The sequence below is a fragment of the Pseudoalteromonas sp. BDTF-M6 genome (assembly GCF_018334135.1).
In the GTDB taxonomy this organism is placed as follows: Bacteria; Pseudomonadota; Gammaproteobacteria; order Enterobacterales; family Alteromonadaceae; genus Pseudoalteromonas.
The window spans coordinates 115,344-171,920 of sequence record NZ_JAGXTQ010000003.1 but is presented as its reverse complement, the minus strand read 5'-3'; the positions used below and the strand labels follow the sequence as shown (position 1 = coordinate 171,920).

Sequence of the window (56,577 nt, the reverse complement as noted above, 5' to 3'; positions counted from 1 at the left end):
TGATTTCACGCATGCGTTGCTTTTGCTCTTCATTAAGCTTGGCACCGGCACGTACGAACTGCTTGTAGTAGTAATCAACCAGACGCTGATCTTCTTTTGACAGTGCGTCCTTAGCATCGTATACGGCGGCAACGCGATCAAACAGGGCTTTGTTTAGGAAGATATTGTCACGGTGCTCGGCGAAAATAGGCGCCATCTTGGTGTTGATGCGCTGATATTCGTCGTCGGAGATAAGGCCAGACAGGTTAGAAAACGCAGCACGGGTGCGCTTTAAAATAGTACCCGATTGCTCCATCGCCACCAGGGTATTTTCAAATGTAGGCGCATCTGGGTTGTTAGCAATGGCATCGATTTCAATGCGTTGCTCTTTAATACCGGCATCGAAAGCCGGCTCATATAACTCGGTGCCGATTTTATCGAATTCTGGCGCCATATAAGGCAGAGGGCTTTTGCTTAGAAATAGGTTTTCTTGGGCTACTTGTTGTGTTGCCGGTGCTTTTGCAGAGGCTTGAGTTTGGTTGTTGCTTGGTTGCTCGCTACAGGCGGCCAATAAAGTGGTGGCGCTAAGGGCGGCAGCAATAACGGATAAACGCATCGTTTACTCCAAATGTTGTTAATGTTGTGTTGTTATGGTTCGCTGGTAGAGCTGTGCATGTCGGGGAGGGCGATTAATCGTTTTAGAGACCCGGCCATGCCCGTGTCAGCAACCTTGGGGAACCTACGAGGGGAACACAGTTCAATGGCGCTGACATCCTTATACCAAAACAACCACATTACTGTGGATAAGGCCGAACGACAAGTAACTTGACCTTATTTACGGGCATTTTGTCGAAAATAAGCCGTTTGAACATCACTTATTTGCCCCTTGCACCCTGGCTTTGCGGCTAGGCTAGGCAGAAGGTGAGGCTAAATTGGTGCTTTTATGCACTGCGAGACGACGCTTAATATTTAACTACGGAATAGACATAAGCCTATGTTAGCCTTAGTTTAATTCTTATATATTAGGGTCTGTTTATCTTTGCGGTTTACTTTATGTTCAATCTAAACGCATTCTGATGAATATAATCACTGATTTATGTGGTTAAATTCATCCATGAAGCTTGGTTACATCGCGCATCCATGCGCTCACCTCGCTAAGCTGCGAAGCATTGCTTCGGTCTTGCTCGCCTATGTACATAGCGAGTAACACAGAGCAGGATGCGTTTAGATGAACCCGCAGGGCAGCGCTTGTAGCGCATTTCTACTGTGTTGTTACATGTTCATGTAGAATAACTACACCACACATGTGCCGCCTTGTATAAATACACTACAAACTGCTGCAGAAAAAAACAACAAAGGTCAACAGACCCTAGATAATGGCGTTGGAGTTTCGCGTGTTTGCATCGAGTTTATTTCAATCTTCCGGGCCCTATCAGGCTCTGGTCGGTGAGCAGCGCCGCCCGGATCTTGATATTCTCAGGGGCATTGCCATCTTGGGGATCTTCTTCCTTAATGCCCCGTATTTTATCGATTTTGCCAATGGGTATGTGCCGCCCATTCCACTGTCCAGCGCCGATGCGATACTGACACGACTGTCCGATCTTGCCCTGGAAGGGCGCTTTCGCGGTCTGTTTTTGGTGCTGTTTGCATTGGGGTTAGTGATCCAATGGCAGCGTTGTTATGAGCATGAAGCCCCTATCCCTAAATTACAACGCCGTTTAATGGTGTTGTTGGCCATAGGTCTTGTGCACAGCCTCATTATTTGGGCGGGCGATATTCTTGTCGGTTATGCGCTGGCCGGTTTACTGGCCTTACCCATGCTGGCGAACCCTGGGCGCAAATTGACTATGCAGGGGGTGGCATTTCTAGCCTTTGGCAGTGCCATGTTATTGCTTCTGGCTGCACTGGCCAATGAGCCGCAAACCCAGTTTAGCGACCCTAACTATCAGGCCTATTTAGCGCAGTTTGACGGGAACTTTTGGCACACTCGCGGGGCCAATGCCAGCAATGGGGCGCTGATGTTGTTAGCCTTGATACTGGCAATACTCTGGCAGCAACTGGGCATGGTGTTGTTAGCCGTCGCCGCCTGGCGCAGTGGCTGGCTGGTAAGGCCCTGGCCATTGGCCCAATCACTAGCGCTGCTCGGCGTCGTGCTGGCTTGTGCTTATTTAAGCACCTGGCAATGGCAAGATAGCGGCGGCTTTAACGAAGTCCTGGCCATGGTTGTCAATTCTTTCAGCGGTTTTTGTACGGCGCTGATTGCAGTGCATCTCTTGTATCGCTGGTCGTTTGCCGACAACATACTGACCCGTGCCTTGGCCAGCGTCGGTAAGCTGTCTTTGAGCTGTTATCTGAGTCAGTCACTCTTTATGGTGACGCTTATCCATTTTATGGGCGCCGAGATGGCCACCGAGTTTCGATTGCTGGATTATATGCAGTTATCCATCCTGGTTAGCCTGGTGTTTCTGGTGGTTTGCCCCTTCTATCTGCGTGTTTTTAAACAAGGGCCTGCAGAGTGGTTATGGCGGCGCTGGTATAAGGCCAAATAACGAACGCCCACTTAGGAGCTGGCCCAGGCTTTGAAACCGTCCAAGCCAGGTGCTCAGAGTGATAGAACAACTGCGGCCCCACAAACCCAGCATTGCGAGACTTTTAAACGGATTTTTCCCGCCGAGTCGATTACAATAGGGCCAACACCAGCTAGATTGAAGTAAATATGAGCCAAGCTACCCGCCTGAATAAATACATTAGTGAAACCGGTTTTTGCTCGCGCCGTGAGGCCGATGCGCTGATCGCCGCAGCTCGCGTGACCGTCAATGGCCGGTTACCGCAAATGGGCGATAAGGTCAGCGACGCCGATGACATCTTAGTGGACGGTAAGGCACTGAAAGCTAAACCTAAGCGGGTTTATATTGCCTATCATAAGCCGGTAGGGGTGACCTGCACGACGGAACGCAAGATAAAAAGCAATATCGTCAGTGCCATTAATTACCCCGAGCGCATTTTTCCTATCGGCCGCTTAGACAGACCGTCAGAAGGGCTGATTTTTTTGACCAACGAGGGCGATATCGTCAACAAGATTTTGCGCTCGGGCAATAATCATGAAAAAGAATACGAGGTGGTGGTCGACAAACCGCTGAATAAACGCTTTGTCGAGCGGATGGCTCAGGGGATCCCTATCCTTGGCACGGTGACCAAGAAGTGTAAGGTAGAGCAAACCGGTACTCAGAGTTTTCGTATTATTTTGACCCAAGGCCTCAACCGCCAAATTCGCCGCATGTGTGAGTACCTAGGTTATGAGGTCACCAAGCTTAAGCGCACCCGTATTATGAATGTGACCCTCAGCGGTCTTAAGCCCGGTCAGTGGCGTCACTTAAGCGAAACTGAAATGGCCACCATCAATGCCTTGATTGCCAATTCGGGTAAAACCGAAGAGCATTCTCAGGATGCCCCCAGCACCCGACAACAGCCAAAACAGGATGTAAGCCAGCAGAGCGCACGAACGCCAGCACAAGAGCCGCGTGCTAAAAATCCGGGACGCAAGCAAGAAGATAATCAGGGTTCGCGTACCAATCCCGCTCATAATACCAAGCCCGGCGCTAAGCAAAGGTCTCAGGGCAAGCCGTATGCTAAGCCTGCTACTAAGTCAGATGGTAAACCGTTTGGCAGGCCTTCTGGCAAGCCAAGCGATAAGCCCAAAGCTAAGCAAACGAATGGCACCAAACCCAATAAAACTGGAGCGGGCTCTGCACCGACAAAAAGCCGTGTGAGCGGCACGCTCAGTTTAAAAAAATAAGGAAGTAGGCATGAAACTTTGGCTTGTGCCCATACTGGTATTTATTCTCAGCGCCTGCTCCGAGCCGGCGCACATCGAGCTGAACAGGGATGCCAAGGTGTTGGCCTTTGGCGACAGCCTCACCGTGTCTGTGGGAGCCAAGCACAGCAGCTACCCGAAAGAGTTGGCACAGCTAACCGGTCTGGAAGTGATTGCCAGCGGTGTTTCCGGTGAGCAGACCCATCAGGGCCTGGCCCGCCTGAGAGAAACCCTGACGGAACATCAGCCCGGTGTTCTGGTCTTGCTTGAAGGTGGTAATGATTTTTTGCGTAATAAACAGTCACATTCTGTGAAGAGTAACCTGGCGGCCATGATTGAATTGGCACATGGGCAGGGCGTTGAAGTGATCTTGGTGGCGGTGCCGCAAAAGTCACTCTTTCTGAGTGATGCCCCCTTGTATCAGGAATTGGCCGAGCAGTACCAGGTAGCCCTGGTTGCCGATACCCTCAGTGACTTACTCGGTGACAGCCAGTATAAGTCGGACCAAATTCACCTTAATGATAAAGGGTATCGACTGTTGGCCGAGGCCGTTGCCGAGCAAATCAAAGTCGTTAATTAGGCTGTCGCCCACCTAATTTGTCAGTAGGCTTTGATAAATCTCTAGCGTCTTATCGACACCTTGCTGCACATTAAATTTTTCAATGACGCGCTTTTTCGCTGCTACACCAAATTTGTTACACAGATTGCGATCTTGATAGAGGGTCATAATCGCATCGGCCAGGGCTTGGGGCTCTGACGGCGGTACGACGATGCCGGTAACGCCGTCTGCAACGAGTTCGGCATTGCCGCCGGTGTCTGAAACTATCGCTGGCACGCCATAGGAATTGGCTTCTAATACGGCGCGACACAAACCTTCTCGCTTCGTGGTTGGCAACACCACCGCGTCACAGGCCGCTGCGACCTCTGGTGCGTCTTCGCGATACCCTAAGGCGTGCACTCTCTGAGGCTTACCACTTCTTTTGATCATCTCTTGAATCGCTTCCGATTCAGGGTCGGCGCCCACCAGCAAGACATCGATATTACAGTCCTCAGGGAGTAACTGCACCGCATCCATTAAAATATGCAATCCTTTTCTTGGCCTTAAATTGGCGACCAGCGATATCTTAAAACTGTCGGCATGCATGGGCACATCACTGAGATCTGCCGGCGCGTTTTGATACCAGGATTGATCATGTCCCTTGTAAACGGTAACGGCCTTATTTTTATCTCCCCAGACATGTAGCTGTAAATCTTCGGTCACCGCATTGGCGACACAGATAATTTTATTCAGCCTGGGGTGCAGCATGGTGAGATAGATTGACGGGTCCCAGCGGGACACATTGCCCGTTTGGCCTCGGTAGGCAATCACCTTGGCCTTAGTGCCAATTGCCGCCGTTGCCCCATTGCTACAGGCGATGTTATTGAACAAGTGCAAAATGTCTATGTCATTAGCCTTAATGTACTTCCTGATCACACCCATAGTTTCTAAGGAGAGTTTCTTATTTAACGGGTTGGTTATGACCTTTATGCCTTGCTTTTCTAAGAAGGGGATCAAGGTCGACCCTGGATTGCACATAACGGTCACGTCAACAGCACCACTGTGATGAAGACCGATTATTTGTGAGGCCTCGGGGCGAATCGGGTTTATATTGTTCCGATTATGATTTGTAACTGCTAACAACTTAATTTTTTTCATATAAATAAAATAAATTCATTTAATTGTGCTTAAAGTTTTTAACTTCAATTAAACAAATCATCCTTGGTGAATTAATTGGTTTTATCTTTGGATTATATAACTCTTGTTCAATAAGAGCACCTATTTCATTAAAGCGTCTTTTGGGTCTTTGCACAGTGGACAGGTGGGTTGAAAAGTCTAGTTGTTTAAGGGCGAGCATCTACCCAGCCTTGGCTTATGGCAAGTCAAAATTTTGCTTTTAACTTAGGCGCATACAAAAAGTAGTTGGTAAATGTGAAAAGGCAAATTGTACCTAACAACTACTTCTTCCTGGTCATATGACTACTCCCTCGGTGATGCCTTTGAGTTAACCTGGCTTGCCACACTGGGAAAAAGCGTGAGCCTAAGAGCAACTATTCCCTTGCATGGAGTGAATAGGGCAGCAGCAGGGTAACATTCAATACTGGTAAAAGTTTGAACTATTTGTTATCAATAGATGAATAAATAAGTAGGGAAATGTATTAAAACGGATTGACGTGCCGCCGTATTTGTATAAGGCATAAAACAACCGTATTCACCGGTGGGCTAGGCCGGTGTTAGCTGATATAGAAAGGAGTCTCGATTGGAAAAGTTATTAATAATTTTTATTCTGGTTTTCTCGGTCTCAGTGCAGGCAAAAGACGGCAATGATTTGTTAGCCGATTGCCAAGCAGTTACAGACGCTAAAAATGGCATGACACTAGATCAGGCCGGGATGATACGCTCAGCAAGTTGTATATCCTATTTGTCCGGCTTTGGCGGTGCTCATGCGCTATCGCCGTTACAGCACAAAGGAAAGAGAATGTTTTGCATCCCCGAGGGTTTGTCTCTGAGCGATACTGCAGATCGAACCGTAAAGTGGTTACAACACAATAAGGACAAACTCCACTACCCTAAACACCAAGTTCTCGCCATGGCGAGCATAGTGAATTTCCCGTGCCGCACCCAGTAAACCTGAGTTGCTCAGTCACATTGACTGGTTGGTATCAACTGAGGCAAGTAATAGCGGTAGTCCGTAAATTAATGTACCTTATACAGGGTTGAAGTACTTAAGATGATAATAAAGACAAGGAGAGCATAATGAGATTGTTACTACCCTCTATACTAATTGCCGTATTACTCGGTGGTTGCATGGCGACACAAGAACAGCATCTAAGTGCAGAGCCGTTGGAGATCAGCTCCGAGCAATTACATAAATACTGGCGTCAGGAGCGCTCGGAATTTACCTTTAGCACCCGAACTTTTAAAAAGCCGCCAACGGAAAATGGCTATATAAAGATGCGTTATCTAATCGACTCTAACGGGGAGATTTTTGATGTCGCCATCATCGAGTCTCAGCCAGAAGGGCTTTGGGATACCCATGCATTGCGCTCGCTCAAACATCTGAAGTATGTGCCAAGTAGTGATAACACCGAACTGACGCCGGTTTATGTAACCACGGACTATCACTTTAATGTTAACTAATGCGATATTGGTGAGATGAAAAAGCCAGCTTAATTGCTGGCTTTTTTGTGCTTAGCGGCGGTGGCTATGAATGCCAAAGAATTTGCAATACAACACGGGGATCACGATCAGCGTGAGTATAGTAGCAAAACCAAGGCCGAACATGATGGTGACCGCCATGGATTTGAAGAACACATCAAAGAGCAAGGGGATCATGCCCAATATGGTGGTGATCGCCGCCATGGCCACCGGACGTACCCTGGAGACGCCCGAGTCAAAGACCGCCTGGTAAGGGTCTTTGCCCGACGCCAGCTCTATATTTATCTGATCGAGCAGTACGATACCGTTTTTAATTAGCATACCGGATAGGCTCAATAACCCGAGCAGCGACATAAAGCCGAAAGAAGCATTCATGCTCAGCAATCCAGCACTGACCCCGACTATGGCAAGTGGCACGGTGGCCCAAATCACCAGGGGCTTGCGCACCGAATTAAATAATAAAACGGTGATCACAAACATCGCCAGATAACCCAGGGGCAGGGAGCCAAATATGGCGCTGCGGGCCTTGCTGGCAGACTCAAACTCACCGCCCCATTGCAGTTCATAGCCTCGAGGTAGGGGGATGCCTTCGATGTCGGCGCGAATACGGGCAAACAGTTTGGCCGGGGTTTCATCGCCGAGGAGGTCATGGTCGGCCATCACCGTCAGGGTGCGTTTGCGGTCGCGGCGCATGATTAATGGATCTTCCCAATGCACCACAAAGTCGTCCACCACCTGAGTCACGGGTACAAACACCCTTAGTACCGGGCTGTATATTTGCAAATCGCGCAGGCTTTCTACATTGAGGCGCTCTTCCGCCGGACTGCGGGCAATAATGGGCAACAACTGGGTGCCATCGCGATACAGGCCCACGGTTTTACCACTGACACTGGTCAGCAGTAATTGGTCGAGATCGCTTTTGCTAATGCCCAGGCGACGCGCCTTTTGTTCGTTCAGAATAGGGCGGATCAGCTTGGAGCGCTGACGCCAGTCATCACGAATATGGAAGGCGCCGCCGTCCGCCGCCAGGATACTCTTGGCCTGCTCGCCAAGTTGACGCAGCACCACGGGATCGGGCCCGGAAAAGCGCGCTTCGATTTTGGCATCGGTCGAGGGGCCGATTTCCATGCGCTTAAGTTTAAGCTTGGCATCGGTAATATGGTCCTGCTCGTAGGCACGTACCCTGTCTATCATGGTCAGCACAGCGTCGCGGTCACGTACGCGAACGATCAACTGGGCAAATGCAGGGTATTGTTTTTCCGGCGCATAGGTGAGCATAAAGCGCGGCGCGCCCTGACCTATGGTGCTGGTGACCTCGCTGACCAGCTCATCGCTGCGCAGGAAGTGTTCAAGCTTGGCCACCCCTTCTCTGGTGGTGCGAATATCGGCGCCCTGGTAGTGCCAATAGTCGATATAGAACATGGGCGTATTCGAGGCCGGGAAGAAGGATTGTTTAACGGACTTAAAACCCACCAGCGCCGCTATGAGCAGCAGTAACATCAGCACTAGGGTGGTTTTTCCGTAGTGCATGGCACGGCTCAGAACAAACTTATAGGCATTAAAAAGTACGCCCTGATAAGGGTCATCGGCACTGGTATCGTCGTCTTGTTTTTGCTTAAACATCATATCGGCAAAAAAGGGCGTCAGCGTGATGGCCGTCACCCAGCTAAGCAACAAAGAGATAAACAAGACCCAAAACAAACTGCCGGCAAATTCGCCACTGGCGTCCGAGCTCAGGCCGATGGGCGCAAAAGCCGTGATGGCGATAATGGTGGCGCCGAGCAGGGGCCATTTGGTTTGGCCGACTATGTTAACCGCCGCCTGCAACTTGGTTTGCCCGCGCTTCAGGTTGATAAGAATGCCTTCGGTGATCACTATGGCGTTGTCTACCAGCATCCCCAGGGCAATGATCAAGGCGCCGAGGGAAATACGTTGTAAGTTAATGTCGAACAGAGCCATAAAAATAAAGGTGCCGAGCACGGTCAGTAGCAAGATGCCACCGATCAACAGGCCACTTTTTACACCCATAAACACCAGCAGCACCACGATAACGATGGCCACCGCTTCAAACAGGCTGAGGATAAAGCTCGACACCGAGCTTTCAACTTCCGACGGTTGATTGTAGATGGCATCGATTTCCATGCCATGGGGGCGCTGATATTCCAGGGTCTGAAGATGACGGTCGATACGCGCTCCGACGTCCACCACGTTAACGCCACTGGCAAAGGATAAACCCAGTAACAAGGCCTGTTTCTCGTTGTAACGCACTATGTGGCTAGGCACTTCGGCATATTCACGATACACTCGGGCGACATCGCCAAGATAAATCAGCTCGCTGGCGCCTGGGCTGGAGATCAGCAAATGCTCAAGCTCGGCGACATCGTCGAATTCACCGGTGGGGTGCAGACGAATAGACTCGCCATCGACCATAACCCGTCCAGCATTCGACACGGTATTTTGCGCCTGCAGCAAAGAGAAAATATGGTTGGGGCTGAGCCCGAGCTGAGCCAGCTTGTGAGTGGAGATCTCAACAATAACCTGGCTTTGCTGCTCGCCGGCAACCGTTACCTTGCCCACGCCTTCCACCAACACCAGTTCACGTTTTAAAAAGTCGACATAGTCTTTTAGCTCGTCGTAAGAGTAGCCATCGCCGGTTAAGGCCAGGGTTACGCCGTAGACATCGCCAAAATCATCGATCACCTTGCTGGGATAGACTCCTGGTGGCATGGATGAGGATAAGTCGTTGATTTTGCGTCGCAGTTCATCCCAAATTTGCTTGAGATCTTCCTTGCGATAGGTGCTTTTCATCTCCACGGTGATCTGGCTTTTGCCATTGGAAGAGATGGAGGTCACGTAATCCACATAGGGCAGCTCTTGAATCGCATTTTCTATGGGGTAGGTCACCTCTTCTTCCACCTGGCGGGGCGAAGCGCCGGGATAGGCGGTGATCACCATGGCTTTTTTCAGGGTAAATTCCGGGTCTTCCAACTGCCCCAGAGACAAATAGGAAAAGACACCGCCGAGCAACAGAAACAGCGCAAACATCCAGCTGATGACCTTGCGATCGATGGCCAGTGCAACCAAGTTCATTTACAGTCCTCGCTCTTTGTGCCAAGGACGGACCTGCATGCCTTCTTGCAGATAATGCACACCGGCGGCAACCACTTGCTCACCAGACTCAATGCCGGAACGAATTTCAATGCCGTCGCGGTGTAATTGGCCGACCACCACGGCGCGTTTATGCACCTGTTTGGTGTCCTTATTGTATACCCAGACATAGCTATTGCCTTCGGTGTCTTGTTTTGGATCTGAGAACACCGCCTCGGCGGGCAGTTTATGCCAGGCTTTCACATCCTTGGTGATTTTGCTGACATCAATATACACATGCCCGGTCATACCCGCGAGCAGGTTAAAGTCTTTGGGCACCGGTAGCGAAAAGACCACCTTGTAGGTCAGGGTAGCGGGATCGGCCTGGGTGTCGTATTCCTTGATGGTGAGCTTGTAGGACTTATCGGGAAAACCGTCGAAGATCACCGTGGGTTGATACAGGGTGTCTTTATTGACTCGGGCGACCAGTTTCTCCGGCACCTGAATTTCCACATCCATTAAATCACGGGTTTCCAGACGTAAAATATTTTGCTTGGCCTGAATGTTTTCAAAGTTCTTTACGAACACCTTGGCGACGGTGCCGGCAAAGGGCGCCCGCAATTCGGAATTCTCAAGATTGGTTTTGGCGATATTAAAGGCCGACTCGGCTACCCGAGCGTTAGCCACGGCCTGATCGAGCTCGGCGCGGCTGGCAATGTTTTTGTCGAATAAGGCCTGCACGCGCTGCAATTGTGAGGTTGCCAAGTCGTAGCGAGCCTTGCGTTCGTCATATTGCAGTTGGAAGTCTTCGGGATCGAGTTTCGCCAGTAACTCACCTTTTTCTACTTGCTGGCCAGCCAACACGGGAAACTCAAGGAGTTCGCCGTTAACGCGAAATGCAAGATAAGAGCCTTGGTGGGCCACCACTTCCGCGGGAAAACTGCGCATCATGCTTTCATCGCTTTTACCTACGGTGAGCAGTTTAACCGGGCGGATAGGCGCGCTCTGCTCAGTTTGCTCGGCTGGTTCGCTGCAGCCGAAGAGGGCTGTGCAAAGGGCCAGCGTGGTGATAGAAAGAATACGCCGCATAAATTCTAGACTCCCTGTTAGTGGTTGAGATTGTGGCCATTATTGCTACACAGATTACTGTAGGATAAGATAAAATTAAAATTATAAATATCTTTAAACAAGATTAGTTTTACTTATGAAGTTGGCGTGGCTCCAGGTTTTAGACGTGCTTTCACGCAGTCGCTCATTAAGCGAAGCGGCTGAGCGTTTGCACAAGACCCAACCGGCATTGACCATGACGGTAAAGAAAATTGAAGAAGCGGTAGGCTTTGCGGTGGTCGACCGCGGCGGGTACCGTTTTTCTCTGACCGAGCAGGGGCAGGCCTATTGTCGCCGTGCCCAGTACCTGCTGCGCGATTTACAGGAACTCAGCGAATTTAGCAGCGAACTAGCCAATGGCAACGAGCCCTTGTTTCGTTTGAGTTACGAGCAGGTGTGTGTCGGCGAAGAGCTCAGTGCCATACTCAAATCTTGTTATCACGAATTCCCTCATACCGACTTTGCCATCGACAGCGGTAAGCGCTTCAGCGCCTTGGAGCAGGTGAACAGTGGCAAGTCGGATTTAGGCATAGGCCCTTGGTTTGATATTTTCCATGCCACCGGCGATTTAGAAAGTATTCCGGTGGGAGAGATCCAAGTGGGGCTGGTGGCCTCGCCTCGGCTTATTAGTGAACCAAGGCTGAGCTACAAGCGTTTGCAGCAATATCCCTGTGTGGCCATGTATGAAAGCGATATGCCTTTTGAACACGGGCGCATGCCGTTTTTAAATCAGGTGGCCAAGCTGAAAATAGATGACACCTTTGCGCTGCGCTCACTCTTGCTCAATGGCGCCGGCTGGGCCTTAATGTGCTTGGATTTGTGCCAGCAGGAAATCGACTCCGGACAATTACAGGTGTTGGAACTGACCGACAGAGAGCACTCCTTTAGGGCGCAAATTCGCGCCTTTCGCCGCCACTCGGCACACCATGGTCCGGTAGCACGCAGTCTCTGGCAACGTTTGGAGGTGCTTGCCAATGGATAAAAAAACGATGATTTATCAGGTGGTGGCCGCCATTCCAAAGGGCAGAGTATGCAGTTATGGCGAAGTGGCAAAAAGAGCCGGTTTACCCGGATACGCTCGTTTTGTTGGCCATACGCTGAAGACGTTGCCATCCGATTCGCGGATACCTTGGTATCGGGTCCTCAATAGCCAGGGCAAGATCTCTTTCCCCTCGGGCAGCGATGGCTTTATACGCCAACAGCAAGCACTGCTGGCCGAAGGCGTGCTGGTCACCGATGGTAAGGTTAGTATGGCTAAGTTTGCCTGGAAGCTATAACTGAGTCTGTTTACAGACCTTAAATCACATACAAGTAGATAGCGAGAAAGTGGCAGAGGCAGGCGGCCAGTACAAACAGATGCCAAACGGCATGACTGTATTGGCGGTGTTTGGCACTGTAAAACACGGTACCCACGCTAAAGATGACGCCACCGAGTACCAAAAGCCAGAGCGCCGGCCCCGGCAGGGCCAAATACAAGGGGTAGACAAAGGCCAGTGCTATCCAGCCCATGATCAAATAGGTGGCCAGTGACACCCGAGGGCGAGGAACCTTGGCACAGAGTTTAAATATCACCCCAAATAGGGCCAAGCCCCAAATGCAGAACATTCCCACCCAGGCCCAATAGCCGCCTAATGCCACCAGTAAAAAAGGCGTGTAGGTACCGGCAATCAGAAGATAAATGGCGCTGTGATCGAGCTTCTTCAGAATCGCTTTAAGGTTATTGTGGCTAATGGCGTGATAGCAGGTGGAGCTGACAAACATTAACAATAAACTGGCACCGTAAATGGTCGAGGATATGACCGCCGTCGTGTTTTTACTGATCACCAGCATGGCCACTAAAGCGGCCAGCGCCAAAAGGGCGCCAAGTCCATGACTAAGCCAGTTAATTTTTTCTTCTGCGGCTGAGTAGGTGCTTATTTGCATAGGGCTCACTTTGCTTTGACTCAATAGGTACAAGCCTGACTATAACGATTGGGCGTACACTTGTACACCGAAATTTCATCATAATACACCAGTGGTCAAAAATACAAAATAGCCTGTTAAAACCACTATTTTTTGGTCAAAAATTTTTGTTTAATTTCTAATCGCAACTAAGGTTAAAAAATTAAATCTTTTTAAAACAACAAGATAAAAAATATTTTTATCATGGCACAACCTTTGAAATAGATATTGCGACTAACTTAATGACACGTTAACAGGAACACCACAGGACAACCATTATGAATACTTTTACTAAAGCTGCAATTGTAGCAGCAAGCTTAACCCTTAGTATGGGCGCACATGCCAACAGCCTAACCGATGATATTGAACGTGCGGTTAAAGACGCGGCAAACGAGGCATTTGCAACATTAATCAGCACGCAAAAAGCGTCGTTACGCGAAGCAACTCAAGCCTTGTTCGAGAGCAATGTGCAAGAGCAGCAAAGCCAGGGCGAAGATAAATCGCAAGCGCAACCTAAGGCGCAAAAACAAGGTGATAACCATGACGCTTAATTTGGCACTGCTAGGCTTGATGTTATTGCCCGTCGCCAGCTTATTTGGCACCTACCTGGGCTTAAGCTTCTGTCGTCAACTCGGTTGGTGGGCTAAGTAGTACCTACCACCGAGTCTTTTTATAGACATTTGTTCCCGTATCCATGCGCTAACCCGCCACCATGCCGATCTCGGCGCACACCTTAATACAGGGCAGGCATCCAGCCTAATTATCTTCCTTTTTTTAAAATCCCTACTTATTGATTATTAACAATAAAGCTCAGGTATTTCGTCTATATTTTTTGCTCAATATCCGCTTCTCCCCCATACTGATAAGTATCTAAAAAATAAGTGATCCATTGCTCGTCAGCAGACGTATTGGTCGCTATCAATTGTTTTTATTGAGATAGCAGATGACCTTGCAATTAGCGTCCAATGCCCCTAACAGACGGCAATACTCACTGCTTTCCTCTAAGCTGGAGGAAGGCCAAGGTGAAGGACAAAAAATGATGTCGTCAACCGAGCATCTGAGTGATGCCTTGGTCAAGGTAGCCAATGAGCGCGACAAAACTGCGTTCGCCAGTTTGTTTCGGTATTTCGCGCCGAAAATTAAGCGCTTTGGCTTAAAACAGTTTAACAACGAGGCGGCGGCCTTGGAGTTGGTGCAAGACACCATGACGTCTGTGTGGCGTAAGGCGCACTTGTATCATCCTGGCAAGGGAGCCGCAACGACCTGGGTTTATACGGTCATGCGTAACGCTTCGTTCGATGCCTTGCGCAAAATCCGCAGTAATAAGGAAGACTGTCTGAGTGAAGATATCTGGCCGACCTTGCCGAGCCCGGAGCCAGATCAGTTTGATGACCATCTCGAAACCCAGCTGTTATTAAAACATTTAGACAAGCTGCCTCTGGCACAGCGCGAAGTGGTTAAGGGCGTTTATTTTCAAGAGCTCTCTCAAGAGCAGTTGGCGCAACAATTGGGCGTCCCGGTGGGCACCGTGAAATCACGGTTACGATTGGCTTTAGCTAAGCTTAGAAATTATCTCGGAGCAGAGTATGATTAAGTTTCATCCCAACTCAGATTTACTCCTGCAATATGTGCAAGGGGCATTACCAGCCTCCATCAGCGTTGCCATTGCGGCACATCTGGAATTATGTGCTCACTGCGCCACTCACATAGAAACGCTTGAGCGTCAATGTGCCCAAAGTGCCTTTGCCGACGAGGAAGGTGATGAGCAGACGTTGCAGCAAGAGGCTATGCTAAATGAAGAGTTAAGCGAGGAGTACGCAAATATGCTGGCGGATATCACCGCTGACAGCCTGCGCGACGATTTCAGCATTGCCAGCTCGAAGGAGCTACGCTTTGGTGATAACACCATCACCTTGCCGCGTGCCCTGAGTCACATAGGTATGGGTCGTTTTATGCAGGCGGGTAAACTGGCTCGTTCTCGCTTAGAGCTGGACGAGGGCAGCATGCGCACCAGTTTATTGTACATCGCCCCCGGCGGTACTATCCCAGAGCATACGCACACGGGTTTTGAGTTAACCCTCTTGCTAGATGGCAGCTTCAGTGACGAAGAAGGGACCTATGAGGCCGGCGATTTTATCTGGCTCGATCACCGTCATCAGCATACCCCCTACACCGAGCATGGTTGCTTGTGTCTAGCGGTGGTAAATAGTGCGCTGCACTTCAATAAGGGCCTAAGTAAGTTATTGAATCCTATTGGTGAGCTGATCTACTAATGAACCAAGATATTAAAATTGGCATCAGTGCCTGTTTAAGCGGCGAAAAGGTACGCTTCGATAGCGGCCATAAACGGTCTAACTTTTGTATGGATGAGCTGGCCAGGCATGTTCAATACGTGCCTTTTTGTCCCGAGGTTGCCATTGGTCTGCCCATACCCAGACCCACGATCAGGCAGGTGCGTAAAGGAGACGTCATCACAGTGTGTCGTCCCGATGGTACGGGTGATGTGGGCGATAAACTGACCGAGTACGGTCAGCGTATCGGCGCCAAATATGGCTCTGAGCTCGACGGTTTTATCTTTTGTGCCAAAAGTCCGAGCTGCGGCATGGAGCGTATTAAGGTGTTTAACGAAGAGGGAACCGGCAACACCGCCGAGGGCGTGGGCTTTTTTGCTGCCCAAATAATGGCAGCAAACCCCTTACTGCCCTGTGAGGAAAATGGCCGCCTCAATGATATGCACCTGCGTGAAAATTTCGTTATGCGCGTTTATGTGTATCACAGCTGGCGTCAATTGTGCCGCGAGCCCTTGAGCGTGCACCGGCTGACGCGCTTTCACGGCATGCACAAGTATTTGTTGATGAGTCACAATTACCAGGCCTATCGGGATTTGGGTCGACTGCTTGGGCATCATCAAGGTGAAGGGCTGGAGTCCATCGCCGATCAATACATCAGTGGTCTGATGGCGGCGTTGAAAAAGCCGGCCAGTCGCAAGGCGCACACCAACACCCTGATGCATTTGCAGGGTTACTTTAAGCGTCACCTCAGTAAGGGCGAAAAAGAAGAGTTGCGTGCTGCCATCGAGGATTATCGCCAAGGCTTGGTTCCCTTGTATGTGCCACTGACGTTATTGAAACACCAGCTTAACGTGCATCCCAACCCCTATTTGGCACAGCAGGTGTACTTCAATCCTCACCCCAATGATTTAAAACTAAGATACGGGATCTAATGACACCTCTTTTTTGGTTTCGGCGCGATCTGCGCCTATTTAGTAATGAAGCACTGATAGCCGCTCTCGAACAAGGTGCCGAGCATGCGGTTTTTTTTGTCACCGAACAGCAATGGCAAGCACATGATATGGCACCCATACAGCGTGACTTATTGTTGCGTCGGGTTGATTACCTGGGTCAGCAACTGAGTGACTATGGCGTGCAACTGCATGTATTGGCCGTCCCCGCGTTTGCCGAGGTGCCATCGGCGTTAATGGACCTATGCCAAACCTTGTCTTGTAGCAGTGTATATGCCAATCGCGAGTATGAAGTGAATGAGCGCGCAAGAGATCAGGCTTGCGTTGAAGTCGCGGCGCAGATGGATGTGGCATTTCACTTGTTTGATGGTGATGTGATTGCCCCGCCGGGCACGGTCACGACGCAAAATAATGAGATGTTTAAGGTGTTCACGCCCTTTAAACGCCAGTGGTTACGGCAGTACGAATGCACTCAGTTTAGCTTACCCGCTTGGCCTCGCACTAAGACTCAAGGCCAATGGCAGCGACCCGAGTGCTTAACCGGGGATGGCAGCTCGCACAAGTGGCCGGTGGACGATGAGGCGCTTGCCGGAGTCGTCGAACGTTTTATCGCTGAGAAGTTACCGCACTATAGCGAGGACAGGGATTTCCCCGCCATCAAAGGCACCTCCGGACTTAGCCCCTATTTAGCCCTGGGCATAGTGGGAATGAAGCAATTGTTGGTGCAATTGCAATCACGACATCCGGATATTCTGCAAAGCGCTAAAAGTAATTTGTTTAGCTGGGTGAACGAGCTGATTTGGCGTGAGTTTTACCGCCATTTACTGGTCGCCTTCCCACAGCTCTGTAAACATAACAATTTCAATACCAAGTATGACGCACTGCAGTGGCAGGATGATGACGCCGGATTTAAGGCCTGGTGTGAGGGCCGAACAGGTTATCCCCTGGTCGATGCGGCGATGCGCCAGTTACTGCGTACCGGCTGGATGCACAATCGCTTGCGCATGGTGGTGGCAAGCTTTTTAACCAAGCATTTGTTAGTCGACTGGCGTCGTGGTGAGGCATTTTTTATGCGACATCTGATCGATGGCGATCTGGCGTCCAACAACGGCGGCTGGCAATGGGCGGCAAGCACAGGATGCGATGCGCAGCCTTACTTTCGTATTTTTAACCCCATAACCCAGAGCAAACGTTTTGATCCGGACGGCGAGTTTATTCGTAACTATCTACCAGAGCTAGAAAAGGTGCCGACTAAAGAGATCCATTTCCCGCACCAGTATATGGCAAAAGTGGGAGGGATTGATTACTGGCCGGCAATCGTCGATCACCAAAGTGCACGTGCGCGTGCGCTAGCAAGGTTTAAGGTTGAGCATGAGTAAGCGCATTGCCGATTTTATCGCCATGTACCAGCGTCTAGATAAAGATAACCTGGCGTTACTCGATACGATTTATCACCAGGATATTCATTTTATCGACCCGCTCCATGAGCTGCATGGCCGCAACCAATTACATCAATACTTCGCCAATCTGTACGCCAATATCAAGGACTGTAGCTTTACCATCAGCGACAGTTTTGAATGCGAAGAGCAGGCTTTTTTGTATTGGACCATGGCCTTTAGCCATCCCCGTATCAACGGTGGGCGCGAGGTGTTGGTAAATGGTCATAGCCTGCTGCGTTTTGAAGGTGAGCAAGTGATTATGCATCGCGACTACTTTGATGTCGGCCAGTTGCTTTATCGCAACCTGCCGGTGATAGGCGGTTTGATTAAGTTTATTGAAAAGCGAGCGAGCGGCGTATGAAGATATTGATCACCGGCGCTACCTCGGGAATTGGCGAAAGCCTGGCGCTGTTATATGCCAAGGAGCATCAGGTTTATGCCTGTGGTCGCAACGCAGAGGCACTGCAACGTTTGGGCGAGCATGAATCGATTACGCCGCTGTGCTTCGACGTTACGGACTTGGCACAAATCACCGAGGCCACGGCTGAGATAGATGACCTGGATATAGTGGTGCTCAATGCCGGGGTATGCGAATACATAGACGATGCCCGACATTTTGACAGCGCCCTATTTGAGCGGGTGATCCGCGGCAACTTGCTGAGCCTGGGTTATTGTTTGGAGGCGCTGCTGAGCAAGATTAAGTCCGGTGGTCAGCTGGCCATCGTCTCTTCAAGTGTGACCTACTTACCCATTACTCGCTCCGAGGCCTATGGCGCCGCCAAGGCCGGGGCCACTTATCTGGCTCGCACTTTGGCCGTTGATTTACCAGATATTGATGTAAGTGTGGTCCACCCTGGGTTTGTGCATACGCCCTTGACGGCTAAAAACGACTTCGCCATGCCCATGGCCATCAGCTCCGAGGATGCGGCTAAGCGCATTGTTCGCGGCCTGCACAAGCGCCAGGCGGAAATTCATTTTCCCAAACGTTTTACCCTTATTTTGAAAGCGCTGCGGGCCTTGCCCACATCGCTGTGGTTACGAATAGCAAAAGGAATGGTACGGTGAAAAATATCGCCATCATCGGCAGTGGTATTGCCGGATTAACCAGTGCCCACTTGTTGGCAAAAAAACACCAGGTAAAGGTGTTCGAAAAAAATAACTATATAGGCGGACATACGGCTACGGTGGATATCACCTTAGATGGTCAAACGCTGGCCGTGGATACCGGGTTTATTGTCTTTAACGACCGCACCTACCCAAAATTTGAAAAGCTGCTGGAAGAGATAGGCATTGGCCGGCAGCCGACGCAAATGAGCTTTAGCGTGCATCATTGCGACACGGGATTTGAATACAATGGTCACACCCTGAGTACCTTGTTTGCACAGCGACGCAATCTGTTGCGCCCCAAGTTCTGGCATTTGTTATGGCAGATTGTGCGTTTTAATCGTATTTGTAAGGACATGTATAAGTCGGGTGACTTTCAACAGGGAGTTACTCTAGGGCAGTTTTTGGATCGCCACGGTTTCAATGACTTCTTCCGCCAGCACTATATTTTGCCCATGGGGGCGGCAATTTGGTCCACTTCACTGAAGCAGATGAATGATTTTGCCATCGACTTCTTCGTGCGCTTTTTCTACCACCATGGCTTGTTGGATATCACCAACCGACCCCAGTGGTACGTGATCCCAGGGGGTTCCCGCGAGTATATAGCGCCTTTAACCGAGTCTTTTAAAGAGCGGATAGAATTGGGTGCCCATATAGACAGGGTAGAGCGCAAAGAGCAGGGAGTAGTCATTCACCTTAATGATGGCCGCACCGAGCACTTTGATGCAGTGGTCTTTGCCTGCCATTCGGATCAGGCACTCGCCCTGCTTGATGATGCCAGCGAGGCCGAGCAGCAGGTGCTCGGCGCCATACCCTATACCGCTAACTCCGTGGTCCTGCACACCGACAGCTCCTTATTGCCCAAACGCCCTGCGGCCTGGGCCAGTTGGAATTACCGCCTAGACAATAATGTCGATAGAGCTGCGGTGGTAACCTATAATATGAATATTCTTCAAGGGCTTAGTTCTGAGCAACCCCTGTGTGTCACCCTCAATGGTGATGAGGTTATCGCCGAGGAATATATACTCCGACACTTTACCTATCATCATCCGGTGTTTAATCAACAGAGCTTGCGTGCTCAGCAACGTCGCGACGAGATCAATGGTAAACAGCACAGTTATTTTTGCGGTGCCTATTGGTATAACGGCTTTCATGAAGATGGCGTGCGCAGCGCCGTGGATGTGGCCAAAGCACTAGGAGTCGATTTTGACTAGCGCGCTGGCGTTTGATACGACCGAAATAACGCAGCAGGCTTTGTGGCAAAGCGCCATTATGCTGGGCGATATACGCCATCGGCGCTTTGAGCCCAAGTCTCATCACTTTCATTATCCGCTTTATATGATGTGGGTCGACCTCGCTCACCCTGAGCAACTGGACGGCGTTCATCCTCTACTGGGCTCGGGCAGAGCCAAGTTACTGCGCTTTAAGCAAAGTGACTATGTGCCATTGCAAGAAGGGGACATAGCCACTCGGGCAATCAAACAACTGCATACGCTAGATAGCAGTATCGAGGTTGAAACCGTGTTTTTGCTTGGACAGTTGCGTTGTTTTGGGGTGTATTTTTCGCCCGCCAATTTCTATTTTTTTCAACGGCGTGGCGCCAGTGGATTGACCCATATGATGGCAGAGGTCAGCAATACGCCCTGGAACGAGCGCCATTATTATTTAGTCGATCTACGGACTAAAGTGAACTTTAAGAAACGCTTTCACGTATCTCCTTTTATGAATCTGGATATGCATTATCACTGGGTGGTTAAAGTGCTTCCCAAGTCCTTGCTTATCCATATTGAGAACAAGCGCCAGGAAACCCTGTTGTTCGATGCCACCATGCGCCTGCAACGCCGAACGTTGGAAAAACAGGCGGTGAGTGATCTGCTCAAGCGCTTTCCCGCGATGAGCCTGAGCATAGTCAAAGGGATTTACTGGCAAGCAGTTAAACTATTTTTGAAACGAGTGCCTTTTTACGCTCACCCTGGGAAAGAATGATGGATAGAGTTACCGAGGTAAAAATAAATTCAAACGTAAGCTGGAAAACCAAGTTGGCCAAGCGTTTGGTGTTTGCCGCGTTCAATACGCTGGAACACGGCTGTGTTGAGATTCATGAGCGTGGCGAGCCGGTGCATGCTTTTGGTGATAAGTCAGCGAAGCCTAAGGCTGTGGTTAAGGTTGTTGACGCCAAGATGTATCAGGCGTTCGCATTTTCCGGCAGCATAGGCGCCGCAGAGTCTTATATTGACGGTCACTGGGAATGTGACAATCTCACCAAGCTCATTGAAATATTTGTGTTAAACCAGGCACAGCTGGATGCCTTTGAGCGTCGCTTTGCGCTGCTGAGCGGACTTGCGTACCGCCTTAAGCATCTGCGCAACCGTAACTCCAGCACCGGTTCGAAACGTAACATTGTCGCCCATTACGATTTAGGCAACGAGTTGTACGAGTCCTTTTTAAGTAATGAAATGCTGTACTCCTGTGCGGTTTATCCGCACAAGGAAGCCAGTCTCGAGCAGGCGCAGCAACATAAACTCAAGCTCATTTGCGAGCGTGCGCAGCTTAAAGATGGCGACACAGTCATAGAGATTGGTACCGGGTGGGGCGCCTTTGCCATTTATGCCGCGAGTCATTATGACGTGCATGTTACCACCACTACCATCTCCGAAGAGCAGCACGATTATGTGGCGAATAAGATTAAAGCCCTGGGCCTTGAAGACAAGATCACCTTGCTGAAACAGGACTACCGTTTACTCGAGGGGCAGTACGACAAGCTGGTGTCCATCGAGATGATTGAAGCCGTGGGTCATCAATACCTCGGTGGTTTCTTCGCCAAATGTAACAGCCTGCTTAAGCCCGATGGTGCCATGCTGCTTCAAGCGATCACCATCAACGATCAGCGTTATCATAATTACGTCAAGCAGACCGACTTTATCCAGCAGTATATTTTCCCCGGTGGTTGCCTGGTCAGCATTGATGAGATGAGTCGTCATTTGCGTCAAGGCACCGAGTTGATGATGCACGAACTGCACGATATCGGTTTGCATTATGCCCGCACCCTGGCCGATTGGCGTGCGCGCTTCGATAAAGCCTGGCCACAATTGCAGGGGGCAAAATTTAATGCCCAATTTTACCGTCTCTGGCACTACTACCTGGGCTATTGTGAAGGCGCATTTCGGCAACGGGCCATCAGCACGGTGCATCTAGTTGCGCGCAAGCAAGGGTTTAAAACCAATGACGCAGCGCTGGCTTTGCATTACTAACTTTTTATTGTTTCAAACCTGCTGGTGGGCAGCTTTTTATGCCCAGCAGCGGGCACTGCCGGTAATGGCGCTGTGTCTGCTCATCATGTTGTGGCTGTCGTCAGAGCGCCGCCGCGACCTCTATTTATGCATCACCCTGGTGTTGGCCTTTGCCTGTGAGGCACTGGCCCAGAGGTTTGGGTTGTTGCAATTTTCCGACGCCACAGTTCCTGCCTGGCTTTTGTTACTGTGGCTGGCATTGATCCTCACCATCAATCATTCCTTGGCCTTTATTAAGCGCCTGCCTTGGTGGCAATGCCTGCTGTTGTGCTGGCTCTGTGCCCCGTCCAGTTATATTACCGCCGCGCACTTTGAGATTTTTGCTTTAGGGGTGTCCTGGTGGCAGTTCTATCTTCTTTATGGTGGCCTCTGGGCCGTTACTTTTACCCTGATGATAGTGATCAATCGGCACCTTAAACACGTAGTGACACATACGGGTTAATGAGGAGTACGCTGATGAATTTCTTTAAATGTGCACTTGTCGGTACGGCTTTGATGTTGTCGTGCCCGACCATGGCGACCACAGATAAGTGGCAGGGTGTGGGTGAAGGCGTAATGCGCTACCTGTTTTGGGATATCTACCACGCCGAGCTGGCGACAGATACCGGTGATTATCGCCAGGGGCAGCACCCCATGCGTTTGTCACTGACCTATCTGCGAGATATTGAAGGCGACGAAATAACTAAAGCCACCCTTGACCAATGGCGCAAGCTCGATAGACCCGAGTATGTACGGGCCTACAAAGCGCTGCTCACGGATCTGTGGCCGGATGTCAGTGCTGGAGATACGCTAAGCTTTGTGACCGATGCCAACGGTCAGGGGGCCTTTTTCTTCAATGGTGAGTTACTGCAGCGGGTTGAAGACCCAGCGTTTAGTGAGGCATTCACCGCTATTTGGTTATCGCCAAAAACCACAGAGCCAGGGCTTAGGGCGCAACTATTGGGAGGACGTCCATGAAACACCTAGTATTACTGCCACTGTTAATAATGCTAGTGTCCTGCAGCGTTAACATAGAGGATTATAAAGGCACAGAGCCGCAATTCGACTTTAAGCGCTTTTTTAACGGCGAGTTGGTGGCCTATGGGATAGTGCAGGACTACAGCGGTATGGTCACCCGGCGTTTCAAAGTCGATATGCAGGGCTCATGGGAAGGCAATAAGGGCATTCTTGATGAGCAGTTTTATTACCAAGACGGAGAGCAGAGCACGCGGGTCTGGAATCTGGAACTGGGTGAAGATGGAAAGGTGTTTGGCCGCGCCGATGATGTGGTGGGGCAGGCAGAGGGTAAAGTGGTCGGTAATGCCTTGCACTGGCAGTATAGTTTGCGTATCCCCTATGGCGATGACACCATCACCGTAGCCCTTGATGACTGGATGTTTCTTGTCACCGAAACAAGGTTGATCAACCGTACCGCAATTGATAAGTTTGGAGTCGAAGTTGGCGAAATCACGCTAGTTATCGAAAAACGTTAACAAATAGCCCATTTTTATGAAGTTTTTTCTCAAAAATGTGTGGTTTGCAGTTGCCAAGTCAATAAAAATACTTAAATATAGGTCTTGCTAAGGCAAAAAAAATAACGAATAGGAATCAAACAATGAACAAAGCTCAATTAGTCGAAAAAATCGCCAACGATGCTGAAATCTCAAAAGCAGCGGCGAGCCGTGCGCTGGATGCATTCACTGGTGCAGTAACTGACTCTTTGAAAGACGGTAACTCTGTTGCGCTAGTTGGTTTCGGTACTTTCACTGTAAAAGAGCGTGCTGCTCGTACAGGCCGCAACCCGCAAACAGGCGCGGAAATCCAAATCGCGGCTGCGAATATTCCTAGCTTCAAGCCAGGTAAAGGTCTTAAAGATTCAGTTAATTCTTAATAATAAAGAATACTGTTGAAAAAGGGCGCTAACGCCCTTTTTTTATGCCTGTTTTTTGGCAAAACAACTCTTTCTGTGAGCTGGTACAAAAGCTCATACTCGGAGGCCGCTGAGAGCGAATCGGACGTTCATCCTTCCACCGAAATCACAGTGTATACATCCATAATCGTTGAGTTTCTCCCATAGTCAAGAAAACGACCCAATGGGTCGTTTTTGTCTTGTTCACGCCTCTAAAACTTCGAGAAACTTAAGTGCTGGCAAACACTTCCTGAATCTGCTATCAATGGTAAGAGGACAAAAACAAGACAGGTTGCGGTAGAAAAACGACCCAATCGCTCGATATTAAATTGTTATATGCAAAAGGAAAGTTGCCAATGAAATCGAAGATAATCTTATCCTTATTTGTTCTAGTTGTTTTTTTAGCTGGTTTAGTCTCTGGGTTTTATGCAGGAATGGTTGGTGCATCTGCGTCAATGAGCGCGGAGCTATATGCTGGCGGTCAAACAATGAGAGCCGCCTTATTTAGTCTTGAAAAAAATGATATTGAGAAAGCAAAAGCCACTCTGTGCAACTCGATAAAAACTCGGATTAATATTTTAGAGCTATCAAGCCCAACATTAAGTGATCAGCAACTTTCTGAAGTAAGTGCACTAAAACAACACTGGTTGCATAATAATATCGACAAAAATCTTGGTAAATTCCGAGAGGTTTGCATATAACAAGCGCATAAAGTGAAGGGACTGCTAACGCTTGGCTCGGTTCCGCTTCGCTGCACAGTATAGCCAAGCATTATCAGCCCCTTATGCGGGCGGTAGGTATTTCTGATTATGGGTAGATTAAAAGGATATTTAGTTTATTTATTGATTCCTGCTATTCCTTATTTACTAATGATTTATAGCCCAGAGACTATAGATCCGGTTTTTCAATATTTAAAGTATGGTAAAGGAAGTAAGTACGTATTAGCGGGGATTCTATTTGTGTTTAATTGGAGTTTCTATTTCGGTATAGCCTTTGATGCCAGAAAGGAAAAAGTAAGCGAAAGAAATATTAGGTTCACAAAGCTTTACCTAGCCTTGCTCGCAGCGGTATCAGCTTGTTTTTTGATATTCTTAAATATTTTTACCGTGCAGAATATATTTCTAGCTAATACTATCTTAATAGTTTTTTTCTATACGCTACTAATTTCGTTTGGTAAAAAAAATACCTAACAAGGCAATTATAGATGAGGTGTTACTACCGTCCAAAAATGACACAGAGCTGATCTTAAAAACAGCCCCTAGCACAGTTTAGGTATGAAACTGCATTCCTCTTCGACATTGGCCATAGAAAGCGGCACCAAGAGTACCGCTTTAACTTATTACTTACCCTTTTAGTGCCTTATCGCCGCGGCCTAAGCCGATGGCGCCAGAGCGCACCATTTCGATAATATCGGTTTCATGGCGCAGGGTATCGAGGAAGGACTCCAGCTTTTCCGTGCTCGCCGCCAGTTGCAATGAATAACTGATGCGGCCCATATCCAGGATGGCGCCACCAAAAACATCCACCACCCGGGTCACCGCGGCACGAGTTTTTTCGTCCTGGGCTATCACCTTGACCAAGAGCAGCTCGCGCTCGATATGGCTTTGCTCGGTTAAATCTATCACCTTAAGCACATCGACCAGCTTATTCACCTGTTTGAGGATCTGCTCCAGCACCCGATCACCCCCTTGCGTGGTGATGGTGATGCGCGATAGCGAGGCATCGTCCGTGGTGCCTACCGCCAGGCTATCGATATTATAGGCGCGCTGGGAAAACAGGCCGACGATACGTGACAAGGAGCCGGGTTCGTTTTCAAGTAAGATGGAAAGTATACGACGCATTATGCTTTTACTCCTTTTTTCAACCACATATCATCAACGGCACCGAGTTTAATCTGCATTGGGTAAACATGTTCAAGCTCATCGACGCGGACATCGAGAAACACCAGGCGATCAGTAATACTCATCATTTTTGCGATGGCGGCATCGAGTTCATCAGGGTGATCGACGCGAATACCCACATGGCCGTAGCTTTCTGCTAGCTTGACGAAATCCGGTAAGGATTCCATATAAGAAGAGGAATGGCGGCCACTGTAGAGCATGTCTTGCCACTGTCTGACCATGCCTAAAGAGCGGTTGTTCAAGGAAACGATTTTAACCGCCAGGTTATATTGCAAACAGGTGGACAGCTCCTGGATGTTCATCTGAATCGAACCATCGCCGGTAATGCAGATTGATTCCTGGTCGCGAAACGCCAGCTTCACGCCCATGGCTGCCGGTAAGCCAAAGCCCATGGTGCCCAAACCGCCTGAGTTAATCCACTGGCGTGGCTTTTTAAAGGGGTAGTACTGGGCGGCAAACATCTGGTGTTGGCCCACATCCGAGCTGATGTAGGCATCGCCATTGGTGGCCTGGTACAGTTTTTCGATCACGGTTTGCGGTTTGATTTTTTCTTCACCCGGGCTGTAGCTCAGACACTTTTGCTCGCGCCAGCGATTGATTTGTCGCCACCAGTCTTCCTGGGCATGGCGGTCAATGCTTTGCCCCGACTTGGCAATGGCGCTCAATAGCTGCTGCAACACCATGTCCAGGCTGCCGACCACGGGAATATGGGCACTGATGGTTTTGGAAATGGAGGTGGGGTCGACATCCACATGCACTATGGTGGCGTTGGGGCAAAACTTTTGCACATTATTGGTAACACGATCATCAAAACGGGCGCCCAGGGCCAATATAACATCGGCATGGGCCATGGCCTTGTTGGCTTCTAAGGTACCATGCATGCCGAGCATGCCGATAAAGTTCGGGTGTTCGCCGCTTAGCGCACCAAGCCCCATCAGGGTGTTGGTGCAGGGGGCATTAAGGGTTTCTACCAGTTCGGTGAGCTGTTCGCTGGTGTTGGAAAGGATCACCCCGCCGCCGGCGTAGATCACCAGTTTCTGCGCCGCCATCAGGGCATTCACCGCTTTCTTAATTTGTTTGGGGTGGCCCTTCTTACTGGGATTATAGGTGCGAATAGCCACATCCTGGGGCATTTTAAAGTCAAACTTGGCCGCTGGGTTGAGCACATCCTTGGGAAGTTCAACCACGACCGGGCCGGGACGGCCGCTGCCGGCGATATAAAAGGCCTTGGCAAGCAAAGTGGGGATCTCCTCGGCGCTGCGGCAGTTAAAGCTGTGTTTCACTATGGGCCGTGAGCAACCAACAATATCGGTTTCCTGAAAGGCATCGTCGCCAATAAGATGAGTGGGGACCTGGCCTGAGATCACCACCATGGGGATGGAGTCCATATAGGCGGTGGCGATACCGGTAACACAGTTGGTGGCACCGGGTCCGGAGGTGGCCAGCACTACACCCACCTTACCCGTGGCGCGGGCGTAGCCATCGGCCATATGGGTGGCTGCCTGCTCATGACGGACTAAAATATGCTCTATATCATTTTGTTCGAACAGCGCATCGTAGAGATCCAGCACCGAACCGCCGGGATAACCAAAAATATAGTTAACGCCCAGCTCTTTTAGTGCCCCGACAACCAGCTCACCGCCGTTGTATTGTTGCTTACTCATCCTCATTCCTCAAAAAAAAACCCCCGCATAAGGGCGGGGGTTGTTTAGCCTAATCGTTGGCTCACGCCTACCCCGCAGTCTGGTTAAAGACCACCACAAGTAGAACCACGAGAACCAACATAATTGACATATTTTTACCTAAGTAGAAACTTTAAAACTCACCTAATCATTGTTAGTTTTTTGGGCAACTTATGTCAACCCTAAGGGAGGAGTTTTTGGATAAAATATTCTTATAGTGAATATTAATCTGCCTTTTAGGGTTATATTTTTCTTTTGAGGTCTTTTTTGAAACGAAAAAAAGCCAGCTGTCGCTGGCTTAGATATTTTATGTCGAATGCCGGGTTACAGGCGCTCGATCACCGCTGCGGTGAAGTCTGTGGTGCCGTGCTCGCCACCTAGGTCGCGCGTGGTGCGGTCACCGGTTTTGATCACGTCGGCCACGGCCGCACGGATGCGCTCTGCGGTTTCACCCATATCCAGGTATTCAAGCATTTGAATAGACGCTAGGATCACCGATGTTGGGTTTGCCAGGTTTTTACCGGCGATATCAGGGGCGCTACCGTGTACCGCTTCAAAGATAGCGGCATTTTCACCGATATTGGCACCCGGAGCCATGCCCAGACCACCCACTAAACCGGCGCACAGATCAGAAAGGATGTCGCCGAACAGGTTTGTGGTCACGATGACATCGAACTCTTCCGGGTTCATAACCAGTTTCATACAGGCGGCATCAACGATCATCTCGGTCGACTCGATGTCTGGGTAACGCTCGGCTACTTCGCGGGCGACCTTTAAAAACAGGCCCGAGGTTGACTTAAGGATGTTCGCCTTGTGTACCGCGGTCACTTTTTTACGGCCTTCACGAATAGCTAGTTCATAGGCAAAGGTCACGATCTTTTCGGCACCTTCGCGCGTGATTTTTGACATGGCTTCTGCTTCGGTGCCATCGTCTGAGACCACTTGGCCAAGACCCGAGTACATGCCCTGAGTGTTTTCACGCACCGTGATGATGTCGATGTCGTCGTAGCGGGCTTTAGTGCCGGCGAAAGATTTAACCGGACGCACATTGGCATACAGATTAAATTGCTTACGCAGGGTAACGTTGATTGAGGTAAAGCCTTCGCCTACCGGCGTAGTTAAAGGGCCTTTTAGCGTGATCTTGTTGCGTTCAATGGCTTCCAGTGTCTCTGGCGGTAACAGCTCACCGGTTTTTTCCAGTGCGGCTAGACCGGCATCAACAAATTCGTATTCAAAGTCACAACCGGCGGCGTTTAAAATTTCCAGAGCTGAGTCGATAATACTAGGACCGATGCCATCGCCTTTGATGACAGTAATGGTTTGCTTAGCCATTTAACAATTTCCTTAAAACTGATAGAGAAGTCCGACACCAAAAGCATAGCCGCACAACGCTGTTGTGGGTAATTAGAAAGCTGATGAGGGTGGCGGAAATTTACGTGAGAATTCAGGGCGATTTATAGCAGTTAAGCCCCGAATTTTCCAGTATATGGCATTTAAATATATATTATTTCCAATATAAATAAGGTGAATTTTGCCTATTTATTAGATGCCGTTGTAGGGGCCTATATTCAAGGTCTCGCTCACCAGTTTATCGAGTTGCGTGCTGGGTCCCTGACTTTCTAACATGGCTTTTTTTACCAGCTGCTGTTGCCAGGGAGCGTACGGGTGGTCATATCCATAGAGGTGAAACAGCACCAGCTTAAAGCTGTAACAAACCAAGGCATTGGTGCTGAGCTCATTAAAGGGCTGTTGTTCACTTTGTAACAGGGCATTGAGCCACTCGCCATCGCCCAAATGCTGTTTGAGATAAGCAGCAAGATCTGCATGGTCATACTGACTGACACCAACAAGGGCGGCCATGGGTCTTGGGTTTTGTTCTGTAAAGGGCAGCTTGAGTGGGTCCAGGGCGATACTGCGGGACAAAAGCTGCGGCGTTTGTTCGACAAAATAGCAGAAGTAGCACAGATAAAGTGCCATTAAGCGCTCAGGATAGAGGTTTTTCATTCGCGCACTCAGGTGCTGTATCACGGCACAGGCGGTATTGATGCGCCCGAGTAAAAAGCCACTGAGGGGATGGCGCAGTTGCGCAACCTGTTGGCTTAAGCTCACTCGGGTAATAAAGTCGCCAATATTATACAGACCGACCATGGATAAGGCATGGCGAACATTGGCCGCCGCTTGCGTGGTGCGGTTATAGGCGCCGGCTGCTTCGAGCACATGGGTTTGCAATTGCGGCTCGTTGCTAAGCAATCGCTCCATGTCGGCATAGCCTTTAGCTCTTTGCACCTGTTGCAGTAGCTCGGTGGGTAAGCGCTGTGGCGCAGCTACAGAGCTCTGTCGTTGTAGGGGCGCGCTTAGGTGCTGCAGAAACGCATCCAGCGTCGCGTAGTGCGGCTGAGTGTCCTCATACTGCCACTGCGGTTTTGGGATCAGCCGATAGCGGTGTTCATCGGCTCCCAGCTCGATGAAGATATACTCATGGTGCTGACGCTGACCCAGATAGACTAAGGTTTGCTCGCCACGCTGCCAAAGGCTGCCAAGGAGCTGGGGAGAGAGGCAGTCTACCAGGAGACGACAGTCTTGCTGCACCGCCTCGTTAGTGCTTTGCGTAAACACTGAGGCACAGGCGTTAAAGAAATGCTGGCCGGGGCGCGTGCTGGTGCTGGTATTAAGGGTGGCAAGATGCTGTGCCAGGGCCAGGGTGCGGGTAAAACCACAATATAACTGCACATGTTTATTGCTGCTCAGCACCTGCTGATAGCGTCTGTTTTTCGCCACTATCTGGACTAAGGCCGGTTGCTGCTCGGTATTGATATTGAGCATTTTCAGGCTGAGTAATCCGCCTTGTTGCCACTGCTTTTGCTCGCGCTCACTGAATGCTTGGCCTGCTCCGCGTTTGTTGAGCAAGCCGATGGTGGCCAGATCGCAGCTCAGTGCGGCCATCATTAACAGTTCGCAGTCTTTAGCATGATACTGCCGTGCCTGGACTAAGCACGCCAGTGCCGCTATTCGTTTTACATGCAAGCGGGTGGCATAGGGAAGCGGGTCTAATTCCGCCGATAGCAGCCAGTGGAATAGGGAGCCCTGTTGGCTATTGAGTCGACTTAAACGCTCGCTCAGGGCGAGTAAGGCGGGGTAGAGACTAGGCCATTGACTCTTATCACGACAGGCGCGATGCAAACGGGCAATATAGGTGATCAGCTTGCCCAGCTCCTGCACCTGCTTAGGATTGTAAGTCGACTTTGTCATAGGCGAGTTCGGCCTGTTGCCCCCATACTAGTAGCTTTTTATTCTTAAATAACAACCCGGTGCACTCGTCCTTGGTGGTAATGCCATCGGCTTTGACGTGCTGGGTGCGATAAAACACGATCTGGTAGATATCCTCTCCACGGCGCTTCACAAAGGTGAGATCCGGGGTGCCCAAGGTGGCCAGCACTTCTTCAATATGCATTGGCGAGGTGGAATCAAGCTTAGCAATAAAACGCTTGTTATAGGCCTCACGGTCTTGCCACACCATGGCACCGGGGTCGTCCTTATACAGGCTCATCACCAAGGTGGCGATCACCGCATACACGCCGATACCGAGAATTATGTATTTTAAAACCTTGGTCCACATCAGTTTGTTACCCTTGGAGCCGAACACCTGCGCCCAGTATACCTAGTTCATTTTCGCAATGCTAAATTTGCGATGTGTGCAGCGTAATTTGTGGCGCATCCGGGCTTAAGCGTAATTGCTTTAAGGATATTCCCAAATCGATGTCGGTGCGCAGTGACACCAGGGCCAAGGCGCGCACGTAGTCTGGCAAATGCCGAGTTAATAGCTGCTGAACTTTGCCCTCGGGATCGGCACTGAGGGCATCGGCAACGCTGGGGTACTGGCTTAGCAGCGCCTGTGCCGACTTGGCGCCTATGCCACTGACGCCGGGAATATCATTGGTTTTATCGCCCACCAAGGCGAAATACTGCCACAGTTGGGCGGCGTCGATACCGTATTTTTTTTGCACCTCATCGGCGCTGCGCTCGGCCTTGGTAAAATAGTCAAAGACCATGACCCCTTGCTCTATGAGCGGCAGGTAACCCTTGTCGGTGGACACTATCACCACCTTGATACCCTGTTTATTGGCCTTGGCGGCCAGGGTGGCGAGAACATCGTCTGCCTCTTCGTTGGCGGCGCGCACCACGGCGATGTGCTGAGCGTTGATGGCATTCATAAAGCGGGGCAGTTGTTTATTCAGTGCCTCGGGCATGGGTTTGCGTGAGGCCTTGTAACCACTGAAATACTCGTAGCGCCAACTGCTGTCGCCATCGAAGGCGGCCAGTGCGTATTGGGGTTGATGTTGGGCTTTGAGTTTCACTAACGCGCGCTCAACGCGAGTCAGCGTCTCCTCTATGGCTTGTTCGCTGTGTGCGCCGTATTGGCTTTCGCACACGGCATATATGCGCCGAATAAGGTTCAGCGCATCGATAAGTAATAATTGCATTGTCAGGCTAGGACCTAAGTCTGGATAGTGTAACAGGGTATATAGGCGCTGCCGGGCAGCTTCATACGGCCTTGGGCGACGAAGGCACTGAGCAAGGTATCCATTTTACCCATCAGCTCGGAGTCGCCGCACAGCTCAAACACCCCGTGTTGCTTGATGGCGCGAATGCCATCGTCCTTGACGTTACCAGCGACTATGCCGGAGAAAGCGCGGCGCAGATTGGCGGCGAGCTGCTGCTTGGGCTGTTCGAGGAAGAGGTTCAGCCCCGCCATATTGTCATGATTGGGCACAAAGGGCGCCTGAAATTCTGGGTCGATACGCAGCGTCCAGTTAAAATAGTAGGCATCACCGTGCTGGCGGCGGTAGTCGCGCACATCCTGCATGCTTTGTTTCACCGTGCGGGCTACCAGTGCCGGATCGCCGATGATCACCTCAAATTTATCCAATGCTTCCGGGCCTAAGGTATCGCCGACAAAGGTGACGATTTCATCGAAATAGGCGCGACTTTCTTCTGGTCCGGTGAGGATCACCGGCAGTTGTTGTTTGTCGTTGTCCGGGTGCAGCAAAATACCGAGTAAATACAACAACTCTTCGGCGGTGCCTGCGCCACCGGGGAAAATGATGATGGCATGGGCAACGCGCACAAAGGCTTCCAGGCGTTTTTCAATATCTGGCAAGATCACCAGTTCATTGACTATGGGATTCGGCGGCTCGGCGGCGATAATGCTTGGCTCGGTCAGGCCCAAGTAGCGCTGTTTGGCGATACGTTGTTTGGCATGGCCTATGGTGGCACCTTTCATCGGCCCCTTCATGGCGCCCGGGCCACAACCGGTGCAAATATTTAGGCCGCGCAGACCAAGCTGATAACCTACTTCCTTGGTGTAATGATATTCCACTTCATTAATGGAATGACCGCCCCAGCACACCACCATGTTAGGGTCTGTGTTGACCTCGAGGGCGCCGGCATTGCGCAGCATATCAAAGACCATGTGCGTGAGGGCTCTGGGGTCCGCCTCGTGCATGGTGTGATGTCTTTGACAAATAAACAAAATATCGCGAATAACAGAAAAAATGTGTTCGTGAATACCGCGAATAATATCACCGTCCACAAAGGCCGTTTGCGGTGGATTGGTTAACTCTATTTTAATGCCACGCTCGCGGACTACGAGACTGATGTCAAAGTCTTTAAAGCTGTCATAAATCTCGGCGCTGGAGTCGGTGTGGCTGCCCACGTTGAGTACCGCCAGCGCACAGTTGCGAAATAACCGATAGCGATCGGTGGTTGATTGTTCTAGTAAATCCACTTCCAATTGCGAAAGTAAGTTGAGTACCCCGGTAGGGTTGAGCTGTATTTTCATAGCCTACTCCTTTACTGAAACTTGGCTATTGCTGGACCACTAAACGATCGCGGCCGGCATGTTTGGCCTCGTACAACGCCTGATCGGCGCGGTCGAAGGCACTAAGAGCGGTGTCATTGGTTTTGACCTGGGTGGCACCGATAGAGACGGTGATCTGCACCTGCTTATCTTTGAACTTAAAGGGAATGCTTTTCACACTGGCGCGCAATTTTTCTAATGGCCGCACCACATTATCCAAGTCGACGTTGGGCATCACCAACACAAATTCTTCGCCGCCGTAACGGGCAATAAAGTCGCTGCTGCGAATGGCTTTCTTCATCGCCGAAGCCAGTACCAGCAGGGTTTTATCGCCGGCACTATGGCCATAGGTATCGTTAATGGACTTAAAGTGGTCGACATCTATGACAACTAAACACAGGGGCGTACCATTGCGGTGGCATTGTTTGAGTTCCAAATCGAAACGCTCATCAAAGGCAATGCGGTTAGGGAGCTTAGTGAGCCCATCCTGCATATTCATCAGGCGCTGACGCTCTAACGAGGCTTCATAGTGCTGCACCTGTTGTTCCAGGTCCTGTACCCGCGATTGCATGGATTGCAAGCCCTGATGCAGTGCGTCACGATGCTCGGCTTCAAGTTGCTCTTTGTTTACCAATTGCGCGGTCAAACTGGCCAGGCGCGACTCCACCGTGCTTTTGAGCTCGGCAATATCGGTAGCGAATTCGGTATGTTGGCTTAATTGATTGATGTTCTCATCAATCTGCTGATACACGGCGGATATCTTGCTATCGAGCTGACGGGATTTATCCACCGTGTTGGTGAGCAATTGTTGCAGTTCGCTCAGGCTTTCATTCAGGGTCGCCAGGAAGTGCTGTGCGGATCTGCGCTCGCGACTGAGGCTGGTCACGATAATACGGGTGAGCTCAATGCTGGCGCTGAGCAGCTGCTCGAATTCGGTGGCGGCATTGATGTTGTGCTTGAGCGTGCGCATTTGCTCGATAAACTCGCCTTGCACGCTGACCTCGGTGCTCAATTGTGTCAGCTCATTGGCAAAGTGGGCTATTTCCCCGGCATGATCACGGCCTTCGGTGGTGTTGCTGGCATTGAGTACCTGATCGTAAATATTGACCAGGCGTGAGAAAAGAGGAATAAAATCCAGCGGCGTGTGCACATCTTGCAAATGGGTATTGAGCAATTCTCTTAAGGTGCGGCGTGAGTCGTCGGGTAAGCCCTTGCGCTGTTGCAGTTTGCTTCCGGCTTGCTCGACACAGCTTTGCAACTGGCGTAGTTGAGCCTCAAGGTTGGCCTCGTGGCGTGTAAGCAAAGTACTCAGCTCGGCGATGATGGGGCCAAGCTCCTGAAAGTGGGCGCCTTGCTGTAATTGTTTGCGAAACGTGGCTAAACGGTTATCCAGCTCAAGATCAATTCCTTTGCAGGCTAACGATAATTTGGCGATAAACTGCGCCAGGATGCTGACCTGCTCCTGTCGCGTTACTTCAATGGTCTGTCGTTGCGAAATGGCTGAATGCAACTTTTTTCTCAAAGCCTCAAGCTGTTCCGACACGCCCTGCTATCCTTTTTCGTTGTTATATTGTCCAGTGTACAACATTATTATTGCAAATACTGATTAAGTATCAGTTTTTTGTCGAAAATTTGTGGACTTATCGCCTCGCTTCATCCCCTTGTCGTAGCTGTTTACAGGCAAACCAGGCAAGAGGCCTTTGCCAAGGGAGTAACCCTTCTTGGTAGTTAAACGCAAAGGTTTGAGGTGATAGCCGCTGCTTTGCTAGGCTGCGGCGCAAAGTAACAAGACAACGGGTGTGCAGTGAAAAAAATCCTAGTTGCGGCGGCTATGCTGCTGGTTTCCTCGGTGGCAAAGGCCGCCACAAATTATCAAATTTCCATCGACCAGGGTGCTCATCACTTAGGTGATGTCAGTGTCAGCTTTGCCAAAACCGGGCAAAGTTATATAGATGCCAAGTTCCCGGCCTGGCGCACCGGGCGTTATGACATCCTCAATTTGGCTAACGGCGTGCGTTACTTCAACGCCACCGACGCGCAGGGCCAAGCCCTGAAATGGCAAAAAATTGATAAAAGCACCTGGCGTATTTTCTTAAACGAGCCCACCGCCGTGACCTTGAGTTATCAGGTCTATGCCAATGAATTGGGCTTACGTGCCCGCCATATCGATGACACCCATGCCTTTATCGATGCCTCCGGCTTTTTTATGTACAGCGAGGCGACGCGCAATGAGCCTGTGACTGTACAGCTGGAAGTACCTAAGGGCTGGCGCTCGGTGTCGGGAATGAACAAGGGCAAGAACCAACATCAATTTGTTGCTCCAAATTACGATGTCTTAGTGGACTCTCCCATAGAAACGGGTATCAATGAGCTGCACTCCTTCTCGGTCGATAACCGCGATTATGAGCTGGTTATTTGGGGCGAAGGCAACTACGACAGCGACAAGATGGTGGCCGACCTGAAAACCCTGGTAAAAACCGGTCATGTGGTTTGGGATGACTACCCTTATGAGCGTTATGTGTTTATGGTACATGCCACCTCGGGGGCGCGCGGTGCCACCGAGCATCTTAACTCCACCATTATTCAGCGCCACCGTGATAAGTTTGCCAAGCGCGAAGACTATTTGGGCTTTATTGCCACCGCCGCGCATGAGTTTATTCACACCTGGAACGTTAAAGCCTATCGCCCCGAAGGCATGGTGCCCTATGACTATGTCGCGCCGAATTACACGCGTTTATTATGGCTGGCGGAAGGCTCCACCAGTTATTTGGAAGATCATCTTTTGCTACGCTCGGGCTTAATGACCAAGAAGGAATTCTTTAAGGACCTGGGTAAGCGTATTAACACCCACCTTAAGACGCCGGGTCGCGAGGTGCAAAGCGCCGCCCATACCAGCTTTGACAAATGGATCAATCAAGGCGGCGATCATGGTCGCAACTATAGTACCAATATTTACTCGGAGGGCTCTTTGCTTTCCATGGCCTTGGATCTGAAACTCCTGAGTGATTCTGCTGGCCAAGTGAGTTACCGCGATGTGCACCGCCAGCTCTATAACAAGCATAAATTACCCAACGGCTTTAACGAGCAGGATGTGATTGCCATTCTCAACGAGCTGAGCGGTCAGGATTACACCGCCTGGTGGGCCGACAATGTTGAAGCGCCCATGAATTTGGACTTTGATGCCCTGTTAAATAAGGTCGGCCTTGAGCGCGTGTCCCCCAAAGATGCCAAGCAGATTGCGTCTTTGGATGTCAATACCAGCACCGACAAGGGCCTGCTTAAGCTGGATCATGTGCGCCGTGGCGGCGCAAGTTGGCAAGCAGGGCTGACCGCTGGCGATTTGATCGTTGCCATTAATGGTCGTCGCATCAGTACCGACTTAGCCACGACATTGGCTGGCTATAAGCCGGGCGATAAGGTGTCGGTGAGCTTTTTCCGTCGCGACCGTTTGCAACAGGTGGACCTTGTTCTTGGCCTGAGCTACGACAAGGATGCAACAGTGCAGCCGGTGAAGGCGCCAACTCAGGAGCAACAGGCATTATTCAAAGCCTGGATGGGTGTAGAGCTAAGCGATTAAAACCTTTGTCCTGCAACCAGGCTCAGGCGTTGGTTGCGGGGATTGGGTAAGTTCTACGGCCCTGCTTTCTCAGCAGGGTAACCAGATGGCGTCGCGCCCTGTAAGCTGGCGTCCAATTGTGCAAGGCCAGCCACTGTTTTTGCAGCGGATAGGCCTTGGGCTTATTTCGTCCCTTACTGGCTATATCGCTGTCAAAATAGTTGTCCTGGGCTATGGGGTAGGGATGCAGGGCACCCACATGGACCCCGGTTTCCCAGGTATGCTGAATGTCCGTATCCACTGGCCGATAAATCTTATTTGCATGGGCCAACATCTGCTTTGCGCCGAAGCGACTGATCACATAGGCACAGCAGCCGCTTAACGGCTTATCATGGATCACTAATTTGTGTGTGTTATCGAGCTCGGTGCTGAACTTGTTGGCACGCTCCCGCCCTTGATAATTACAGAGCTTCACTATGTCTACCGGTAACGGGTGATTTAACACCGCTGCCAGGCCGGACTTAAGATCCCCTACCAAGGAAAAGTCATCTTCAAGCACCAAGGCGTATTCACTTTGACTCTCTAACAAGGCCTGCCAACATTTTTTGTGGCTAAGATAACAGCCGATTTCGCCATCGCTTAAAGGGCGGTAGAACTTGTTACGATTCGCTTTGTCATCAATGAACGCACGTTTTTGCGTTGCAGATAGTTGCCGTCCGTTCACCGCATCAATGCGTTCAAAGCTCAATCCGTGAGCCGTTAGTTGTTGCGCTGCTCGTCGCAGTCTATTGTCGCTGCCTTCGAGGTTAATCACATAAATGGGGATCATGCTGCTCTCCACCGATTGTTGTGCCACCAGTATGGTAGAGGAATAAGTCATCGCTATGTATCGGTGATGACAGGAGCGTTACCAAATGGCTTCCCGGATGGGTGAACTAACGAGTTCGTTGAACGCTAGGAGATACCTCAAATGAGTAATAAAAAAATGTGATCTGGATAAAAAATAGCCACGTATTGACCCCTGTAGTGATTGTGAATCTCCCCTTTACCAGACATGTATAAGGACTCAGACCATGAATTCTCTAGCCCGCTCTTTACACACCACCCTTATTGCCGCAGCGCTCGGCGCCATCATGGCGTCGCCGGCTATGGCCGATACCCCCAAATGGGCCGATAAGTCGCCAGCCAGTATAGTTGAATTTGCCGTTGGCGCTTCTGGCAGCCCGTTTGACTTTGACGATAATGGCAGTGATTTCGATATCCTGGTTGCAGCGCTGATCGATACCAACACAATAGGAATTTTCGATGGCACCGACTTTACGGTGTTTGCGCCGAACGACCAAGCATTTTACAACCTCACCAATACGGACAATGACGAGGACGCTTACAACGCCGTGGTAAATTTGTTGGGTGTTGAAGGGGTGGCCGGGGTGCTTGCCTATCATGTGACCGATGGGGTGCGTAATTCTCGCTCAGTGGTGCGAGCGAAACAGTTAACCATGCTCGATGGCAACACCATTATGTTCGACAGTGGCCTGATCATTGCCAATGGTTCTGAAGCCGGACTAGTGAACATAGACAATCGCCTGGCGGATGGCATGGTGCACATCATTGACACCGTACTCATTCCTTAGTGGTGGTAATTACTGTCCTCAGTTAAAGCGCTCCTTTTCTTAGGAGCGCTTTTTTTTGTGCTGTTCATGACCCAGGTTTATCAATGCCATGGCGCTTCCCGATGACGGCAGTTAAATGGGTGTTGCGCTAGATTTTACCTCGCTTGCTTGGGGGCGATAATGGTGTAAATAGCAGCCGCAGACATAAACAACAATCGAGGTGGCTACCATTAATTCAAGTTGGGCCAAGGATATTACCCAGCCAATTTCTCTTGCTTGCCAGCCAGTGACTGTCATCCAATCCGCGACTTTAAACAGCGCCGTGGCACCTATCACCAGCGGAAAGGTAAAGGCGGCGTAACCTGGGCTAAAGGGCAGGCGAAGGAGCTTAAAAAATGCCAGATACACCACGGATGTCATCAGTACCGCCAGGGTGAGTAACACACCTATCACCAGCGGCGAAGGACTGTGAACCAAGGAAAGATAACCGGCCAGTGACAAACTCGCAGGCGCTGCCAGCACGGCCAGGGTGGGCTTGGCGGTATCGGCAACTTGTTCATTAAAGAGTAAGCGGTAGAGCATAAGCGGCAGCATCAGGGCATACATGGCCATACCAAAAATCAGTAAAGCTTCGGCTATAGGGCGCAGTGTGCCGCCGGGAAAGGTGACGTCAGCAACAATAATGCCGATAGGCGGGATAAACCAGCTTGGCACCATGTGCTCAAGATGAAAGTCGCTTAAACGGTGGTATACAAATAGCGCGAAAAACCCGCTGTGCAAGAGTATGGCCAGTAGCCATAGGCCTTTGGCGAGCAGTGGCGTTATGACACTCAAAGCGCTTGATACAACCATGGTGGCCATGGCAAAGGTGGGCACCACACTGCCCGTAATCGGATGGCGTAAATCCTCCACTAAGGTGCGCGGGTGAGTAATAAATTTGGCCAGTACTAACAGCAATAACGCAGTTGCTATTAAGGCCCCCGTTGCTTGCGCCACGCCGTTCATACCAGCGATGTTTTCCCAGCACCAGCCTAGTGAGGCAATCCCGAGGGCTAATCCTGCTAAGGGAGTCGGCACCTTGGTTAATCGTGATTCTTGTTTACTCATGGTCATGGCTACACCCTTGTGGTTTAGTTCGCGCCGATTCGCGGCTCGGTTTTCGGTGTAGTGTAGAGCCAAAAAAACGTTTAATATATTTTAAAATATTGATTGTATATTTAAGTAAAATTGAACGGAGGCGTAATGAATATTGCCTTGCGACAACTACGGGTATTTGTGGCCGTGGCTCAGGAGCTCAGCATCACAACCGCCGCCAATAAATTATGCTTATCTAAGCCGGCCATCAGCATGGCGTTGAGCGAGCTGGAAAAACAACTGGGGCAGCAGCTTTTTGATCGCCACAATAACAGGTTACTGATCAATGAGCAGGGGCGTCGCTTGTTACCGCTCGCCGATGAACTACTGGCAAGGACTCGGGACATTGAGCACTTGTTTAATCAGCAGGGCGCCATCACCGGCAAGTTAAATATTGGCGCCAGCGACACCCTAGGCAATCAGGTTGCGCCGTTTTTATTGCGAGATTTTCGTGCCACGTCGGGCCATCTTGAGCAGGCCTTGTACATCTCTAATACCGCAAAGATATGCCAGAAATTGTGTGAATTTGAGCTCGATATCGGCATGGTTGAGGGCAGGGTTCAACATGATGAGCTCCACAGCATTCCCTGGCTTGGAGATGAGATGGTGGTGGCCTGCCATCCGCAGCATCCGCTGGCGCAGTTGTCGGCGCCCACGCTAGCGGATCTGGAGCAGCAGCACTGGCTGTTACGCGAGCCGGGCTCAGGTACCCGGGAATACTTTCTAAATCACCTTGGCGCCCGGTTAAGCCAGTGGCAACTGGCCTTTGAGCTCAATAGTACCTCGGCCATTATTAACAGCACAGCCGCCGGGCTCGGCATTACTTGTTTGTCACGCCGCGCCTTGAGCCAGGCCGAACAATTAGAGCGGGTGAGCATATTGGACTTGCCAATCACATTTACACGGGATTATTGGCTGTTATACCATAAAGAAAAATATCAAAGCCCGTTGCTTAAGCAGTTTATAGGCTTTTGCGAGAATTGGTCCGGTCAGTAAAAAACGGTTAAGTCGATAGCGAGCAAATCTGAGGCAAGCAAGCGGGTGAAATTATAACAACAGGAAACACCATGGATTATTTGCAAATCAATAAGGCCACCTGGGATAAAAGAACTCAGGTGCATGTAGCGTCTGAATTTTACGGCGTTGAGGCTTTTAAAAATGGCCGCTGTTCCCTTAATCCCATTGAACGTGAACAGGTAGGCGATGTGACCGGTAAGTCCCTGCTTCACCTGCAATGTCACTTTGGTCAGGATACCTTGTCCTGGGCACGCCTGGGGGCAAAGGTGACCGGGGTCGATTTATCCTCGCAAGCCATTGCCCAGGCAAACGCCTTGAAACATGCCTTAGGGCTGGACGCTCAGTTTATCGAAGCGGATATCTATCGCTTTGGTCAGGAAAATACGCAGCAGTACGATCTGGTGTTTACCTCCTACGGCACTATCTGCTGGTTACCGGATTTAACTCGGTGGGCCCAGATCATAGCCGGTGCCTTGAAAGTAGGCGGGGAGTTTCACCTGATAGAGTTTCACCCCGTTAACGATGTGCTTAGCGGCTACGCCTATTTTCCCAGTGAGGAGCCCGATGTGGAGGAAGAAGGCACCTACACGGAAAATTGTGATGGCACTACCTCAACGACCGTATGCTGGTCGCATTCGCTCAGCGAGGTGCTGAGCGCATTAGTAGATGCGGGCCTATGCATCGAAGCCTTTAACGAATATCCCTACAGTCCCTACAATTGTTTTGAGGGGTTAGAGCCGGTGCCCGGTCTTGGTTATCAGAAATTACATAACGGCCAGCAAGTGCCTTTGGTGTATGGGGTCAAGGCTCGTAAAATCGCGGAATAAAACCTGGAGCACCTTAGTTGCTGGTGAACTTCAACAAAAAAGCCGAAGACTGACTTCGGCTTTTTATGCTTTGATTGTAATGGTTATTTCTTTACCTTGCCGATATCGTACGACGTCATCCAAGGGGTTTTGCGCGACAGCGATTTGCCGGTATGGATGGACACAGAGGGAGTCTCATCGTCCTTTACAAAGGTGGTGCGCAGCGAGTTTTCAGACTCTTTTTGTTGCTCATACCAGCCTTCGCCCAAGCATTGGCGGGTAAAATCCGATGCTTTTTGGTGGATTGTCAGGGCACCGTCTTTATCCGCATAGGTTTGCTGACAGCTATAGGCATAGGTGCGCTCGTGAAGGGCGCTGATCTGGCAGCTGTCGCCGACCAAGTGATAACGGGCCTGCCAGCTGTCGATAAATTTGGACTGGGTGCGTGCCATTTTCAAACCATCAAACTGATTGTCATAGGCCGACATCAAGGCTTGGATTTTGTCGCAGGATGAAAGGTTATCGACATAGGTTTGTTGCTGTTTTTGCGCTGGGCTGGCGCAGCCGGCGAGGAGAATAACGGCCGCTAATGCTGGGTAAATTGCTTTCATGGCAAACAGGTCCTTATTTGTAGTAGCCTAAGCATACAAAATCTCTGGGCGGTGTGGCAATGTAAAACCCCCAGAGAGTGAATAATTGCCCACCTAAACAGCCAGTTACTTACTAGTGCGGCCGACTAATGCCGAGACTGCAACCGTGCCACCACATCTCCTAAGGATAAGCCCTGGCGTTGCAGCAGCACAATCAAATGATACAGCAGATCGGCGGCCTCATCGGTCAGCTCGTTATTGTCGTTTTTCATCGCCGCCAATGCGACCTCAATACCTTCTTCGCCAACCTTCTGGCAACTACGGCTGAGCTCCTTGGCAAACAGTGATGCTGTGTAGCTGCTGTGTGGATCCGCATCCTTTCGGTCGATGATGATCTGCTCCAGCTCGGCTAAAAAGCCCAAACTTGGTTTGGCGTCACCAAAGCAACTTTGGGTGCCCAGGTGGCAGGTGGGGCCTTGTGGGTAGGCCATGATCAGAATCGAGTCCTGATCGCAGTCGGTGTAGACGGCTTCAACCTGTAAAAAGTGACCGGAGCTTTCGCCCTTGGTCCACAGGCGTTGTTTTGAACGGGAGTAAAAGGTGACTTTCTTTTGCTCCAGGGTGTGGGTGAGTGCCGCCTGATCCATAAATCCCTGCATGAGAATTTGCCCGGTAATAAAGTCCTGTACCAGGGCTGGGATCAACGGGCACTTGGCAAAATTCACATCGCTTACATTGCTAATATCTATTCGCATAATCGAGTCGCTATCTTGTTATCGGCTAGGTGTTGTTTTAATTCGTTAATATTTATCAGGTTCTTATGAAATACGCTGGCGGCGAGGGCGCCATCTACCTGGGCCTTTTTAAATACCTCACTGAAGTCGCTGATTTTTCCGGCGCCACCGGAGGCGATTAAGGGCACGTGGCAGATTTCCCGTACTTTAGCCAATTGTTCAATGTCATAGCCCTTGCGTACGCCGTCTTGGTTCATACAGTTTAGTACGATTTCACCGGCGCCGAGGGCCTGCACTTGCTCAACCCATTCCAGGGTATTGTAGCGGGTGCGCGACGAGCTGTTGGGATCGCCGGTAAGCTGATAGACCAGATACTCGTCTGTTTGGGCATCAAAAAAGCTGTCGATACCCACCACCACGCATTGTTTACCAAATTCGTCGTGTAACTCGCGAATAAGCTCGGGACGAGCAATGGCCGGACTGTTAATACTGATTTTATCGGCACCGCTTTCAAGCACCCGCGCCGCATCGGCGACGGACTTGATGCCACCGGCAACGCAAAACGGAATATCGATATGACGAGCTATGTGCTCGACCCAATTCACATCAAGCAGGCGTTTTTCCACGCTGGCGCTGATTTCATAAAACACCAGCTCATCGGCGCCCGCATCGCTGTAGGCCTTGGCCAACTCAAGAATATCGCCGACGATTTCATGGCCTTTAAACTGGACGCCTTTAACGACCTGGCCGTCTTTCACATCCAAACAGGGGATTATGCGCTTTGATAACATGCTAATGCCTCCTCAACCGTAAAGGCGCCATCAAGCAGGGATTTGCCGAGGATCACTCCTTGGGTGCCAATTTCTTTTAAGCGACGAATATCCGCTAATGAGCTGACGCCACCGGAGGCCTGAATGCGCAGACTGGGGTTATGCGCCTGCAGTTGCTCGTACAAAGCAAAGGAAGGGCCGCTCATGGTGCCGTCCTTGCTGATGTCGGTGCATAAAAAGTCTTGCACCCCAATTTCGGTGTAAAAGTCGATAAGCTCAAACAAGGAGACATCACCACTTTCCAACCAGCCATGGGTGGCGGGCATCCAGCCCTTTTCGGTGTTATTCACATCCAGGGCAATGACAAATTTCGGAGCACCGTATTGGTTTATCCAGCTAGCCACTTGCTCTTGGTTGTTGACCGCTTTTGAGCCAATCACCACCTGTGCGGCGCCGGCTGTGAGCCACTGCTCGACATCCTTGCTGGTACGAATACCGCCACCGACCTGATAGCCGACGTTGAGCGCCTTGGTGGCTGCCTGAATTTGTCGCCATTGCTTTTTGCTTGGATCTCGCGCCCCTTCTAAATCAACCAGGTGCAGCTTTTGTGCGCCTTGTTGCTGGTATTCCATGAGCCGTTCGGCCAAGTCAAAGGGATAGAACTGGGCGGTGTCGTATTTGCCCTGAAATAAACGCACGATTTGTTGTTGTAATACATCTAATGCTGGAATAATCATAATGCGTCCTCAAAGCCGCCAGTCGATAAAGTTTTGCAGTAAGCGCGCGCCTACTTTGGCGCTGCGTTCCGGGTGAAATTGCATGCCGGCGTAGTTGTCCTCGGCGACCATGGCCGAAAAAGTTTGGCCGTATTCGCTGGTGGCCAGGGTCGCCTGGTTGCAGCCATGGGCGAAGCTGTGTACAAAGTACACCTGATCGTCATCTTGAACACCCTGGGTCAGCGGGTGCGTTTTGGTGATCTTTAGGGTATTCCAGCCCATGTGCGGGGCGCTCAAATTCCCTACCTCAAGCTCGTCGACGGCGCCGGGAATGATGCCTAAACAGGGGGTGTCGCCCTCGGCCGTGTGCTCGCACTGCAACTGCATGCCCAAACAAATGCCCAGTAATGGCCTTTGGTATTCCTTAATGGCTTCTTGCCAGCCGCCGTCAATCAGGCGCGCCATGGCAACCTTGGCATGGCCCACTCCCGGTAATACGGCACGCTCATACTGACTGAGTTGCTCGGCGTCGGTGATCACATCAACCTGAGTATGTAAACGCTCAAAGGCAAAGCGCACCGAATTGATATTGGCGCAGCCGGTGTTGATTATGGCTATCATAAAACCCCCTTGGAGCTGGCCGTTTGTTGCGAGCTGTCTTTGCTGATGGCCATGCGCAGCGCCCTGGCGAAGGCCTTAAACAGGCCCTCAACCTGGTGGTGACAATTCCCAGGCGTGACACTTAAAATCAGCGACAGGGCGGCGTTATCGCTGAGGCTTTTGAAAAAGTGTTCGACCATTTGTACATCCATATCGCCGACTTTTTCACGGCTAAAATCGGCATTTAACACAAACGAAGCGCGACCTGATAAGTCGATTTGCGCTTCGGCCTTACATTCATCCATCGGTAGGGCAAAGCCATAGCGGGCAATTTGCGACTTGGTGCCAAGAGCCTGGCGTAGCGCCTGACCCAAGGCGATGCCCACATCTTCGACCAGGTGGTGCTCGTCTATGTGCAAATCGCCACTGGCCTTAATATCCAGGTATATATTGGCGTGGGTGCGGATCTGATCCAGCATATGGTCGAAAAAGCCCAGCCCAGTGCTGATTTCGCCACTTTTATTGGCATCCAGGTTCAGCGCCACGGCAATTTGCGTCTCCTTGGTGTCGCGGCTGATGGCGCCTTGGCGGTCGGCGGTGGTTAACTGGGTGACTATTTGCGCCCAGTTATCCTGATACAAGATCCCCTGCATACAGAGGTTTTCGGCCAGTTGAATATCGGTCTGACGGTCGCCAATGACATAGGAGTTGGCGATATCCACCTTGCCTGAGCGCATTAAGTCGACCAGTAAACCGGTTTTTGGCTTGCGGCATTGGCAGTTATCGCCGTCGAAGTGCGGGCAGATCAGCACGTCTTCAAAGTAAATGCCTTGGGAGGTAAAGAGTTCCATCATTTTGTTGTGCGGCGCATCGAAGTCCGCCTGCGGGAAACTGTCCGTGCCCAAACCATCTTGGTTAGACACCATCACCAGGCGATAGCCGGCCGCTTGCAGGGCGAGCATCGCTGGGATAACACCGGGTAACAAGGCTAATTTCTCTAGGCTGTCGACTTGCTTATCGCTGATAGGCTCTTCAATCAGGGTGCCGTCGCGGTCAATAAATAAATAGGGGTTGCTCATATTAGTTCCTAAAAATTGCCTTGTTATTGGTTAGACGCCATAGTGCCGGTTAATGAGTCCAGCCAGGCTTTAACTTCCTTGAGCTCCTGCTCATTGCCGATGGAGATACGCAGCCAATCGTCCTCGCCATAAAGGGTAAAGGGGCGCATGACCAGGCCCCGCTGATAGGCAATGGCAATGGCGTTTTTGTCTTTAAGTTGCAAGGTGACAAAGTTACCTTGCCCGGCGAGTACCCGAGAGACCGCATGGCTTTGTTCCAACCATTGTTGCAGGCGTGATTTAAGGGCATTTAAAGTATCCACCTGGCGGCGCATTGAGGCTATGTTTGCGGTGCTCAGCGCTTGTGCGGCGATATCGGCCACCACGGTGGATACCGGATAGGGCGCCAACACCTTGCGAAGCGGTGCTAAGATGCTTTCGTTTGCCAGGGTAAAACCGGTGCGCAAACCCGCCAGAGCAAAGGCTTTGGACAGGGTGCGAAGCACCACTATATTGGCGTAGTCAGCCAGTAACGACACCGCGCTTTGCTCAGGGCAAAACTCGATATAGGCTTCATCAACCACCACTAGAGCGCTGTTTGTTAGACGCGCGGCAATGGCGGCGATTTTATCTTGGCCTACCAGGGCGCCGGTGGGGTTATTGGGGTTGCAGATAAACACCAGCTTGGCATCGCCAACCTGGGTGCAAATCTCATCCACCTCGCCTTGGAGCAATAATTCCTGGCTCAGGGTATTGAGCGCGACATTATGGGTGTCGGCGGTGACCTTATACATGCCATAGGTGGGTGCAAAAATGGCGATGCTGTCCTTTGCGCTCTGGCAGAAGGTGCGTACCAGCAGCTCTATGCCTTCATCGGCACCTCGGGTCATCACCACCTGCTCTGGCGCTAAGTCCACATAGTCAGCGTAGGCCTGGATCACTTGCTGCGGCTGCGGATCCGGGTAGCGGTTGAGAGCCTGACCACTGAGTTGATATTCGCGGTTATAAGGGCTTTCGTTGGCATTGAGCCAGGTTGAGCCGCTGAGCTTTTCACTCTTTGCCGAACTGTAGGCACTGAGGTCGGCAATATTTTTCGGTAACAGGTTTTCCGGTAACCCGCCTTGTGGCAACGTCAGGGTATCGCTTTGTTTTACTTCGGTGCTCACTGTTTTTCTCCTAAACGGATGCGAACGGCATTGGCGTGAGCATCGAGCCCTTCTGCTGCAGCCATGGGAATAATTGCTTTGGCTAAATCGGCTAAGCCACTTTTGGTAACGGTTTGCACCGTATAGGTGCGATAAAAATCGAGCAGGCTCAGGCTTGAATACACCTTTGAATAGCCGTATGTGGGTAACACGTGATTGGTGCCCGAGGCATAATCACCGGCTGACTCCGGGGTGTAATCGCCGACAAAAATAGAGCCTACATTCTTTATCTTAGGCAAGTATTCGGCACTTTCACCAAGTTGCAGAATCAAGTGCTCTGGTCCGTACAGATTCGAGACCTCAACGGCCTGGGTGATGCTTTGCACCTTGATCAGCGCCGAGTTTTCAAGGGCTGCCTTGGCAATCTCGGCGCGTGGCAGGGTTTTTAATTGCTCTATGAGTGCCTTTTGCGTTGCCGCTATCACCTCATCGCTGTCGCTTAGCAAAATAACCTGAGAGTCCGGGCCGTGCTCTGCTTGAGAAAGCAGATCTGAAGCAATAAACGCGCCATTGGCGCGAGCATCGGCGATGACTAGCACTTCCGAAGGGCCGGCCGGCATGTCTATGGCTAAACCGGGTACCTGCTGGGCGCATAATTGCTTGGCCATGGTCACATAGGCATTGCCCGGGCCGAAAATTTTATTGACCTTGGGCACGGTATCCGTGCCATAGGCCATGGCGGCAATGGCCGGTGCGCCACCGATTTGCAGCACCTGTTTAATACCACACAGGCGTGCAGCGTATAGGATAGCAGGAGCAATAGGGGCATTACCTTTGACCGGTGTGGCCAGCACAACGGTCTGAGCACCGCTAATTTGCGCCAGCACACCCTGCATCAATACCGATGAAGGGAGCGGGGCGCTGCCACCGGGTACGTAAATGCCTATGGCGTCGATGGCCTGGTAGCGCAGCTCGCAGGCAACCCCGGGTTGAGTGCTTAGGCTGATATTCTTCGGCACCTGGGCCAAGTGAAAGCGGCGAATATTATTGTACGCCTGTTTTATCGCGTCCTTGAGCTCGGTATCGAGCTGCTCTTCGGCGTCGGCAAAATCATCATCACTGCAAAGCAGCTGAGCATCCATTGCGCGGCCGTCAAAACGGTTGGCGTAGTCGCGAAGTGCCTCATCGCCTTCGCTTTGCACACGCTTGAGTATGTCCTCACACACCGGGCGAACATTGTCGGCGGCGCTCACCGCCGGGCGCTGTAGCAGCACTTGTTGCTCTGTGGGGCTAAGGGTATTCCAATCAATCACGGGCCGTTACTCCATCATTTTCTCTATGGGCATAACCAGGATGGAATTGGCACCAAGCGCCTTTAGCGACTCCATGGTTTCCCAAAACAGGGTTTCACTGCTGACCATGTGCAGGGCGACATACTCTTCGCTGCCAGCCAGGGCCAGTAGCGTAGGTTGACCTGTGCCGGGTAACAGGGCGCAGACCTCATCAAGCTTGGCTTTGGGGGCGTGCATCATGATGTATTTGCTTTCTTTTGCTTGTTTTACACCGCGAAGGCGCGGCATCAGCTTATCGATGAGCGCCAGTTTGTCGGCATCCTGGAGCGTTTCATTTTGAATTAAACAGGCGTTGGACTCTAAAATGGTGTCGCCCTGCATCAGGCCGTTGGCCTCCAAGGTGGCGCCGGTCGAGACCAGGTCGCAAATGGCATCTGCAAGACCCGCCCGTGGGGCGACTTCAACCGAGCCGGTTAACATCACCACGCTGGCGTCGATGTTTTCGCGCTCCAGGTATTTGCTTAGGATTTCGGGGTAGGTGGTGGCGATGCGTTTGCCGGTAAACCAGGATTTATCCTGTTGACCTAGTTCTTGGGGCCAGGCCAAGGCCAGACGGCAATAGCCAAAATCGAGCTTAGCCAGTTTTTTAACCGAACCCTCGTTGCCACTGCGGGCGCGCTCGGCTTGGACTTCTTCAAGGACGTTTTCACCGACTATGCCTAGGTCACAGACGCCATCCATAACCAGGCCTGGGATATCGTCGTCGCGCACGCGCAGTACATCAATGGGCATGTTGGTGGCGTGGGCGATAAGACGCTGCTCGCGCAGGTTTAATTTAACGCCCAGTTGCTTAAGCAGGTTCTGGCAGTCTTTGGACAAGCGCCCTGACTTTTGGATTGCGATACGTAAACGGTTGGTGTTGCTCATAATTCATTTCCTAAGTTAAAAAACTAAAAACCCCGAGGGATCCTCGGGGCGAAAATGAATCTGGTTTTTTAGTCGCGCCGGAGGTTCCTTTTAGGAATAACCCCCCAGCGAACTACCTGACAGGCTATTCGATGATGTGGTGATGATGATGAATAGTTGTCAGTGTATAAGTCATGTTTGCGCTCGTGTTGTTGCTAAACTGAAATAAGTGATTAAGTTCGTTTATAGATAAACACAGATTTTGCATTCATTGCAACCATTTTTTTTATTGCGTTAAAGTCTAACTTAGAGCCGCCGATAATATAGCCAAGATTAACCGTGCAACAGCGGACAAAAAGGAGTGTGAATGTGGATATTATGATCCCCTTCATGGGGCGCATTACCCGCCTTGAGGTACAGCATAAGGGCGCCTTTCACGTCGCTGGGGTTAAAGACGACAAGATTGCCAAGGTGCGCAATGAACGCAAACGACTCGGTGCTCAAAGGGGGCAGGAAACCTTTGTAGATGACGGGGTTACGGGAGCGGAGCAAGGCAAGGACAGTCCTCCTCGCCTTGATGTGTGGGCGTAACTAGTGCCTAGAAGTACAGGTGCTCTTTGATTTCACCGGCTACTTTGATCTCACATTTGTCGCCAGATTTTTGCTGAGAGGCCTGGATCATTCCGGCTATCATACCGAACTTGCCGCCACGCTCTTGTAATACCGAGCCGAAGTAACAGTAGCTGCTGATGTCTTCACCTTGATACTCTGTACTTAGATTAAGCGTTGGAGTATAGGGAGCGAAGCGACCTTTCATTACCGGCTCGCCATTAATGCTCAATTCCAAGTTATTTTTATCGACATTGTAGATGCCGCCAAAGGTCATCTCGGTGCCATTGATGGTCACCACTTTTTCTTGCGCCACACGCGGAGGAGTGCTGCCACAACCGGCTAAAGTGATCACGGCTGCAAGGGCGCAGGTTAGGCTAACTTTGTTCATAGATAAATCCTTTTAGTTCATACTTTTAGTTCATAGAGTGAACGGGCGTTAGACTACCTAAAAATAGGTACAATGCCAAGCCTTGAAGTGTAAGTTGGAGTCCCTTTGGTTTTCGGCTATGATCGGCGCCTATTTAAGATTTTACTTGGTGCTGTGATCCCAACCCCACTATGAGCATAGAGCAGCTTTTTTCTCCCACCGGCCCTTTGGCACTGGCCTTTAAGGGCTATCGCCCACGCCAGGCGCAAATTGATATGGCCAAGGTGTGTGACTCGGCACTTAAAAATGCCGAGCAGGTGGTGGTTGAAGCCGAGACCGGGACCGGAAAAACCTTTGCTTACTTGCTGCCGGCGCTCACTAACAAAGGCAAATATATTATTTCTACGGGCTCGAAGGCGCTGCAAGAGCAGTTGTATCACCGCGATTTACCCACTGTGTATAAGGCTCTTGGCAGTGCCAAGAAAAAAGCCCTACTCAAGGGACGCAGCAACTATGTGTGTCACTATCGTCTTAACCAGCACGTGGCCCACGTACCCAGTGATGACACGGATATCATGCATCAACTGGCCATGGTGGCGAAGTTTGCCGGCGAAACCCGCAGTGGCGATATTGCCGACTGTCCAGGGATTGAAGACGATGCCAAGGTGCTGCCCTATGTGACGTCCACGGCGGATAATTGCCTGGGTAAAGAATGCCCGGATTTTGATGCCTGTTTTATTCGTAAAGCCCGTTTACGTGCCGCCGAGGCTGATATTGTGGTGATCAACCACCACCTCTTTTTCGCCGATATGGCGGTGAAAGAAAGTGGCTTTGCCGAGTTGCTGCCCGGCGCCGACGGTTATATTTTTGATGAGGCCCATCAGTTAGCGGATATTGCCAGCGACTATTTTGGCGAGAGCGTGTCAACGAAAAAGGTGTTTGCCTTTATCACCGATGCTCGCATGCTCTATCGCACCGAATTACGGGATATGCTGCAACTGGGCAAAACCCTGGATAAGCTCGAGGCGGCGACCATGGATTTGCGCCTGCAATTGCCTCATGAAGGTGGGCGCGGGGACTGGCGTCAGGCGCTGAGCAGTAAGCCCTTATGCGATGCCGTACATCGAATAGGCAAAGATCTGCAGTTTTTAAACCAGGTGCTCAAGCTTGGTTTGGAACGCAGTGAGCTGGTGGAGCCCTTGTTAGAGCGTTTGATGAGCTTGATAGCCCAATTCGAACGGGTGTTCGATATCGCTCCTAGCGGCTATAGCTACTGGTACGAGGCCACCCGACGTCATGTCAGTATCCACATTACACCTTTGAATATTGCCGCCAAGTTTAAAGACATGCTGGCCGAGCGAGAAGCCGGTTTTGTGTTTACCTCGGCCACCCTGTCCGTGAATAACAGCCTGATGCACTTTAGCGATGCCTTGGGGCTGTCTCCGGCGCATCAGTTGATGCTGGCCAGTCCCTTTGACTATCAGCAGCAGGCATTATTTTGTTTGCCGCGCTATTTACCTCCGGCTAACTCTGCCGAAATGCCGCGAGCTTTGGTGACTATTTGTCAGCAGGTTATCAAGGCGGCGCAGGGCCGTTGTTTCTTGCTGTTTACCTCGTACCGAGTGATGTACATGGTGGCCGAGGTGCTGTGCCAGCAAATGGAGTATCCGGTGTTTGTCCAAGGGCAGATGTCCAAACGCCTGTTGCTGGAGCGGTTTACGCGTCATGGTAATGCTGTGCTGATGGGGACGGCTTCGTTTTGGGAAGGGGTGGACGTGCGCGGCAGTGCCCTTAGTTGCGTGGTGATAGACAAGTTGCCTTTTGTGGCGCCGGATGATCCCTTGCTGCAGGCGCGCATGCAGGAATGTGAACACGGCGGCGGCGATCCCTTTGCGCAAATTCAATTGCCACGCGCCGTTATTGCCCTAAAACAAGGGGTTGGCCGTTTGATCCGCGATAGCCAAGATCGCGGTGTTTTAGTATTATGTGACAACCGCGTCGTGACCCGAGATTATGGCCAGGTGTTTTTGCAAAGCCTGCCCAATATGCGCCGTTGTCGCGATATGAATCAAGTGACCGCCTTTTTACAAACTATAGAGTAACTATGAGCCAAACCATCCTAGCCCTTGACGCCTCAACCGAAGCCTTATCGCTTGCCTTAATGCATCAGGATAAACTCTATCACTTTTTTGATGTGTGTCCGCAGCAGCACAGTCAGCGAATTCTCGATGAAATCGATGCGTTACTGAAACAGGCTAATTGCGATATTCAAGATGTGGATGTGATTGGCTATTGTCAGGGACCGGGTAGTTTTACCGGGGTCCGCATCAGTGTTTCCGTTGCTCAGGGCCTGGCCTTTGCCACCAAGACACCGGTGATTGGCGTTTCCTCTTTGGCCATGATGGCACAGCAGGCGATCAATGAACGTGGTGCCAGCACAGTATTGGCCGCCATCGATGCGCGCATGGGTGAGGTGTATCTGGGTGCCTATGAGGCAAAAGACGGTTTAGCTCAGTTAGTTGGCGAGCAACAGGTGCTAGAACCCGCAGCCGTCACTAGCCCTTTTGACGCCGCCGTTGCCGTGGGCACGGGGTGGCAAACTTATACCGAGTTGGCAGAGGGCCTGAGCCAGGTTGACGTGGACAAGGAGATCACCTTGCCCGATAGCCGTTATATGCTGCCGCTGTTGGCGAACGAATATGCCAAGGGGAATGTGGCCGAGGCGGCATCGGCACAGCCAGTGTACGTGCGTGATACGGTTACCTGGAAAAAATTACCGGGTAAGGAATAAACATTGCGCTTCGTGGTGCTTTGTATCACACTAAAAATGTGTCTTATAACATAAGCTAACCTATGTCCATTCGTCGCATTAGCCAAGCTCCAGCCAGCGCCTCCGAGGTTCGTTCTCGGGCGCACGCTTCTAAGGTGGTGCGAGAAACGCCTAGCGAGCCTGCCGGCACGCCCAGCGGCGCGGTTAATCACTCGGCGCATGGGCGCGAATTGGCTGAGGCGCTGTATCGACAGACCATCTACGATCAGCCCAGAGACAGTCGCACCAGTGCGGCTATTGCCACCTACCGTGAATATGCCTTTTTGCAGCGCCGTGAAGAAGTGCAGGCCATGCTGCATGTAAGCCTGTACGTCTAACAGCTTTTTTCAGGGCTTGATCCAGGCTGGCCCAGCCCCGCATCCGCTAAGTCGAAAGTTCTGTGTCCAAGGCAAAAACTCGCTTCTTTTGACCATCTTCTATTGTTCGCACGCGCTCCGGCAGGGGTCTCACAGGCGGTCTACAGAAGTTAACCGAATTGTCATAATACGTTGTTAAAATGTGGACAATTTTGCCATTAAGCGATACTTTAGTAATTAATAAAAATAATAATAAGTTATTACTACTGTGCATCATCGCGTTTTTGCAGTGTTTACCCGCGGAGCTGCCAAACTAGCCGCCAATACGGTAATTTTATCGTTGCGGGAGGGGTATATTGCCCTGATCCCGTTTTTTGTAATGGCTGCCTTGGTAACCTTGGTTACGCACTGGCTGAATTATGAGCAGTTGGCTACTCCCTATGCCTTTTTGAGCTCGTTTAATGTGCTGGTCTGGACCTTGTTCCCGCTGACCACCTTGCTTTCTTTTAGCTATTACCTGGCCAAAAACCTCAAACTCAATACCATTGCCGTGCCTATTTTGGTGCTGACCTGCTTTAGTGTCGCCACGGGCTATATCTATGTGCTCGATGATGGCGGCATAGCGGTTAACAGTCGTGCCGGGGTGCTGTACACCATTTTAATGCCGATTTTTTGTTGCTACATGATGCGCGCTATTTTACGTGCACGCTGGCTGCGCATTATGCCCGTTGGCAACATCAGTTTATTCTTGGTGAAGCACCTGAATTTGATGTTGCCTTATATTCTTGTGGTGTCTGCGACCTTTATGTTGTTTCCCCTGGTTGATTGGGCACTGAGTCAAGCATTGGCCGAGCTCAATGAGCAGCATGCGCTGTGGAGTGGCAGCGAGAAGCTCACCCTACAGTTACTTGGCTCCCATCTGTTATGGTTGTTCGGTATCCATGGCGACAGCGCCTATCAAATTATGGCGGCGCCGCAGATGAGCAACTTTTTATTGGACTTTGGCATGGACAGCCAAAGTTATATCAATACCTTTGTGGTACTTGGGGGCGCTGGCTGTATCTGGGGTTTGGTGATTGCGTGTCTATTGCAAGGACGTGGCACCCATGAGGCCAGTATTGCCAGGCTCAGTTCACCATTGGCGCTGTTTAACCTAAGCGAGATCATGGTTTATGCCTTGCCCATAGTGTTTAACCCTTATTTTGTCGTGCCTTTTATCCTCACCCCATTGCTCAATGCCTTGCTGAGTAATTTTGTCATTAGCCAGGGCTGGCTCAGCCTGGTTGCAGGGGCGGATATTCCCTGGTTTACGCCGGTGTTTATTAGCGGCTATTTGGCCACCGACAGTATCGTAGGCATACTTTGGCAGGCGCTGCTTATCGGCCTCAGTACCCTGATTTATTTGCCCTTTGTAAGGGCAAATCGGGAGCATAATATCAGCGGTCGACAATTAGACATGCTGGTTAAACGAGTGAGTGCCGGACGTCAGTTGGAGCGACAAGCGGAAGCGCATTTTGCCAGACGAGACAGTCAAAAGATGGCCGAACAAAAGCGCCTGAATGAGGTGATAGAAACCCTTAAAGAGGGCGCCTTATGCCTGTACTATCAGCCCAAGGTATGTAAGAAAACCAAGCGCATCCTCGGCTTTGAAGCTCTGCTGCGCCATAAGCGCAGCGATGGCACCATTGTCAGCCCCTGGTTTATCGATGTATTAGAAAGGTTTCAAATGATGGATGTGGTTGATAGCTTTGTTATCGATCAGTTGGAGCTCGACCTGCAGCAATTCCATCGCCATCAACTGGTGCCGAAAATCAGTTTTAACATTTCTCCGCGTAATCTTATTAATCGCCGTTATAAGCGGGTGATCCGCGCCTTTAGCAAGTTTCCCGACCAGGTGGAGGTGGAGATTTTGGAGTCCTCCTACGTCGATGATTTTAGTCGCACCCAGGAGATTGTTGCGAAATTGCGCGGCGAGGGGATCCGCTGTGCGGTGGATGATTTTGGTACCGGCTATTCCTGTTTGAGTCTGCTCAGTAAGCTCAATGTCGATACCATCAAGTTTGATCGCAGCCTTCTGCCAAGTGATGAGCAGGATCCGGCGACCATCTTGTATCAAAGCTTGACGCACATGTGTCATCAACTTGGCTTTGAGGTGGTGGCCGAAGGCATAGAGTCGGACTTTCACGCCGACTTTATTACGCCGTTACCGATTTCTCAGTTGCAGGGCTATTACTTTGACCACCCGCTGACCCTGGAGCAGGCAATCCGTAAGTTTGCCGATCAGGGCTTGGATACCATAGTGCCGATAAATCGGGATTTACCCGCCACAAACAGTAAAAAAGCCGCTCAGTGAGCGGCTTTTGAGTCTTCAGTTTTCAGTAGGGTTGTTAAACTATGTTAACAAGCAGGTTCAACAGTAACCCAATATTACTGAGATATCAACTTTGTTATTGTTTGTTAATAAAAGATATTAACTTTGTGGCGATGTCGACATTGTTTTGTGAGCCGATAAACTGTTCATGACCCACCCCATGGGCAAATACCTGCACGTCGATGGCGGTATGCCCCGAGGTTGTCCAGCCGGTGAAGCTGGCTTCACTGATCAGCTTTTTCACCGCTAGTACCAGGGCTTCTTCATCCACTTGCTTGGCTTGAGTAAGCAACACTTCTCGCTCTTTGGTGTAGGCTAGACCACTGTTGGTTTGCCATTGCTCTTGCATGTTGTCACTGGCCATAAGGCGCTCGGCAATGACTTCGGCGGTGGCTTGAACGCCTCTTACTACATCTGCTTTCCACTTATACTGACCTTGTGCACCTATGGTTAAGCCACCGGTAGAATGATCCGCGGTGACCACCAATAAGGTGTCGGGGTGTTTAGCAATAAAGTCTTTGGCAACCTTGATGGACTCGGCAAAGTCATGCATCTCGGCCATGGCACAGGCGATGTCATTGGCATGGCCACACCAGTCGATTTGGCTGCCTTCGATCATTACAAAAAACGGCTTTTCA

At 50.6% G+C, this 56,577-nt stretch carries 58 protein-coding genes (2 of these 58 running past the window's edge); 32 read left to right on the top strand and 26 right to left on the bottom strand.

The features are described 5' to 3' along the window. Positions 1-595 carry the start of a M3 family metallopeptidase gene (locus tag KD147_RS07975; RefSeq protein ID WP_212547460.1) on the bottom strand. Its footprint begins 1,559 nt before the window's first position, so the window shows 595 of its 2,154 coding nt (coding positions 1-595); the start codon lies at positions 593-595; the stop codon falls past the left edge of the window. 778 nt (positions 596-1,373) lie between these two features. Between KD147_RS07975 and KD147_RS17010 the strand changes: the two genes are divergently transcribed. The 3 genes from KD147_RS17010 (at position 1,374) to KD147_RS07960 (ending at position 4,373) form a co-directional block, all read left to right on the top strand. Continuing rightward, positions 1,374-2,528 carry a DUF418 domain-containing protein gene (locus KD147_RS17010; protein WP_212547459.1) on the top strand — a complete coding sequence of 385 codons (1,155 nt, stop codon included), beginning with the start codon at positions 1,374-1,376 and terminating at the stop codon, positions 2,526-2,528. 167 nt (positions 2,529-2,695) lie between these two features. Next, positions 2,696-3,775, top strand: coding sequence for a 23S rRNA pseudouridine(2604) synthase RluF (rluF, locus tag KD147_RS07965; protein ID WP_212547458.1), 1,080 nt, complete (start codon positions 2,696-2,698; stop codon positions 3,773-3,775). A gap of 10 nt (positions 3,776-3,785) precedes the next feature. After that, positions 3,786-4,373: a GDSL-type esterase/lipase family protein gene (locus KD147_RS07960; protein WP_105254633.1), complete on the top strand. Its 588-nt coding sequence runs from the start codon at positions 3,786-3,788 to the stop codon at positions 4,371-4,373. Between the two features lie 12 nt (positions 4,374-4,385). Here KD147_RS07960 and KD147_RS07955 read toward each other — a convergent pair whose 3' ends face one another. Further along, positions 4,386-5,489: a glycosyltransferase gene (locus tag KD147_RS07955; protein WP_212547457.1), complete on the bottom strand. Its 1,104-nt coding sequence runs from the start codon at positions 5,487-5,489 to the stop codon at positions 4,386-4,388. Positions 5,490-6,090: 601 nt separating this feature from the next. Between KD147_RS07955 and KD147_RS07950 the strand changes: the two genes are divergently transcribed. Together KD147_RS07950 and KD147_RS07945 are read left to right on the top strand one after the other, a co-directional pair. Then, on the top strand, positions 6,091-6,459 hold the full coding sequence (locus tag KD147_RS07950; protein WP_212547456.1) for a Rap1a/Tai family immunity protein: 369 nt from the start codon (positions 6,091-6,093) through the stop codon (positions 6,457-6,459). 128 nt (positions 6,460-6,587) lie between these two features. Beyond that, the gene (locus tag KD147_RS07945) at positions 6,588-6,971 is read left to right on the top strand and encodes an energy transducer TonB (RefSeq protein WP_105254636.1); all 384 of its coding nucleotides are present in this window, start codon (positions 6,588-6,590) and stop codon (positions 6,969-6,971) included. Between the two features lie 51 nt (positions 6,972-7,022). Here KD147_RS07945 and KD147_RS07940 read toward each other — a convergent pair whose 3' ends face one another. Together KD147_RS07940 and KD147_RS07935 are read right to left on the bottom strand one after the other, a co-directional pair. Then, positions 7,023-10,079, bottom strand: coding sequence for an efflux RND transporter permease subunit (locus tag KD147_RS07940; RefSeq protein WP_212547455.1), 3,057 nt, complete (start codon positions 10,077-10,079; stop codon positions 7,023-7,025). Next, a complete protein-coding gene (locus KD147_RS07935; RefSeq protein WP_105254638.1) occupies positions 10,080-11,165 on the bottom strand; it encodes an efflux RND transporter periplasmic adaptor subunit in 1,086 nt (361 codons plus the stop codon). A gap of 115 nt (positions 11,166-11,280) precedes the next feature. On the opposite strand from KD147_RS07935, the gene KD147_RS07930 reads away from it, so the two are divergent. Next, the gene (locus tag KD147_RS07930; RefSeq protein ID WP_212547454.1) at positions 11,281-12,165 is read left to right on the top strand and encodes a LysR family transcriptional regulator; all 885 of its coding nucleotides are present in this window, start codon (positions 11,281-11,283) and stop codon (positions 12,163-12,165) included. Further along, positions 12,158-12,460 carry an MGMT family protein gene (locus tag KD147_RS07925; protein WP_199774864.1) on the top strand — a complete coding sequence of 101 codons (303 nt, stop codon included), beginning with the start codon at positions 12,158-12,160 and terminating at the stop codon, positions 12,458-12,460. The genes KD147_RS07930 and KD147_RS07925 overlap by 8 nt, the downstream gene beginning before the upstream one ends. A gap of 19 nt (positions 12,461-12,479) precedes the next feature. On the opposite strand, the gene trhA is transcribed toward KD147_RS07925, so the two are convergent. Then, positions 12,480-13,106, bottom strand: coding sequence for a PAQR family membrane homeostasis protein TrhA (gene trhA / locus KD147_RS07920; RefSeq protein WP_105189001.1), 627 nt, complete (start codon positions 13,104-13,106; stop codon positions 12,480-12,482). Between the two features lie 296 nt (positions 13,107-13,402). Between trhA and KD147_RS07915 the strand changes: the two genes are divergently transcribed. The 16 genes from KD147_RS07915 to KD147_RS07840 all read left to right on the top strand — a co-directional run bounded on the left by KD147_RS07915 (position 13,403) and on the right by KD147_RS07840 (position 25,276). Beyond that, complete coding sequence (locus KD147_RS07915; protein WP_212547453.1) at positions 13,403-13,675, top strand: hypothetical protein; 273 nt, start codon at positions 13,403-13,405, stop codon at positions 13,673-13,675. A 485-nt stretch (positions 13,676-14,160) separates the two neighbouring features. After that, on the top strand, positions 14,161-14,718 hold the full coding sequence (locus KD147_RS07910) for a sigma-70 family RNA polymerase sigma factor (RefSeq protein WP_105189326.1): 558 nt from the start codon (positions 14,161-14,163) through the stop codon (positions 14,716-14,718). Then, positions 14,711-15,397 carry a ChrR family anti-sigma-E factor gene (locus KD147_RS07905; RefSeq protein WP_212547452.1) on the top strand — a complete coding sequence of 229 codons (687 nt, stop codon included), beginning with the start codon at positions 14,711-14,713 and terminating at the stop codon, positions 15,395-15,397. Before KD147_RS07910 ends, KD147_RS07905 begins: the two co-directional genes overlap by 8 nt. After that, a complete protein-coding gene (locus KD147_RS07900) occupies positions 15,397-16,347 on the top strand; it encodes a YbgA family protein (protein WP_105254644.1) in 951 nt (316 codons plus the stop codon). Before KD147_RS07905 ends, KD147_RS07900 begins: the two co-directional genes overlap by 1 nt. Next, the gene (gene phrB, locus KD147_RS07895) at positions 16,347-17,744 is read left to right on the top strand and encodes a deoxyribodipyrimidine photo-lyase (protein WP_212547451.1); all 1,398 of its coding nucleotides are present in this window, start codon (positions 16,347-16,349) and stop codon (positions 17,742-17,744) included. The genes KD147_RS07900 and phrB overlap by 1 nt, the downstream gene beginning before the upstream one ends. Further along, the gene (locus tag KD147_RS07890; RefSeq protein WP_105254646.1) at positions 17,737-18,165 is read left to right on the top strand and encodes a nuclear transport factor 2 family protein; all 429 of its coding nucleotides are present in this window, start codon (positions 17,737-17,739) and stop codon (positions 18,163-18,165) included. The genes phrB and KD147_RS07890 overlap by 8 nt, the downstream gene beginning before the upstream one ends. Then, entirely contained in the window at positions 18,162-18,869 is a 708-nt protein-coding gene (locus KD147_RS07885; protein WP_212547450.1) for an SDR family NAD(P)-dependent oxidoreductase, read from the top strand. Before KD147_RS07890 ends, KD147_RS07885 begins: the two co-directional genes overlap by 4 nt. After that, complete coding sequence (locus KD147_RS07880) at positions 18,866-20,122, top strand: NAD(P)/FAD-dependent oxidoreductase (RefSeq protein ID WP_212547449.1); 1,257 nt, start codon at positions 18,866-18,868, stop codon at positions 20,120-20,122. Before KD147_RS07885 ends, KD147_RS07880 begins: the two co-directional genes overlap by 4 nt. A 58-nt stretch (positions 20,123-20,180) precedes the next feature. Then, the gene (locus KD147_RS07875; protein ID WP_212547716.1) at positions 20,181-20,894 is read left to right on the top strand and encodes a DUF1365 domain-containing protein; all 714 of its coding nucleotides are present in this window, start codon (positions 20,181-20,183) and stop codon (positions 20,892-20,894) included. Further along, positions 20,894-22,159 (top strand): SAM-dependent methyltransferase, encoded by a 1,266-nt coding sequence (locus tag KD147_RS07870; RefSeq protein ID WP_212547448.1) that lies wholly within the window; start codon positions 20,894-20,896, stop codon positions 22,157-22,159. Before KD147_RS07875 ends, KD147_RS07870 begins: the two co-directional genes overlap by 1 nt. Then, positions 22,131-22,640: a DUF2878 domain-containing protein gene (locus tag KD147_RS07865; RefSeq protein ID WP_105254650.1), complete on the top strand. Its 510-nt coding sequence runs from the start codon at positions 22,131-22,133 to the stop codon at positions 22,638-22,640. Before KD147_RS07870 ends, KD147_RS07865 begins: the two co-directional genes overlap by 29 nt. 14 nt (positions 22,641-22,654) lie before the next feature. Then, positions 22,655-23,155, top strand: a complete 501-nt coding sequence (locus tag KD147_RS07860) for a chalcone isomerase family protein (RefSeq protein ID WP_212547447.1) — start codon at positions 22,655-22,657, stop codon at positions 23,153-23,155. Continuing rightward, positions 23,152-23,670 (top strand): DUF3833 domain-containing protein, encoded by a 519-nt coding sequence (locus KD147_RS07855; protein WP_212547446.1) that lies wholly within the window; start codon positions 23,152-23,154, stop codon positions 23,668-23,670. Before KD147_RS07860 ends, KD147_RS07855 begins: the two co-directional genes overlap by 4 nt. Positions 23,671-23,792: 122 nt before the next feature. Beyond that, positions 23,793-24,068, top strand: coding sequence for an HU family DNA-binding protein (locus KD147_RS07850; protein ID WP_105201414.1), 276 nt, complete (start codon positions 23,793-23,795; stop codon positions 24,066-24,068). Between the two features lie 374 nt (positions 24,069-24,442). Continuing rightward, positions 24,443-24,787, top strand: a complete 345-nt coding sequence (locus KD147_RS07845; protein ID WP_105254653.1) for a hypothetical protein — start codon at positions 24,443-24,445, stop codon at positions 24,785-24,787. Positions 24,788-24,895: 108 nt separating this feature from the next. After that, positions 24,896-25,276 carry a hypothetical protein gene (locus KD147_RS07840; protein ID WP_212547445.1) on the top strand — a complete coding sequence of 127 codons (381 nt, stop codon included), beginning with the start codon at positions 24,896-24,898 and terminating at the stop codon, positions 25,274-25,276. Between the two features lie 153 nt (positions 25,277-25,429). On the opposite strand, the gene ilvN is transcribed toward KD147_RS07840, so the two are convergent. From ilvN to KD147_RS17005, 8 genes are all read right to left on the bottom strand, one after another. Then, positions 25,430-25,927 carry an acetolactate synthase small subunit gene (gene ilvN, locus KD147_RS07835; RefSeq protein ID WP_105201410.1) on the bottom strand — a complete coding sequence of 166 codons (498 nt, stop codon included), beginning with the start codon at positions 25,925-25,927 and terminating at the stop codon, positions 25,430-25,432. Next, a complete protein-coding gene (locus tag KD147_RS07830) occupies positions 25,927-27,651 on the bottom strand; it encodes an acetolactate synthase 3 large subunit (RefSeq protein ID WP_212547444.1) in 1,725 nt (574 codons plus the stop codon). Before KD147_RS07830 ends, ilvN begins: the two co-directional genes overlap by 1 nt. A 342-nt stretch (positions 27,652-27,993) precedes the next feature. Continuing rightward, positions 27,994-29,001, bottom strand: coding sequence for an isocitrate dehydrogenase (locus KD147_RS07825; RefSeq protein ID WP_212547443.1), 1,008 nt, complete (start codon positions 28,999-29,001; stop codon positions 27,994-27,996). Between the two features lie 210 nt (positions 29,002-29,211). Continuing rightward, positions 29,212-30,918: a hypothetical protein gene (locus KD147_RS07820; protein WP_212547442.1), complete on the bottom strand. Its 1,707-nt coding sequence runs from the start codon at positions 30,916-30,918 to the stop codon at positions 29,212-29,214. Continuing rightward, positions 30,893-31,285: a DUF3192 domain-containing protein gene (locus tag KD147_RS07815; RefSeq protein ID WP_105254726.1), complete on the bottom strand. Its 393-nt coding sequence runs from the start codon at positions 31,283-31,285 to the stop codon at positions 30,893-30,895. Before KD147_RS07815 ends, KD147_RS07820 begins: the two co-directional genes overlap by 26 nt. Before the next feature lie 61 nt (positions 31,286-31,346). Next, on the bottom strand, positions 31,347-32,150 hold the full coding sequence (locus KD147_RS07810; protein ID WP_234399134.1) for a 5'-3' exonuclease H3TH domain-containing protein: 804 nt from the start codon (positions 32,148-32,150) through the stop codon (positions 31,347-31,349). A 14-nt stretch (positions 32,151-32,164) separates the two neighbouring features. Further along, entirely contained in the window at positions 32,165-33,508 is a 1,344-nt protein-coding gene (gene ppnN / locus KD147_RS07805; RefSeq protein ID WP_105254659.1) for a nucleotide 5'-monophosphate nucleosidase PpnN, read from the bottom strand. Positions 33,509-33,533: 25 nt separating this feature from the next. Next, positions 33,534-35,069: a diguanylate cyclase gene (locus tag KD147_RS17005; protein WP_212547441.1), complete on the bottom strand. Its 1,536-nt coding sequence runs from the start codon at positions 35,067-35,069 to the stop codon at positions 33,534-33,536. 261 nt (positions 35,070-35,330) lie between these two features. Here KD147_RS17005 and KD147_RS07795 point away from each other — a divergent pair, with 261 nt between their 5' ends. Continuing rightward, complete coding sequence (locus tag KD147_RS07795) at positions 35,331-37,103, top strand: M61 family metallopeptidase (RefSeq protein WP_212547440.1); 1,773 nt, start codon at positions 35,331-35,333, stop codon at positions 37,101-37,103. Positions 37,104-37,125: 22 nt separating this feature from the next. Here the strand turns inward: KD147_RS07795 and KD147_RS07790 are convergent, their stop codons facing one another. Beyond that, on the bottom strand, positions 37,126-37,962 hold the full coding sequence (locus KD147_RS07790) for a glycosyltransferase family 25 protein (protein ID WP_212547439.1): 837 nt from the start codon (positions 37,960-37,962) through the stop codon (positions 37,126-37,128). Positions 37,963-38,155: 193 nt separating this feature from the next. Between KD147_RS07790 and KD147_RS07785 the strand changes: the two genes are divergently transcribed. Further along, positions 38,156-38,716 carry a fasciclin domain-containing protein gene (locus tag KD147_RS07785; protein ID WP_212547438.1) on the top strand — a complete coding sequence of 187 codons (561 nt, stop codon included), beginning with the start codon at positions 38,156-38,158 and terminating at the stop codon, positions 38,714-38,716. A 111-nt stretch (positions 38,717-38,827) separates the two neighbouring features. Here KD147_RS07785 and KD147_RS07780 read toward each other — a convergent pair whose 3' ends face one another. After that, positions 38,828-39,808 carry a TDT family transporter gene (locus KD147_RS07780; RefSeq protein ID WP_212547437.1) on the bottom strand — a complete coding sequence of 327 codons (981 nt, stop codon included), beginning with the start codon at positions 39,806-39,808 and terminating at the stop codon, positions 38,828-38,830. 129 nt (positions 39,809-39,937) lie between these two features. On the opposite strand from KD147_RS07780, the gene KD147_RS07775 reads away from it, so the two are divergent. Both KD147_RS07775 and KD147_RS07770 read left to right on the top strand, forming a co-directional pair. Then, positions 39,938-40,825, top strand: a complete 888-nt coding sequence (locus KD147_RS07775) for a LysR substrate-binding domain-containing protein (protein ID WP_212547436.1) — start codon at positions 39,938-39,940, stop codon at positions 40,823-40,825. 71 nt (positions 40,826-40,896) lie between these two features. Further along, positions 40,897-41,673 (top strand): class I SAM-dependent methyltransferase, encoded by a 777-nt coding sequence (locus tag KD147_RS07770; protein WP_212547435.1) that lies wholly within the window; start codon positions 40,897-40,899, stop codon positions 41,671-41,673. Positions 41,674-41,756: 83 nt separating this feature from the next. Here KD147_RS07770 and KD147_RS07765 read toward each other — a convergent pair whose 3' ends face one another. The 9 genes from KD147_RS07765 to hisG form a co-directional block, all read right to left on the bottom strand. Continuing rightward, positions 41,757-42,263, bottom strand: coding sequence for a hypothetical protein (locus KD147_RS07765; protein ID WP_212547434.1), 507 nt, complete (start codon positions 42,261-42,263; stop codon positions 41,757-41,759). Between the two features lie 125 nt (positions 42,264-42,388). Beyond that, a complete protein-coding gene (hisIE, locus tag KD147_RS07760) occupies positions 42,389-42,997 on the bottom strand; it encodes a bifunctional phosphoribosyl-AMP cyclohydrolase/phosphoribosyl-ATP diphosphatase HisIE (protein ID WP_212547433.1) in 609 nt (202 codons plus the stop codon). Then, positions 42,988-43,767 (bottom strand): imidazole glycerol phosphate synthase subunit HisF, encoded by a 780-nt coding sequence (hisF, locus tag KD147_RS07755; RefSeq protein ID WP_212547432.1) that lies wholly within the window; start codon positions 43,765-43,767, stop codon positions 42,988-42,990. Before hisF ends, hisIE begins: the two co-directional genes overlap by 10 nt. Next, positions 43,749-44,483, bottom strand: a complete 735-nt coding sequence (locus KD147_RS07750) for a 1-(5-phosphoribosyl)-5-[(5-phosphoribosylamino)methylideneamino] imidazole-4-carboxamide isomerase (protein WP_105188958.1) — start codon at positions 44,481-44,483, stop codon at positions 43,749-43,751. The genes hisF and KD147_RS07750 overlap by 19 nt, the downstream gene beginning before the upstream one ends. Positions 44,484-44,492: 9 nt before the next feature. Beyond that, positions 44,493-45,083: an imidazole glycerol phosphate synthase subunit HisH gene (gene hisH / locus KD147_RS07745; protein WP_212547431.1), complete on the bottom strand. Its 591-nt coding sequence runs from the start codon at positions 45,081-45,083 to the stop codon at positions 44,493-44,495. After that, positions 45,080-46,141, bottom strand: a complete 1,062-nt coding sequence (gene hisB, locus KD147_RS07740) for a bifunctional histidinol-phosphatase/imidazoleglycerol-phosphate dehydratase HisB (protein WP_212547430.1) — start codon at positions 46,139-46,141, stop codon at positions 45,080-45,082. Before hisB ends, hisH begins: the two co-directional genes overlap by 4 nt. Before the next feature lie 23 nt (positions 46,142-46,164). Then, positions 46,165-47,250, bottom strand: a complete 1,086-nt coding sequence (hisC, locus tag KD147_RS07735; RefSeq protein ID WP_212547715.1) for a histidinol-phosphate transaminase — start codon at positions 47,248-47,250, stop codon at positions 46,165-46,167. A gap of 32 nt (positions 47,251-47,282) precedes the next feature. Next, the gene (gene hisD / locus KD147_RS07730) at positions 47,283-48,578 is read right to left on the bottom strand and encodes a histidinol dehydrogenase (RefSeq protein ID WP_212547429.1); all 1,296 of its coding nucleotides are present in this window, start codon (positions 48,576-48,578) and stop codon (positions 47,283-47,285) included. Positions 48,579-48,584: 6 nt separating this feature from the next. After that, positions 48,585-49,484 (bottom strand): ATP phosphoribosyltransferase, encoded by a 900-nt coding sequence (hisG, locus tag KD147_RS07725; RefSeq protein WP_212547428.1) that lies wholly within the window; start codon positions 49,482-49,484, stop codon positions 48,585-48,587. Between the two features lie 357 nt (positions 49,485-49,841). Between hisG and KD147_RS07720 the strand changes: the two genes are divergently transcribed. Next, positions 49,842-50,054: a hypothetical protein gene (locus KD147_RS07720; RefSeq protein ID WP_249319125.1), complete on the top strand. Its 213-nt coding sequence runs from the start codon at positions 49,842-49,844 to the stop codon at positions 50,052-50,054. 7 nt (positions 50,055-50,061) lie between these two features. On the opposite strand, the gene KD147_RS07715 is transcribed toward KD147_RS07720, so the two are convergent. Further along, positions 50,062-50,463: a hypothetical protein gene (locus KD147_RS07715; RefSeq protein ID WP_212547427.1), complete on the bottom strand. Its 402-nt coding sequence runs from the start codon at positions 50,461-50,463 to the stop codon at positions 50,062-50,064. 170 nt (positions 50,464-50,633) lie between these two features. On the opposite strand from KD147_RS07715, the gene yoaA reads away from it, so the two are divergent. From yoaA to KD147_RS07695, 4 genes are all read left to right on the top strand, one after another. Then, positions 50,634-52,544 carry a DNA repair helicase YoaA gene (gene yoaA / locus KD147_RS07710; RefSeq protein WP_212547426.1) on the top strand — a complete coding sequence of 637 codons (1,911 nt, stop codon included), beginning with the start codon at positions 50,634-50,636 and terminating at the stop codon, positions 52,542-52,544. A 2-nt stretch (positions 52,545-52,546) separates the two neighbouring features. Further along, positions 52,547-53,233, top strand: coding sequence for a tRNA (adenosine(37)-N6)-threonylcarbamoyltransferase complex dimerization subunit type 1 TsaB (gene tsaB / locus KD147_RS07705; protein WP_212547425.1), 687 nt, complete (start codon positions 52,547-52,549; stop codon positions 53,231-53,233). Positions 53,234-53,295: 62 nt separating this feature from the next. Then, positions 53,296-53,589 carry a hypothetical protein gene (locus KD147_RS07700; protein ID WP_212547424.1) on the top strand — a complete coding sequence of 98 codons (294 nt, stop codon included), beginning with the start codon at positions 53,296-53,298 and terminating at the stop codon, positions 53,587-53,589. A 268-nt stretch (positions 53,590-53,857) separates the two neighbouring features. Beyond that, positions 53,858-55,921: an EAL domain-containing protein gene (locus KD147_RS07695; protein ID WP_349304686.1), complete on the top strand. Its 2,064-nt coding sequence runs from the start codon at positions 53,858-53,860 to the stop codon at positions 55,919-55,921. Between the two features lie 94 nt (positions 55,922-56,015). Here the strand turns inward: KD147_RS07695 and KD147_RS07690 are convergent, their stop codons facing one another. Next, a protein-coding gene (locus tag KD147_RS07690; RefSeq protein WP_212547423.1) for an alkaline phosphatase crosses the window boundary here: on the bottom strand, positions 56,016-56,577 show its end. It continues 731 nt past the right edge of the window; the window shows 562 of its 1,293 coding nt (coding positions 732-1,293); its start codon lies off the right edge, out of view; it ends in the stop codon at positions 56,016-56,018.

What these genes read in the sequence shown, in the direction of transcription:
- KD147_RS07845 (WP_105254653.1), top strand. Translation starts at nt 24,443, where the DNA reads ATGAAATCGAAGATAATCTTATCCTTATTTGTTCTAGTTGTTTTTTTA.
- KD147_RS07935 (WP_105254638.1), bottom strand. Translation starts at nt 11,165, where the DNA reads ATGCGGCGTATTCTTTCTATCACCACGCTGGCCCTTTGCACAGCCCTC.
- KD147_RS07775 (WP_212547436.1), top strand. Translation starts at nt 39,938, where the DNA reads ATGAATATTGCCTTGCGACAACTACGGGTATTTGTGGCCGTGGCTCAG.
- KD147_RS07945 (WP_105254636.1), top strand. Translation starts at nt 6,588, where the DNA reads ATGAGATTGTTACTACCCTCTATACTAATTGCCGTATTACTCGGTGGT.
- ppnN (WP_105254659.1), bottom strand. Translation starts at nt 33,508, where the DNA reads ATGAAAATACAGCTCAACCCTACCGGGGTACTCAACTTACTTTCGCAA.
- hisH (WP_212547431.1), bottom strand. Translation starts at nt 45,083, where the DNA reads ATGATAGCCATAATCAACACCGGCTGCGCCAATATCAATTCGGTGCGC.
- hisG (WP_212547428.1), bottom strand. Translation starts at nt 49,484, where the DNA reads ATGAGCAACACCAACCGTTTACGTATCGCAATCCAAAAGTCAGGGCGC.
- KD147_RS07780 (WP_212547437.1), bottom strand. Translation starts at nt 39,808, where the DNA reads ATGACCATGAGTAAACAAGAATCACGATTAACCAAGGTGCCGACTCCC.
- yoaA (WP_212547426.1), top strand. Translation starts at nt 50,634, where the DNA reads ATGAGCATAGAGCAGCTTTTTTCTCCCACCGGCCCTTTGGCACTGGCC.
- KD147_RS07825 (WP_212547443.1), bottom strand. Translation starts at nt 29,001, where the DNA reads ATGGCTAAGCAAACCATTACTGTCATCAAAGGCGATGGCATCGGTCCT.
- KD147_RS07855 (WP_212547446.1), top strand. Translation starts at nt 23,152, where the DNA reads ATGAAACACCTAGTATTACTGCCACTGTTAATAATGCTAGTGTCCTGC.
- KD147_RS07885 (WP_212547450.1), top strand. Translation starts at nt 18,162, where the DNA reads ATGAAGATATTGATCACCGGCGCTACCTCGGGAATTGGCGAAAGCCTG.
- hisB (WP_212547430.1), bottom strand. Translation starts at nt 46,141, where the DNA reads ATGAGCAACCCCTATTTATTTATTGACCGCGACGGCACCCTGATTGAA.
- KD147_RS07700 (WP_212547424.1), top strand. Translation starts at nt 53,296, where the DNA reads ATGTCCATTCGTCGCATTAGCCAAGCTCCAGCCAGCGCCTCCGAGGTT.
- KD147_RS07900 (WP_105254644.1), top strand. Translation starts at nt 15,397, where the DNA reads ATGAACCAAGATATTAAAATTGGCATCAGTGCCTGTTTAAGCGGCGAA.
- KD147_RS07765 (WP_212547434.1), bottom strand. Translation starts at nt 42,263, where the DNA reads ATGAAAGCAATTTACCCAGCATTAGCGGCCGTTATTCTCCTCGCCGGC.
- tsaB (WP_212547425.1), top strand. Translation starts at nt 52,547, where the DNA reads ATGAGCCAAACCATCCTAGCCCTTGACGCCTCAACCGAAGCCTTATCG.
- KD147_RS07840 (WP_212547445.1), top strand. Translation starts at nt 24,896, where the DNA reads ATGGGTAGATTAAAAGGATATTTAGTTTATTTATTGATTCCTGCTATT.
- KD147_RS07930 (WP_212547454.1), top strand. Translation starts at nt 11,281, where the DNA reads ATGAAGTTGGCGTGGCTCCAGGTTTTAGACGTGCTTTCACGCAGTCGC.
- KD147_RS07860 (WP_212547447.1), top strand. Translation starts at nt 22,655, where the DNA reads ATGAATTTCTTTAAATGTGCACTTGTCGGTACGGCTTTGATGTTGTCG.
- KD147_RS07720 (WP_249319125.1), top strand. Translation starts at nt 49,842, where the DNA reads ATGATCCCCTTCATGGGGCGCATTACCCGCCTTGAGGTACAGCATAAG.
- KD147_RS07715 (WP_212547427.1), bottom strand. Translation starts at nt 50,463, where the DNA reads ATGAACAAAGTTAGCCTAACCTGCGCCCTTGCAGCCGTGATCACTTTA.
- trhA (WP_105189001.1), bottom strand. Translation starts at nt 13,106, where the DNA reads ATGCAAATAAGCACCTACTCAGCCGCAGAAGAAAAAATTAACTGGCTT.
- KD147_RS07815 (WP_105254726.1), bottom strand. Translation starts at nt 31,285, where the DNA reads ATGTGGACCAAGGTTTTAAAATACATAATTCTCGGTATCGGCGTGTAT.
- KD147_RS07940 (WP_212547455.1), bottom strand. Translation starts at nt 10,079, where the DNA reads ATGAACTTGGTTGCACTGGCCATCGATCGCAAGGTCATCAGCTGGATG.
- KD147_RS07830 (WP_212547444.1), bottom strand. Translation starts at nt 27,651, where the DNA reads ATGAGTAAGCAACAATACAACGGCGGTGAGCTGGTTGTCGGGGCACTA.
- KD147_RS07820 (WP_212547442.1), bottom strand. Translation starts at nt 30,918, where the DNA reads ATGACAAAGTCGACTTACAATCCTAAGCAGGTGCAGGAGCTGGGCAAG.
- hisF (WP_212547432.1), bottom strand. Translation starts at nt 43,767, where the DNA reads ATGTTATCAAAGCGCATAATCCCCTGTTTGGATGTGAAAGACGGCCAG.
- KD147_RS07925 (WP_199774864.1), top strand. Translation starts at nt 12,158, where the DNA reads ATGGATAAAAAAACGATGATTTATCAGGTGGTGGCCGCCATTCCAAAG.
- KD147_RS07910 (WP_105189326.1), top strand. Translation starts at nt 14,161, where the DNA reads ATGATGTCGTCAACCGAGCATCTGAGTGATGCCTTGGTCAAGGTAGCC.
- KD147_RS07875 (WP_212547716.1), top strand. Translation starts at nt 20,181, where the DNA reads ATGCTGGGCGATATACGCCATCGGCGCTTTGAGCCCAAGTCTCATCAC.
- KD147_RS07790 (WP_212547439.1), bottom strand. Translation starts at nt 37,962, where the DNA reads ATGACTTATTCCTCTACCATACTGGTGGCACAACAATCGGTGGAGAGC.
- ilvN (WP_105201410.1), bottom strand. Translation starts at nt 25,927, where the DNA reads ATGCGTCGTATACTTTCCATCTTACTTGAAAACGAACCCGGCTCCTTG.
- KD147_RS07960 (WP_105254633.1), top strand. Translation starts at nt 3,786, where the DNA reads ATGAAACTTTGGCTTGTGCCCATACTGGTATTTATTCTCAGCGCCTGC.
- KD147_RS07915 (WP_212547453.1), top strand. Translation starts at nt 13,403, where the DNA reads ATGAATACTTTTACTAAAGCTGCAATTGTAGCAGCAAGCTTAACCCTT.
- rluF (WP_212547458.1), top strand. Translation starts at nt 2,696, where the DNA reads ATGAGCCAAGCTACCCGCCTGAATAAATACATTAGTGAAACCGGTTTT.
- phrB (WP_212547451.1), top strand. Translation starts at nt 16,347, where the DNA reads ATGACACCTCTTTTTTGGTTTCGGCGCGATCTGCGCCTATTTAGTAAT.
- KD147_RS07850 (WP_105201414.1), top strand. Translation starts at nt 23,793, where the DNA reads ATGAACAAAGCTCAATTAGTCGAAAAAATCGCCAACGATGCTGAAATC.
- KD147_RS07955 (WP_212547457.1), bottom strand. Translation starts at nt 5,489, where the DNA reads ATGAAAAAAATTAAGTTGTTAGCAGTTACAAATCATAATCGGAACAAT.
- KD147_RS07810 (WP_234399134.1), bottom strand. Translation starts at nt 32,150, where the DNA reads ATGCAATTATTACTTATCGATGCGCTGAACCTTATTCGGCGCATATAT.
- KD147_RS07890 (WP_105254646.1), top strand. Translation starts at nt 17,737, where the DNA reads ATGAGTAAGCGCATTGCCGATTTTATCGCCATGTACCAGCGTCTAGAT.
- KD147_RS07865 (WP_105254650.1), top strand. Translation starts at nt 22,131, where the DNA reads ATGACGCAGCGCTGGCTTTGCATTACTAACTTTTTATTGTTTCAAACC.
- KD147_RS07750 (WP_105188958.1), bottom strand. Translation starts at nt 44,483, where the DNA reads ATGATTATTCCAGCATTAGATGTATTACAACAACAAATCGTGCGTTTA.
- hisIE (WP_212547433.1), bottom strand. Translation starts at nt 42,997, where the DNA reads ATGCGAATAGATATTAGCAATGTAAGCGATGTGAATTTTGCCAAGTGC.
- KD147_RS07785 (WP_212547438.1), top strand. Translation starts at nt 38,156, where the DNA reads ATGAATTCTCTAGCCCGCTCTTTACACACCACCCTTATTGCCGCAGCG.
- KD147_RS07905 (WP_212547452.1), top strand. Translation starts at nt 14,711, where the DNA reads ATGATTAAGTTTCATCCCAACTCAGATTTACTCCTGCAATATGTGCAA.
- KD147_RS07870 (WP_212547448.1), top strand. Translation starts at nt 20,894, where the DNA reads ATGGATAGAGTTACCGAGGTAAAAATAAATTCAAACGTAAGCTGGAAA.
- KD147_RS07770 (WP_212547435.1), top strand. Translation starts at nt 40,897, where the DNA reads ATGGATTATTTGCAAATCAATAAGGCCACCTGGGATAAAAGAACTCAG.